This window comes from Acetobacter aceti, assembly GCF_002005445.1.
Taxonomy (GTDB): Bacteria; Pseudomonadota; Alphaproteobacteria; order Acetobacterales; family Acetobacteraceae; genus Acetobacter; species Acetobacter aceti_B.
Map to the genome: position 1 here is coordinate 2,708,902 of NZ_CP014692.1, position 57,146 is coordinate 2,766,047.

At 56.9% G+C, this 57,146-nt stretch carries 60 protein-coding genes, 1 tRNA gene and 1 riboswitch (2 of these 62 only partly in view); of the genes, 15 read left to right on the forward strand and 46 right to left on the reverse strand.

Annotated elements, in window-relative coordinates; translation table 11 throughout:
• Positions 1–230 carry the final stretch of a c-type cytochrome gene (locus A0U92_RS12160; RefSeq protein ID WP_187668952.1) on the forward strand. Its footprint begins 1,201 nt before the window's first position, so 230 of the gene's 1,431 nt are visible here — the last part of the coding sequence; the start codon falls outside the window, past its left edge; it ends in the stop codon at positions 228–230.
• A gap of 500 nt (positions 231–730) precedes the next feature.
• Here A0U92_RS12160 and argB read toward each other — a convergent pair whose 3' ends face one another.
• From argB to rpmH, 6 genes are all read right to left on the reverse strand, one after another.
• Complete coding sequence (gene argB, locus A0U92_RS12170; RefSeq protein ID WP_077813459.1) at positions 731–1,636, reverse strand: acetylglutamate kinase; 906 nt, start codon at positions 1,634–1,636, stop codon at positions 731–733.
• Positions 1,637–1,715: 79 nt separating this feature from the next.
• On the reverse strand, positions 1,716–2,387 hold the full coding sequence (gene yihA, locus A0U92_RS12175) for a ribosome biogenesis GTP-binding protein YihA/YsxC (RefSeq protein ID WP_077814427.1): 672 nt from the start codon (positions 2,385–2,387) through the stop codon (positions 1,716–1,718).
• Between the two features lie 3 nt (positions 2,388–2,390).
• On the reverse strand, positions 2,391–4,130 hold the full coding sequence (yidC, locus tag A0U92_RS12180; protein WP_077813460.1) for a membrane protein insertase YidC: 1,740 nt from the start codon (positions 4,128–4,130) through the stop codon (positions 2,391–2,393).
• Positions 4,131–4,249: 119 nt separating this feature from the next.
• Positions 4,250–4,522, reverse strand: a complete 273-nt coding sequence (gene yidD, locus A0U92_RS12185; RefSeq protein ID WP_077813461.1) for a membrane protein insertion efficiency factor YidD — start codon at positions 4,520–4,522, stop codon at positions 4,250–4,252.
• Entirely contained in the window at positions 4,519–4,863 is a 345-nt protein-coding gene (gene rnpA / locus A0U92_RS12190; RefSeq protein ID WP_077813462.1) for a ribonuclease P protein component, read from the reverse strand. Before rnpA ends, yidD begins: the two co-directional genes overlap by 4 nt.
• 47 nt (positions 4,864–4,910) lie before the next feature.
• The gene (gene rpmH, locus A0U92_RS12195; RefSeq protein ID WP_010667008.1) at positions 4,911–5,045 is read right to left on the reverse strand and encodes a 50S ribosomal protein L34; all 135 of its coding nucleotides are present in this window, start codon (positions 5,043–5,045) and stop codon (positions 4,911–4,913) included.
• 169 nt (positions 5,046–5,214) lie between these two features.
• Here rpmH and A0U92_RS12200 point away from each other — a divergent pair, with 169 nt between their 5' ends.
• A complete protein-coding gene (locus A0U92_RS12200; RefSeq protein ID WP_077813463.1) occupies positions 5,215–5,586 on the forward strand; it encodes a hypothetical protein in 372 nt (123 codons plus the stop codon).
• Here A0U92_RS12200 and gloA read toward each other — a convergent pair whose 3' ends face one another.
• The 21 genes from gloA to folK all read right to left on the reverse strand — a co-directional run bounded on the left by gloA (position 5,587) and on the right by folK (position 26,583).
• On the reverse strand, positions 5,587–5,988 hold the full coding sequence (gloA, locus tag A0U92_RS12205; RefSeq protein ID WP_077813464.1) for a lactoylglutathione lyase: 402 nt from the start codon (positions 5,986–5,988) through the stop codon (positions 5,587–5,589).
• 62 nt (positions 5,989–6,050) lie between these two features.
• Positions 6,051–7,079, reverse strand: coding sequence for an acyltransferase family protein (locus tag A0U92_RS12210; protein WP_236748125.1), 1,029 nt, complete (start codon positions 7,077–7,079; stop codon positions 6,051–6,053).
• Positions 7,080–7,246: 167 nt separating this feature from the next.
• On the reverse strand, positions 7,247–8,077 hold the full coding sequence (locus A0U92_RS12215; protein WP_077813466.1) for an LpxI family protein: 831 nt from the start codon (positions 8,075–8,077) through the stop codon (positions 7,247–7,249).
• A gap of 11 nt (positions 8,078–8,088) precedes the next feature.
• Complete coding sequence (gene lpxA, locus A0U92_RS12220) at positions 8,089–8,964, reverse strand: acyl-ACP--UDP-N-acetylglucosamine O-acyltransferase (RefSeq protein ID WP_077814428.1); 876 nt, start codon at positions 8,962–8,964, stop codon at positions 8,089–8,091.
• Positions 8,965–9,099: 135 nt separating this feature from the next.
• Positions 9,100–9,585 (reverse strand): 3-hydroxyacyl-ACP dehydratase FabZ, encoded by a 486-nt coding sequence (fabZ, locus tag A0U92_RS12225; RefSeq protein ID WP_077814429.1) that lies wholly within the window; start codon positions 9,583–9,585, stop codon positions 9,100–9,102.
• A gap of 43 nt (positions 9,586–9,628) precedes the next feature.
• Complete coding sequence (lpxD, locus tag A0U92_RS12230; RefSeq protein WP_077813467.1) at positions 9,629–10,717, reverse strand: UDP-3-O-(3-hydroxymyristoyl)glucosamine N-acyltransferase; 1,089 nt, start codon at positions 10,715–10,717, stop codon at positions 9,629–9,631.
• Positions 10,718–10,741: 24 nt separating this feature from the next.
• The gene (locus A0U92_RS12235; protein WP_187668953.1) at positions 10,742–11,629 is read right to left on the reverse strand and encodes an OmpH/Skp family outer membrane protein; all 888 of its coding nucleotides are present in this window, start codon (positions 11,627–11,629) and stop codon (positions 10,742–10,744) included.
• 7 nt (positions 11,630–11,636) lie between these two features.
• Positions 11,637–14,099 (reverse strand): outer membrane protein assembly factor BamA, encoded by a 2,463-nt coding sequence (gene bamA / locus A0U92_RS12240; RefSeq protein WP_077813469.1) that lies wholly within the window; start codon positions 14,097–14,099, stop codon positions 11,637–11,639.
• Positions 14,100–14,338: 239 nt separating this feature from the next.
• The gene (rseP, locus tag A0U92_RS12245) at positions 14,339–15,448 is read right to left on the reverse strand and encodes an RIP metalloprotease RseP (protein WP_077813470.1); all 1,110 of its coding nucleotides are present in this window, start codon (positions 15,446–15,448) and stop codon (positions 14,339–14,341) included.
• 78 nt (positions 15,449–15,526) lie between these two features.
• Positions 15,527–16,684, reverse strand: a complete 1,158-nt coding sequence (dxr, locus tag A0U92_RS12250) for a 1-deoxy-D-xylulose-5-phosphate reductoisomerase (RefSeq protein WP_077813471.1) — start codon at positions 16,682–16,684, stop codon at positions 15,527–15,529.
• 70 nt (positions 16,685–16,754) lie between these two features.
• A complete protein-coding gene (locus A0U92_RS12255; protein WP_257788148.1) occupies positions 16,755–17,639 on the reverse strand; it encodes a phosphatidate cytidylyltransferase in 885 nt (294 codons plus the stop codon).
• Positions 17,636–18,400, reverse strand: a complete 765-nt coding sequence (uppS, locus tag A0U92_RS12260) for a polyprenyl diphosphate synthase (RefSeq protein WP_077813472.1) — start codon at positions 18,398–18,400, stop codon at positions 17,636–17,638. The genes A0U92_RS12255 and uppS overlap by 4 nt, the downstream gene beginning before the upstream one ends.
• Positions 18,401–18,408: 8 nt before the next feature.
• Positions 18,409–18,930 carry a ribosome recycling factor gene (gene frr, locus A0U92_RS12265; RefSeq protein ID WP_222927874.1) on the reverse strand — a complete coding sequence of 174 codons (522 nt, stop codon included), beginning with the start codon at positions 18,928–18,930 and terminating at the stop codon, positions 18,409–18,411.
• 126 nt (positions 18,931–19,056) lie between these two features.
• Positions 19,057–19,794: a UMP kinase gene (gene pyrH / locus A0U92_RS12270; protein WP_077813474.1), complete on the reverse strand. Its 738-nt coding sequence runs from the start codon at positions 19,792–19,794 to the stop codon at positions 19,057–19,059.
• A 370-nt stretch (positions 19,795–20,164) separates the two neighbouring features.
• The gene (gene era / locus A0U92_RS12275) at positions 20,165–21,064 is read right to left on the reverse strand and encodes a GTPase Era (RefSeq protein ID WP_077813475.1); all 900 of its coding nucleotides are present in this window, start codon (positions 21,062–21,064) and stop codon (positions 20,165–20,167) included.
• On the reverse strand, positions 21,061–21,783 hold the full coding sequence (gene rnc / locus A0U92_RS12280) for a ribonuclease III (protein ID WP_077813476.1): 723 nt from the start codon (positions 21,781–21,783) through the stop codon (positions 21,061–21,063). Before rnc ends, era begins: the two co-directional genes overlap by 4 nt.
• Before the next feature lie 24 nt (positions 21,784–21,807).
• Positions 21,808–22,614, reverse strand: a complete 807-nt coding sequence (gene lepB, locus A0U92_RS12285; protein ID WP_077813477.1) for a signal peptidase I — start codon at positions 22,612–22,614, stop codon at positions 21,808–21,810.
• A 125-nt stretch (positions 22,615–22,739) separates the two neighbouring features.
• Positions 22,740–23,147 (reverse strand): holo-ACP synthase, encoded by a 408-nt coding sequence (gene acpS / locus A0U92_RS12290; RefSeq protein ID WP_077813478.1) that lies wholly within the window; start codon positions 23,145–23,147, stop codon positions 22,740–22,742.
• 28 nt (positions 23,148–23,175) lie between these two features.
• Positions 23,176–25,431 carry a RelA/SpoT family protein gene (locus tag A0U92_RS12295; protein ID WP_077813479.1) on the reverse strand — a complete coding sequence of 752 codons (2,256 nt, stop codon included), beginning with the start codon at positions 25,429–25,431 and terminating at the stop codon, positions 23,176–23,178.
• A 174-nt stretch (positions 25,432–25,605) separates the two neighbouring features.
• The gene (rpoZ, locus tag A0U92_RS12300; protein WP_077813480.1) at positions 25,606–25,992 is read right to left on the reverse strand and encodes a DNA-directed RNA polymerase subunit omega; all 387 of its coding nucleotides are present in this window, start codon (positions 25,990–25,992) and stop codon (positions 25,606–25,608) included.
• Between the two features lie 69 nt (positions 25,993–26,061).
• A complete protein-coding gene (gene folK / locus A0U92_RS12305) occupies positions 26,062–26,583 on the reverse strand; it encodes a 2-amino-4-hydroxy-6-hydroxymethyldihydropteridine diphosphokinase (protein WP_236748373.1) in 522 nt (173 codons plus the stop codon).
• A 132-nt stretch (positions 26,584–26,715) separates the two neighbouring features.
• On the opposite strand from folK, the gene A0U92_RS12310 reads away from it, so the two are divergent.
• The 3 genes from A0U92_RS12310 to A0U92_RS12320 all read left to right on the forward strand — a co-directional run bounded on the left by A0U92_RS12310 (position 26,716) and on the right by A0U92_RS12320 (position 29,352).
• On the forward strand, positions 26,716–27,309 hold the full coding sequence (locus A0U92_RS12310; protein ID WP_077813482.1) for a LabA-like NYN domain-containing protein: 594 nt from the start codon (positions 26,716–26,718) through the stop codon (positions 27,307–27,309).
• 85 nt (positions 27,310–27,394) lie between these two features.
• Complete coding sequence (locus A0U92_RS12315) at positions 27,395–28,051, forward strand: uracil-DNA glycosylase family protein (protein WP_077813483.1); 657 nt, start codon at positions 27,395–27,397, stop codon at positions 28,049–28,051.
• Between the two features lie 410 nt (positions 28,052–28,461).
• Positions 28,462–29,352 carry an NAD(P)-dependent oxidoreductase gene (locus A0U92_RS12320; RefSeq protein ID WP_149026458.1) on the forward strand — a complete coding sequence of 297 codons (891 nt, stop codon included), beginning with the start codon at positions 28,462–28,464 and terminating at the stop codon, positions 29,350–29,352.
• Between the two features lie 122 nt (positions 29,353–29,474).
• Here the strand turns inward: A0U92_RS12320 and A0U92_RS12325 are convergent, their stop codons facing one another.
• Positions 29,475–30,284, reverse strand: a complete 810-nt coding sequence (locus tag A0U92_RS12325) for a squalene/phytoene synthase family protein (protein ID WP_077814431.1) — start codon at positions 30,282–30,284, stop codon at positions 29,475–29,477.
• A gap of 164 nt (positions 30,285–30,448) precedes the next feature.
• Between A0U92_RS12325 and A0U92_RS12330 the strand changes: the two genes are divergently transcribed.
• Positions 30,449–31,057 (forward strand): superoxide dismutase, encoded by a 609-nt coding sequence (locus A0U92_RS12330; RefSeq protein ID WP_077813485.1) that lies wholly within the window; start codon positions 30,449–30,451, stop codon positions 31,055–31,057.
• 307 nt (positions 31,058–31,364) lie between these two features.
• On the opposite strand, the gene A0U92_RS12335 is transcribed toward A0U92_RS12330, so the two are convergent.
• From A0U92_RS12335 to A0U92_RS12345, 3 genes are all read right to left on the reverse strand, one after another.
• Positions 31,365–31,829, reverse strand: a complete 465-nt coding sequence (locus A0U92_RS12335) for a thioredoxin family protein (protein WP_236748126.1) — start codon at positions 31,827–31,829, stop codon at positions 31,365–31,367.
• Positions 31,830–31,968: 139 nt separating this feature from the next.
• A complete protein-coding gene (locus A0U92_RS12340) occupies positions 31,969–32,904 on the reverse strand; it encodes an SAM-dependent methyltransferase (RefSeq protein WP_077813487.1) in 936 nt (311 codons plus the stop codon).
• A complete protein-coding gene (locus A0U92_RS12345) occupies positions 32,897–33,274 on the reverse strand; it encodes a DUF423 domain-containing protein (RefSeq protein WP_077813488.1) in 378 nt (125 codons plus the stop codon). Before A0U92_RS12345 ends, A0U92_RS12340 begins: the two co-directional genes overlap by 8 nt.
• A gap of 191 nt (positions 33,275–33,465) precedes the next feature.
• Between A0U92_RS12345 and A0U92_RS12350 the strand changes: the two genes are divergently transcribed.
• Complete coding sequence (locus tag A0U92_RS12350) at positions 33,466–34,038, forward strand: DUF4142 domain-containing protein (protein ID WP_236748127.1); 573 nt, start codon at positions 33,466–33,468, stop codon at positions 34,036–34,038.
• A gap of 753 nt (positions 34,039–34,791) precedes the next feature.
• Here A0U92_RS12350 and A0U92_RS12355 read toward each other — a convergent pair.
• The 8 genes from A0U92_RS12355 to rfaD all read right to left on the reverse strand — a co-directional run bounded on the left by A0U92_RS12355 (position 34,792) and on the right by rfaD (position 41,514).
• A complete protein-coding gene (locus tag A0U92_RS12355; protein ID WP_077813489.1) occupies positions 34,792–35,283 on the reverse strand; it encodes a hypothetical protein in 492 nt (163 codons plus the stop codon).
• Positions 35,268–35,912: a hypothetical protein gene (locus A0U92_RS12360; protein WP_077813490.1), complete on the reverse strand. Its 645-nt coding sequence runs from the start codon at positions 35,910–35,912 to the stop codon at positions 35,268–35,270. Before A0U92_RS12360 ends, A0U92_RS12355 begins: the two co-directional genes overlap by 16 nt.
• Positions 35,913–36,222: 310 nt before the next feature.
• Positions 36,223–36,798: a cob(I)yrinic acid a,c-diamide adenosyltransferase gene (locus A0U92_RS12365; RefSeq protein WP_077813491.1), complete on the reverse strand. Its 576-nt coding sequence runs from the start codon at positions 36,796–36,798 to the stop codon at positions 36,223–36,225.
• A gap of 44 nt (positions 36,799–36,842) precedes the next feature.
• Positions 36,843–37,772, reverse strand: a complete 930-nt coding sequence (locus tag A0U92_RS12370) for a hypothetical protein (RefSeq protein WP_077813492.1) — start codon at positions 37,770–37,772, stop codon at positions 36,843–36,845.
• Positions 37,772–38,572, reverse strand: coding sequence for a peptidoglycan editing factor PgeF (pgeF, locus tag A0U92_RS12375; protein ID WP_077813493.1), 801 nt, complete (start codon positions 38,570–38,572; stop codon positions 37,772–37,774). Before pgeF ends, A0U92_RS12370 begins: the two co-directional genes overlap by 1 nt.
• Positions 38,569–39,570, reverse strand: a complete 1,002-nt coding sequence (locus A0U92_RS12380) for a class I SAM-dependent methyltransferase (RefSeq protein ID WP_077814432.1) — start codon at positions 39,568–39,570, stop codon at positions 38,569–38,571. The genes pgeF and A0U92_RS12380 overlap by 4 nt, the downstream gene beginning before the upstream one ends.
• 78 nt (positions 39,571–39,648) lie before the next feature.
• Positions 39,649–40,482, reverse strand: coding sequence for a prolipoprotein diacylglyceryl transferase (lgt, locus tag A0U92_RS12385; RefSeq protein ID WP_077813494.1), 834 nt, complete (start codon positions 40,480–40,482; stop codon positions 39,649–39,651).
• A 48-nt stretch (positions 40,483–40,530) separates the two neighbouring features.
• Positions 40,531–41,514 (reverse strand): ADP-glyceromanno-heptose 6-epimerase, encoded by a 984-nt coding sequence (rfaD, locus tag A0U92_RS12390; protein ID WP_077814433.1) that lies wholly within the window; start codon positions 41,512–41,514, stop codon positions 40,531–40,533.
• A gap of 135 nt (positions 41,515–41,649) precedes the next feature.
• Here rfaD and A0U92_RS12395 point away from each other — a divergent pair, with 135 nt between their 5' ends.
• From A0U92_RS12395 to A0U92_RS12415, 5 genes are all read left to right on the forward strand, one after another.
• Positions 41,650–41,985 carry an accessory factor UbiK family protein gene (locus tag A0U92_RS12395; RefSeq protein WP_077813495.1) on the forward strand — a complete coding sequence of 112 codons (336 nt, stop codon included), beginning with the start codon at positions 41,650–41,652 and terminating at the stop codon, positions 41,983–41,985.
• Between the two features lie 166 nt (positions 41,986–42,151).
• Positions 42,152–42,655, forward strand: coding sequence for a type III secretion system chaperone family protein (locus A0U92_RS12400; RefSeq protein ID WP_077814434.1), 504 nt, complete (start codon positions 42,152–42,154; stop codon positions 42,653–42,655).
• Positions 42,655–43,482 carry a pyrroline-5-carboxylate reductase gene (gene proC, locus A0U92_RS12405; RefSeq protein ID WP_077813496.1) on the forward strand — a complete coding sequence of 276 codons (828 nt, stop codon included), beginning with the start codon at positions 42,655–42,657 and terminating at the stop codon, positions 43,480–43,482. The genes A0U92_RS12400 and proC overlap by 1 nt, the downstream gene beginning before the upstream one ends.
• A 33-nt stretch (positions 43,483–43,515) precedes the next feature.
• Positions 43,516–44,178: a TetR/AcrR family transcriptional regulator gene (locus A0U92_RS12410; RefSeq protein WP_077814435.1), complete on the forward strand. Its 663-nt coding sequence runs from the start codon at positions 43,516–43,518 to the stop codon at positions 44,176–44,178.
• Positions 44,179–44,238: 60 nt separating this feature from the next.
• Positions 44,239–44,313 (forward strand) — tRNA-Gln (locus A0U92_RS12415).
• A gap of 44 nt (positions 44,314–44,357) precedes the next feature.
• Here the strand turns inward: A0U92_RS12415 and A0U92_RS12420 are convergent.
• Positions 44,358–44,627: an HU family DNA-binding protein gene (locus A0U92_RS12420; protein WP_010666022.1), complete on the reverse strand. Its 270-nt coding sequence runs from the start codon at positions 44,625–44,627 to the stop codon at positions 44,358–44,360.
• Positions 44,628–44,872: 245 nt separating this feature from the next.
• Between A0U92_RS12420 and A0U92_RS12425 the strand changes: the two genes are divergently transcribed.
• Positions 44,873–45,733 carry a rhamnan synthesis F family protein gene (locus tag A0U92_RS12425; protein ID WP_077813497.1) on the forward strand — a complete coding sequence of 287 codons (861 nt, stop codon included), beginning with the start codon at positions 44,873–44,875 and terminating at the stop codon, positions 45,731–45,733.
• A gap of 4 nt (positions 45,734–45,737) precedes the next feature.
• Here the strand turns inward: A0U92_RS12425 and A0U92_RS12430 are convergent, their stop codons facing one another.
• The 6 genes from A0U92_RS12430 to speD form a co-directional block, all read right to left on the reverse strand.
• On the reverse strand, positions 45,738–46,925 hold the full coding sequence (locus A0U92_RS12430) for an ATP-grasp domain-containing protein (RefSeq protein ID WP_077813498.1): 1,188 nt from the start codon (positions 46,923–46,925) through the stop codon (positions 45,738–45,740).
• A gap of 75 nt (positions 46,926–47,000) precedes the next feature.
• Positions 47,001–49,787: a glycosyltransferase gene (locus tag A0U92_RS12435; RefSeq protein ID WP_408736083.1), complete on the reverse strand. Its 2,787-nt coding sequence runs from the start codon at positions 49,785–49,787 to the stop codon at positions 47,001–47,003.
• A 194-nt stretch (positions 49,788–49,981) separates the two neighbouring features.
• On the reverse strand, positions 49,982–51,376 hold the full coding sequence (locus tag A0U92_RS12440) for a beta strand repeat-containing protein (RefSeq protein ID WP_077813499.1): 1,395 nt from the start codon (positions 51,374–51,376) through the stop codon (positions 49,982–49,984).
• Positions 51,377–52,462: 1,086 nt separating this feature from the next.
• A protein-coding gene (locus tag A0U92_RS12445) for an IS5 family transposase (RefSeq protein ID WP_149026388.1) occupies positions 52,463–53,214 on the reverse strand; the annotation gives its coding sequence in 2 pieces (ribosomal slippage) (positions 52,463–52,884 and positions 52,884–53,214; 753 coding nt in all).
• Positions 53,215–53,471: 257 nt separating this feature from the next.
• Entirely contained in the window at positions 53,472–54,341 is an 870-nt protein-coding gene (speE, locus tag A0U92_RS12450) for a polyamine aminopropyltransferase (protein WP_077813500.1), read from the reverse strand.
• 104 nt (positions 54,342–54,445) lie between these two features.
• Complete coding sequence (speD, locus tag A0U92_RS12455; RefSeq protein ID WP_077813501.1) at positions 54,446–54,910, reverse strand: adenosylmethionine decarboxylase; 465 nt, start codon at positions 54,908–54,910, stop codon at positions 54,446–54,448.
• 440 nt (positions 54,911–55,350) lie between these two features.
• Positions 55,351–55,440: riboswitch (glycine riboswitch) on the forward strand.
• Positions 55,441–55,594: 154 nt separating this feature from the next.
• On the opposite strand from speD, the gene gcvT reads away from it, so the two are divergent.
• Together gcvT and gcvH are read left to right on the forward strand one after the other, a co-directional pair.
• Entirely contained in the window at positions 55,595–56,728 is a 1,134-nt protein-coding gene (gene gcvT / locus A0U92_RS12460; RefSeq protein WP_077813502.1) for a glycine cleavage system aminomethyltransferase GcvT, read from the forward strand.
• 91 nt (positions 56,729–56,819) lie between these two features.
• Positions 56,820–57,146 carry the 5' portion of a glycine cleavage system protein GcvH gene (gcvH, locus tag A0U92_RS12465; RefSeq protein WP_077813503.1) on the forward strand. 39 nt of this gene lie beyond the right edge of the window, so 327 of the gene's 366 nt are visible here — the first part of the coding sequence; the start codon lies at positions 56,820–56,822; the stop codon falls past the right edge of the window.

The window sequence follows — 57,146 nt, forward strand, 5'->3', positions numbered from 1 at the left end:
CCGACGTGGTGAACTTCATCCGCACAGCATGGGGCAACAAGGCGCCTGCCAATGTCACGGCGTCCGATGTCTCCAAGCTACGTCAGGTCAGTCAGTCGGTTGTTGACCGTCGTTCCTGGACAGATGCACCGACCAGCACATCCAGCTGGGGTCTCTTTGGACCGCAGCCTTATGGCGCCGGCTGGACATTCTCTCCGGACACACATGCCGGTGTAGACAACCCGCAGTAAATAAGTCCGGGTTCACCCTCGGCTTATTCGGAAAGCCACGGAGAGCAATCTCCGTGGCTTTTTTGTTTTCATTTCCTGAGAAATTACTTGTCACCCATTGCCTGCACGCAAACTGCTTACGTCATCGGCTTTTGAAAAATGCCGTCTGATTTTTGGAAAACAGTTTTCGGGCTGAAGGGGGCTTCCCAGGGATTTACCTCCGTCTCCGCAAAAAGATCCAGTCGGCTCGATCCCGGCTTATTTCCGGGCGCAATGGACGTGAAGAAGATCACTCTCCACTCCTCTCCAACATAAACGAACATAAAAACCGAAGATCGCTCGTCTTCGCGACAGTCAACGGCAACGAAAACGGGTGGTCTTCTGCTTTCAGACTCTTCTTTTCTCTTTTGCGCTCAGTTCTCCAAATACTGATCGATGCCTTCTTTTGGTTAGAGAGCAGATATAAAAAATGGGGCACCTGAAGGCGCCCCATTCCATTACAATCACTGAAAATGAAAAGATCAGTGAGCGCGGATCAATGTTCCGGACCCGGCACGGGTAAAGAGTTCCAGCAGACAGGCGTGAGGCACGCGACCGTTAACGATCACCGCAGCCTTTGCTCCCGCCTGCACTGCCTGAAGGCATGTCTCGACTTTCGGGATCATACCGCCCGAAATCATGCCTGATGCAATGCCTTTACGGGCCTCTTCGGCTGTCAGTTCGGAAATCAGCTTCCCATTCTGATCGAGCACACCGGGCACATCCGTCAGCATCAGCAGGCGCGAGGCATGAATGGCCCCCGCAATCGCACCCGCGACAGAATCCGCATTGACATTGAACGTCTCACCATTATGGCCGCCCGCAACCGGAGCGATCACCGGGATGAGACCTGAACCCGAAAGCGCATAGAGCACCTGCGGATTGATCTCATCCGGGTCACCCACAAAACCAAGATCCAGCGTCTGCTCGATACCCGTGACAGGATCTTTCACCTTCCGCATCAGTTTGCTGGCTTTCACCAGCCCGCCATCCTTGCCTGAGACACCGACCGCCAGCGCACCGGCTTCATTGATAAGAGTCGCAACCTGCTTGTTGACAGAGCCACACAGCACCATCTCCACGACATCAATCGCCGCAGCATCGGTGACACGGAAGCCGTCAACAAAAGAGGACTTTACCTGAAGTCTCTCAAGCATCTGGTTGATCTGCGGACCGCCACCATGGACCACAACCGGATTGATCCCCACCAGTTTCAGCAGGGCAATATCCTTGCCGAACGTCTGGGCCAGTTCCGGGTCACCCATGGCATGACCGCCATATTTCACCACAATCGTATCACCGGCATAACGACGCAGGAAAGGCAGCGCTCCGGCAAGTGTTGCCGCCTGCTGCAAAGCGTCCGCCGTAGGAAGTCCCTGATCCGTCATATCAACTCCACATGTCCTGAAAACATGGCCCGGTCTGTCGGAACCGGAAAAATCGGGATTTCAAAACCCCAAGGCACATTCAGCTCCGAGCTGGTTCTGCAAAGGCCGCAATTTCAGCCCGCAGCTCTGGAATACCAAGCCCCGTCTCACTGCTTGTGCGTAAAACGAGGGGATGAGCAGCCGGATGACGGCTCACCTCAGCCACAACCTCGCGGTAGCGGGCTTCTTCGGCTTTCGGCTTCACACCATCGCATTTCGTGAGCACAACCTGAAAATTGATGGCTGCCTTGTCGAACATGTCCATCACATCACGGTCAGAGGCTTTTGTCTCGATCCGCGCGTCCAGCAACAGAATCACACGACGCAGGTTGGGACGACCCCGGAGATAATCGAACATCATCCCCTGCCAGTCTTCCTTCACCGCTTTGGCGGCCTTTGCGAAGCCATACCCCGGCATGTCCACGAGAACGAGCCGCCCATCCAGATCGAAAAAGTTGAGCTGCTTCGTTCGTCCTGGTTCCGAGGACGCTCTGGCCAAACTTTTACGACCTGTCAGAGCATTGATCAGACTTGATTTGCCAACATTGGAACGTCCGGCAAACGCCACCTCAGGCGCCATCGGGTCGGGTAATTGCCCAATCTGCTGTGCGCCGTAAAAAAAATCGCAAGGTCCGGCGAACAGGAGGCGTCCAGCCTCAAGCTGTTCAGGGGACAGCTTGAGGGATGCAGAAAAGTCCTGTTCGTCAGTCATCATTCAGCCCTTCTTTCCACGTGATTTGACGGGCGGAATGATCTCCGGCTCGTTCTTCTTCCGGGAATGCACCTTCATGATCACGTACTGCTGCACCATCGTCAGCAGGTTGTTCCAGCAATAGTAGATCACCAGACCGACCGGCTGACGCGCCATGAAGAAGGTGAAGATAAACGGCATCATGATGAAGACGGGCTTCTGCGCGGGATCAACCGTTGCAGGGTTGAGCCGCTGCATCAGCCAGATGGTGATGCCATACAGGATCGGCCAGGCGCCCAGCAGCAGCCACGATGAGACAATCGTCGGATCAAATGGCAGCAGGCCGAACAGATTGAAGACATTGGTAGGGTCCGGTGCCGAGAGATCATGAATCCATCCGACAAACGGTGCATGACGCATCTCGATGGTCACATAGAGCACCTTATACAGGCACCAGAAGACCGGAGCCTGAATCAGCAGAGGCAGACAGCCGCTGGCCGGATTCACGCCTTCCTTCTTGTAAAGCTGCATGACCTGCTGGTTCATCTGAACCGGATCGTCTTTATAACGCTCCCGCAGTTCCTTCATACGCGGCGCAATATCACGCATCGCAGCGGCTGAACGAAAGCCTTTCGAAGCCAGCGGGAAGAACACCGCCTTGACGATCAGCGTAAAGGTCAGGAGTGCGAGACCGAAATTTCCGAAAAACTGATAGAGCCAGTCAAGAACGAAGAACACCGGGCGTGTCAGGAAAGCAAACCAGCCGAAGTCGACAGCTTTCCAGAAATCAGGAATGTTCATCTCGTGCTGATAGCGCTCAAGGAGACGGACTTCCTTCGCTCCGGCAAAGACATGTGATGTCGTCTGGATCTCTGCGTTCGGTGCCGCCACCAGCGGCTTCTGTCCTGTGAACCCGACCTGATACGCGCCAGCAGGCGTATCGAAACCATAGGTGCCGCTGACGTCATCCGTCTGTGCCGGCACCACGGCAGCCAGCCAGTATTTATCGGTGATACCAGCCCAGCCACCGGTGCCAGCCTTCGACCATGACACAAAATTCGGAGCCGTAGAGCCTTCCCGCAGTGATTTGTAGGACTCTTCACCCAGACGGCCGTTGATTACGGAGAGCGGGCCTTCATGCACCAGCATGCCACCTGTCTCGACCGGTGTGTATGCCCGCACCACGCGGGAGAACGGCAGCAATGAGATCGCCGCACCGGTCGTATTCCGGACCTTCTGCGTCACCGTGAACATGTAATCACGATCTACGGCGAGATCGATTTCAAATGTTACACCACCACCATTGTCCCATGTCAGAACAACGGGTGCGTCAGAACCGAGTTTGGGGGCTGTCGTGCTCCAGAGCGTATGGGCATCCGGGAGCTTGATGGTCTGACCAGGCGAACTGTACCAACCAAACTCGACATAGGTTGGCTCTTTCTCGTTCCGGGCTTCCAGTACGCGGACAAGCGGACTGTCAGGCTTCACAGTCTCATGGTAGCCGCGGAGCACCAGATCATCGAGGCGAGCGCCACGAAGATTGACGGAACCCACCACATCCACAGCATCAATCGGCAGGCGTGACGGCGCTTCTTCGCGATCCGTCACCGTCGGCTGATCGTTCTCGGTGGGGGGGGCTGTAAGGGCTGTGGTTTTGCTCTGTATCGCCGGTGAGGTCTTATGTTCCTCCGGCATGAAATACTCAAAACCGATCAGTACCAGCGCCGACAGAACGGTCGCCAATATTACACGTCTGATATCCATACCGACCGGCTGGCCTCTCTAACTTCATGAAAACACCTCCGGCCCACCAGCATGGTGCCCGGCACAATCAGCGGTATCTCATAGCGGAATTGCGCCCGATTGCCAGATGCTCAGGCAAACTATGTTGGAGTTTTGACTGAATTCCGGGACGTGTCAGGAGAAGGAACCGGATCATATCCTCCGGTCGTCCAGGGATTGCAGCGCACAATCCTCCAGAAAGTCAGCCAGAGTCCCTTAAGCGGACCATGTGTCTGCACGGCTTCGACGCCGTAACAGCTACAGGATGGATGGAAGCGGCAGTTCGGCCCCATCACCGGACGCATGGCGATCTGCCAGAAACGCATGCAGCCAATAATAGCGGCAGACAGCAGGCGGGCACCGCCCCACTTCATGTCAGAACATCTGTTTTACGGAGAGCCTTGCGGAGATCTTCAACAAGATCAGGAAAGGAGCAACGTCCTGTCCCGTCACGACCGATCAGAACGAGATCGACGCCGGTCAGGGGAGTTTCCCGCTCTATGGCGAGAAGCGCTTCCTTCAGACGTCTGCGGGCGCGATTCCGGACGACTGAATTGCCTACTTTTTTGGTGACGGTGAAACCGACACGGGCGACATCGTGGTCATCACGACGGAGCGCCTGAAGAACCAGCCCCGGCATCGGCGCCTTGCGGGCTTTCGCCGCGACAGCAAGAAACTGGGGCCGTTTTTTCAAACGAATCGAGCGCTGGTGCATAAGCATGTCCTCCGCGCTGATTCGTCAGGTAACCTGAGACCGAAGTCTCAGGCTGACAGGCGCTTGCGGCCCTTGGAACGACGGTTCGCAAGAATACGGCGACCACCGACAGTCTCGGTGCGTGCACGGAAACCGTGGCGGCGCTTACGGACCAGCTTGGAAGGTTGATACGTGCGCTTCACGGCGGCACTCCCTTAAAATTCTCAGACTCGATTTCGCAAAAGACAAAACCGGAGTCATTCCGTGTCTTGTCTGGATCGCGGGCTTATAGTCATGTGACGCTGTAACGTCAACATTATACGACGGATGTTTCCGGTCCGACACTGACCGATTGCCCGTCAGGAGACAGAAGTGTCCCGCTCCCTTCCCGCTCTTTCCGTTTTTCTTCTTGTGCTCGCCTGCGGCCTGATATCCCTGTTCGTGCCTTTACCGCTGGCCGCACGGATTCTTCTGAGCCTCGCAGGGGCCTTTATCGCAACCGGCGCATTCCTCTGTCTGCCTTCAGCGCCCGTTGCCAGTGTAGCAGTGACAGAAGCCGCCATCACACCACCCCCGGAAATATCCCACCAGCTCCGTCACGATCTTCGAGGACTGATCTCCCCGGCCATGCTGGCGGCGGACCAGCTTTCTCTCAGCACGGATCAGGCTACTCGCACCAGAGCTGAACAGATTCTTGCCGCTCTGGATCGTTTGGCGGAACGCCTGAAAACTGCGAAGACCTGATCACCGGGACTGTTCAGGTCTCTGGATAAGTTCGATCTTGTAACCGTCCGGATCTTCCACGAAAGCGATCACTGATGTGCCGAACTTAACCGGCCCGGCTTCACGTGTGATCTTCCCGCCACCCGCCCTGATCTGCTCAACAGCCGCGGCAACATCAGGAACACCAATGGCGAGATGACCGAAGCCGGTGCCAATGTCGTATCCGGCATCTTCACCCCAGTTATAGGTCAGCTCCACTTCGGCCTGGCCTTCCGCATTGCTTGCGAAACCAATGAACACCAGAGTGTATTTGCCCTCAGGAACATCTCGTCTGCGGAGTTCGTGCATCCCCAGAAGTTTGTAAAACGCCAGACTCGCATCAAGATTTTTCGTGCGGATCATGGTGTGAAGATAGGTGCTCATGGTCACTGCTCCTGACTGAAAAATACGTCGTCCTGAGATAGCTCATCCTGAAAACAAACACCTCACCGCAGAGCAAAAAATCTGGCTATCCGGATTTTCTCAAGCCCCAGATAAAGAGCGTAAGACCCAGCAACACCAATAACCGTGCCACAAGCGAGTGTGAGGGAAACTGAATTTACATGCATCTGGTGCAGGATGCGGGGAACCAGAGCCAGCACGAGAATATGCAGTAAATAGATAGCGAGAGAGGCCCGCCCCAACCGCTCCAGAACGGATGCAACACAAGATAATGCGTGCACCATCACAAAAACACGACTCAGGGATGCCAGACCGAAAATCCCCAGAAAGCCAACCGGCAACATGATAAACTGGACAGGCCGACCCACATGCGCCTCAAACATCAAACAGGCGAGCAAGCCATAAACCACCAGACTGCACGCACTCCATAGACCCGCTTTTCTGATGACCGGAAGAGCCGGAAAACCTCGCTCCGCCATTAGAAATCCAATGTAAAAGAAGGGAGCCTGGACAATAATATCCATGACGATCTGCGGCAGCGCATCAGACGGAGTAAAAAGCACTACAGCATCAGCCACAAGGCTGCTCATCAGAATGATGGCAGGATGCGCCCGCAACAAAACTGCGCCGATCTGCATGAAAAATAATGCATAAAGAAACCAGAGAACGCCGATAGGACGCCACCCGATCATCAAAAGCTGGTTCCATGCCACCATATGATGAACATGCGTCAATGACGACATCGCGTGTCCAACGACACAATAAATGATGGACCACAAGCAGTATGGCCAGATTATATTCACCACCCGACTTTTGATAAATGCATCTGAAGGCTCTCTGCTTATAGAAATAAACGCAAAATATCCTGACAGAAAAAAGAATGTCGGCATATGTACAGAATAAATAACAAAATCCAGAATTTGCAAATTTATGGAGGGAATGACCATCCCCTCCATCTGACCTCTATTGGCATGGCCAAGGACAACCAGAATAATGGCTATTCCACGAACAATATCAACCGAGACATCTCGCTTTGAATATAATGAAAACATTCCGGCATGATTTTGTGCCAAATTCCATACGACTTTCGATGCAACCGTATCATGGGATACATATTACGTTTGTCCCTATGGAAAATGCATCAATAATTATATTGATAACAACAGAAAGCATGAAATCTTGAAAAAATACGCCCGCGTAATGCCTGCTACCACTGTTATACAAGCCTGCTGATACAGCTTCAGAGACCAAACAGAAAAAGTCCGGCGGCATCGGCCGCCTCTATGCAGGCAGCCGGGTCAGTCAGCAATGTCGCACCAGCTTCAAACGCAATGCCAACCAGACCGGCATGCGCCGCTTCCTCAATCGTTCTGGGGCCAATAGTGGGCATATCGGCGCGACGTTCCTGATCGGGCTTGCACAGCTTTATCAGCACGCCACCCTCACCCGGCTGGCGGTACTGACCTGCGCGTTTCAGCATGGCGTCAGTACCTTCCATGGCTTCAACTGCCAGCACCACACCACTCTGAACCACACATCCCTGCCCGATATCGAGCTTTCCCAGTTCCCTGACAACTTCGACACCGCGTTCGATGTCAGAACGCGCCATAGCATCCGGCTCACAGCGCCCAAGAGAACCTTTCCGGCCCAATGACTTCGACAGGAACTCATGAGCCCCTCTGACGGTGAACCCTTCTTCACCCAGAATTCTGACCAGAGCGCCAAGCAAGCCGTCATCACCCGCAAAAAGCGCGCGACCCAGACGGGCGAGAATACGCGCACCCTCGGCATCGGGACGAAGATCCCGGAAGGATGGCCTGCGGACAGGACCGATCAGAACGATATCGCCACAGCCATGCCTGCGAAGTTCGGCAAGAATTGCGCCAGCGGCGGCGAGACGCACATAAGCGTGCGGCCATGGTCCAACGACCGCTGGCTCGGCAAAGTCCTGAAACGCGACGATGAAGACATCCCGGCCCTGCGCGACGACGGAGGCCGCCACCTGTCCCGGCAACGGGCCGCCCCCCGCAAGAATGCCAACGCAACGTCCTGATGCGTCAGACAAACTCACAACCTGCTGCCTTAACCGGCTTCGGTTTCACTTGTGGAAAAATCGGTCGTTGCAATGCGCACAAGACCACGGCGGGTCGGCGCGTCGATAAACGCGAGAATTTCAGAGATACGCGGATCATCCGAAAACTGCGACCTGACCTGTTCGAGGCGTGTCGCAAAAACGTCACCCTGACCGTCACGTGGGTATAAAAGCCGGAAAGCCTGACGCATCCGATGGCGCTCTTCCAGCTTGACCCCATGTCGACGCAGCCAGATCCAGTGCAGTCCCACCAGACGCGCCCGGTTTCCCAGCACACTGCCATAGGGAATCACGTCCGCCTCAACGCCTGCAACGCCGCCAACCAGCGCCGCCCGACCAATCCGGACAAACTGGTGAATCGCTGCGGAACCCATCACGCGTGCATCATCCGCGATGAACACATGACCGCCCATGACCACGTTATTGACGATGATCACGCGGTCACCCAGCGTGCAGTCATGGGCCACGTGCGCATTGGCCATGATCAGGCAGTCCGAGCCGACACGGGTGATACCGCTGCCCGTGGCCGTGCCGCGGTGAATCGTGACATGTTCACGAACGACGGTGCGCGCACCGATCTCGCAACGCGTCGGCTCGCCGTTATATTTCAGATCCTGAGGCGCGAGGCCCACAGTCGTGAACGGGTAATAGCGTGAATTTTCACCGAGACGCGTATGGCCATCGACCACAACGTTGGCCACCATTTCCACACCATCACCAACTTCGACATCGGGACCGACTGAGCACCATGGGCCAATCCGCACGCCTTTGCCCAGCTTTGCTTCTGGCGACACGATCGCTGTGGGGTGGATGCCTTCGGGAAACGACTCAAGGCCCCCTGAGAGGCCTGTTTCCTTAATTTTCATCGCTTCAGCCAGAGCCGCCTCCTTTGCCGCCATTTCCCGTATCCACGTCAATTACGGCAATTCGTGGACCGGCAGAATCAATATCAGGACCGCCTGCCTTCAGACAGAAATCAAACATCCTGTATCAATTCACTGCTATTCCATGATCATGGCGCTGAATGTGGCTTCCGCGACCGACACACCGTCCACACGCGCCACGCCTTTAAACTTCCAGACGTTCGCACGCTGGCGTTCTTTTTCGACATGAATACGAAGCTGATCACCCGGCCCAACGGGACGACGGAATTTCGCATTCTCGATGGTCATGAAATAGACCAGCTTGCCCTCGAACGCCGCACCAAGCGTCAGCACCACGAGAGTGGCAGCGGTCTGGGCCATTGCTTCGACAATCAGGACGCCCGGCATAACGGGACGGGCAGGAAAGTGCCCCTGAAAAAAGGGTTCGTTGACGGAAACATTCTTTACGCCAACAGCAGAAGCGCCCAGCTCGACATCGACCATGCGGTCAATCAGCAGGAATGGATAGCGATGAGGAATCGCTTCCATAATCCGCATGATGTCCACGGCATCAATATGGGTCGACTCCGTTGCGGGAGCCTGCGTTTCAGGTTTCTGATCCACGTCTCTCAAACCATTCCCAACGCGCACTTTGCGCGAATTCCAGTCACTCTTCCCCGCTACCGGGTTTCTTGGACAGCTTTCTCAGCGTCGCCACATTACGGAAAAACTCCCGGAAAGGCATCGCTGGACTGCCTATGACATCCGCGCCAGCCTCAACATCCGACATGACGCCACACTGCGCGCCAATACGGGCTTTCGTGCCGATCTTGATATGACCGATCAGGCCAGCCTGTGCCGCCACCGTCACGAAATCACCCAGTTCCGTCGAACCGGAAATACCAGCCTGTGAAACCACAATGCAGCATTTGCCAAGGCGTGTGTTGTGGCCAATCTGAACAAGATTGTCGAGACGGGACCCGGCGCCAATCACGGTATCCTGCACGGAACCGCGGTCGATCGTCGAGTTGGCGCCGACCTCCACATCATGCTCGAGCACAACATGCCCAAGCTGTGGCACACTTTCAAAACCGGCGGGACCAACGGCGAAACCAAAACCGTCCTGCCCGATCCGAACTCCGGGAAACAGCGTCACTCTGTCCCCAAGCGTCGCATGCGACACGACAACCTGCGGACCGATCCGGCAATCCCTGCCAATAGTGACCCCGTCCCCGATAACGGTATGGGAGCCGATAATGCTCCCCTCGCCGACTTTCACACCATTCCCGATCACAGCGAATGGCCCGACTTCACAGGAGGACGGCACCACGGCGCCCTCACCGATCACGGCAGTTGCGTGCAGACCAGGTCTGGCCGGTGGAGCCGGATGGAACATCCGGGCGACACGTGACCAGGCGAGATAAGGAGTGGAAGAAACAATCGTCGCACTGGTTGGCGGAACCCGCTTTGCAAAAGCCGGCGCCACAATGATCATACCGGCGTGAGTGCCATCGAGCAGCGACGCATAACGCCGGTTATCAAGAAAACTGACTTCAGCAGGACTTGCCGACTGGAGGGGACCGATTCCGATATAACGCCGCCCTGCCTCCGCACCTTCGCGAGGCGGAATGAACTCCCCCCCAGCCGCTTCCGCAAGCTCTTCACCGGAAAACGGACCGCTGCGGGTGAAGAAGCGGGCATCCGCCACTCCCCCCACCTTTGGATTGTCCAGCGCCGTTTCAGGAGTACCCACCATTATGTCAGACCATTCCCTGCCCGCTCACTTCTGTGCCGGAGCAGCAGGAGAAGCCGCCTGACTGGTCGTCGGCGCAGGACCTGACGGCGGAGACTCTGTCGTCGGCATAGTGCCTGATTTCGCCAGAACTTCCGGATCCTCGTTTGCTGCCGGGATGTAGACTTTCGGCAGAACCACGTTCAACTGCTTGGCGACCTCGTTGGTGATGTCCTGCCCGTCGACATGCAGGGCGACCTGCTCGCTGTGCAGGACGATGTTCATCCCATGGCTGCCTGCCACCTGCTGAATCACCTGCACAAGTTCGCGCTCAATCTGTCCGAGAGCCACCTGAGCGGCCTCCTGAATGACACGATTGCGATCGCGGAACTGATGCTGGGCGCGCATCACCTTGGATTGCAGGGCCCGCTCCTGAGACTGAATCTGATCAGCGGTCATGCTCTTGGCGTTGCTCTGGAGCTTCTGCTGCTCCTCACGCCAGCCAGCCTGCGCATGCTGCGCATCACGCGCCAGTTCATCACGGCGGCCGCCAAGCTCACGCTCGACCTGCTGCCCGGCCAGAGACTGACGCATGACGTCAGCAACGCTGATCATGCCGATAACAGCCGTCGGTGGAGGAGCGGCCTTCGGCAGCACAGCTGCAGGAGGAATGGCTGGCTGCGGCAGAACCGGAGGTGGCCGGGACGAGTTTTCAGCTTCCTCTCCACCTGCACTGCCGTCGTCCTCAAGCTGAGGCGCAGGACGACTGGCATGTGACGGAGCGCGAGACGGAGGAGGCGCAACAGGATGCGCCGCTTTCGGGACAAACCAGCCACCACCACCGGCTGTCTGCGCGAAAGCATCGCCGGAAATCATTCCGCCGGCGGCAAGCAACATCGTAGAGGCCAGAACGGCGGCCCGTGAGAAACGAATCATCATCACCTCAGAATTGCTGGCCGAAGCCAAAGCGCAGAAGCTGCGTACGGTCATTATAGCTGCGCTTGATCGGTATACCGCAATCGATATTCAGCAGACCAAACGGACTTTTCCATGAGATACCAGCACCGGCGCTGATACGTGGAGTCAAAGTGTCACCACTTACACCCTGGTAAAGAATTTCACCCTTGGAATTGGGAATGCCATCCTTGATCGGATTGGTCAGACGACGACGGACGCGCAGTCCGGCCAGACTGCCAGTATCAATGAAGGCGCGCCCACGAAGCCCCATGGAAGACGCATAAGGGATCGGGAAATGAACAGTCATTGATCCCGTATAGATAAAACGGCCACCGAGCATATCTTCACCGGCGCGGTTCTGCCCGTTTGGTCCAAGGATCTGATAGCCCTGACCAATAGCACGAGGCCCGACACCACCATCCCAGAAGCCACGAAGATTGTTACCACCGAGGTAGAAGTTATCGATAATCCAGTCCTTGCCATGCCCCCAATCGGTCATGAAGCCGGTACCCGCCTTGAATTCGACGGTCCAGTCATGATTCCCCATGAGGTCGTCAAGCGGCAGATAATAAGCAGCATCGAACTTGCCGCGAAGATAACGGGCGTCACCGCCCAGACCGGCGACATCACCCCCCAGACGCAGGATGAAGCCTTTATGCGGCATCATACGACGGTCACGGGTATCATACTGAATGACTGTACCAAGCTGTGACAGCAGGGAGTGCCCCTGATTATCCAGAATATACTGGGACGAGTGGTCCCAGATACCAGACACACCACGTTCCATCAGCGAGTAGTTGAACGACTGCGACAGATGGTTGGTATAGGCGTAGCCCATACGCAGCGAGATACCGTAACGGCTTTCAGAGTAGTTCTGATACGTCTGGTAATGGTTGTTGATGTAGAACAGGTCCGCACCCACAACCAGGTTGCGGTTCAGGAAGTATGGATCCGTAATCGAGGCGTCAACCTGACGCTGCCACATCGCCATCGTGCCGGAAATACCGGCATCCACGCCCGTTCCGAGCAGGTTATGCTGTTTCAGGCCGATATTGCCGATCACACCGACGTCTGTGGAGTAACCGCCACCGAGCGAGAATTCACCCGTCGGCTTTTCCACAACGCTTGTGGAAACATTGACCTTGTCAGGCGCGGAGCCCTGCCCCTGATTGATCGAAACCGTCTTGAAGTAGCCCAGATCCTCAAGGGACTGCTTGGCGTACTTTTTCAGAACCGGTGTGTACGGGTCACCCTCGGACATCGGCATCTGACGACGGATGACATTGTCACGCGTGACGGTGTTGCCATTGATGTCGAGGCGCTCGACATACATCCGTGGTCCTTCGCTCACGTCAAACAGAAGGTTGACGATCTGCTTTTCCGGATTGCGGGCGATCTCGGGACGGACCATCGCGAACGGATAGCCTTCGCTCTGGAGGGTCTCCTCCATGTTGGTCACGTTCTGCTGGACCGCGTTTCCGTCGTACCACTGGTTTGGATAAAGCTCGACATACTTACGCAGCTGCACGGCGGTCATGTGCCGCAGGCTGGAACGGATATCGATCTTGCCCAGACGATAGCGCGGACCTTCCTTGATCGTGAATGTCACGAAGAAGGACTTCCGATCGGGCGACATTTCACCGGTCGCATTGATCATCTGGAAATCGACAAACCCGTTGGCGAGGTAGTAGCGACGCAGCAGCTCCCCATCGTATCGCAACCGCTCCGGATTATACTGATCCGCAGACGAGAAGAAGCGATACCAGGCCGTCTCCTTGGAGGAGACCACACTGGCGAGCTGCGCTTCGCTGAAATGCCGGTTGCCGACAAACGCGATCCGCCTGATCAGCGTCTGGGGGCCCTCATTGACCTGAAAGACCACATCGACACGATTATGCGCCAGCTTGATCAACTGAGGCGTCACGTCTGCGCCATAGCGGGCTTTCTGGGCGTAGACCTCAAGGATCTTCTGACGGTCGGATGCCGCCGCTTCAGCCGTGAACACCGCACGGGGCCGCAGCCCGATCACCTTGCGGAGGTCTTCATCCTTCGCGGCGTGGTTCCCTTCAAAGACAATCCGGTTGACGATCGGATTTTCGACGACCTGCACCTGAAGCACGCTTCCAGAACGATGCAGCACGACATCCTTGAAAAGACCCGTCGCGTAGAGAGTCTTCAGCGAGCGGTCGAGATCGTCCTGATTGAATGTGTCTCCCGGGCGGGCGACCATATAAGACAGAATCGTGCTCGTCTCGATACGGTCGTTGCCATGAACCTCGATGTCCTCGATCCGCTGGTTGCGGGCGATCACATCATCCCCAACCATCTGCCGTGACGCCGCATGCTGATGCACCGGCATGAACTGGGCAGAAGCCTTATAGGAAAACAGGGCAGGCAGCAGGCACACCGATGCAAGCAGAGCCGAACGTTTACTCTTCAACACCAGCACCCTTTCCGTCCTGAACCGTCACCATCAAGGCAGCCTTTCCGAACTGTCACTTTCAGGAAAACAGGAACCGGCACCACCTGTGCAGATTCCTCCCCTGGGACACAGCTTTGCGTCCATCATGGGACTATCCGAACTTCCGGTCGTCCCGCAAGCCAGTGATGGTGGTTTTCCGCATTATGCAAAAGGTTTTTTTAATAACCCTGCCTGCAGGACACAGTGAGCGCTCTTCCGGGAAGCCCTCACCCCGCCAGAGAGGACAGCCACTTGAAAAGACCGAAGCTGGAAAGATCGTTGAAGGTGGAAAAAAGGAACAGCCCCGCCAGCAGGGCAAACCCCGCCTGAAAGCCCAGTTCCTGTATCTTTTTCGGCACAGGCCGGCCTCGAATCGCTTCGACCAGATAGAACACCAGTCGGCCACCATCCAGAATCGGCACAGGGAAAAGATTGATCAGCCCGAGATTGACCGAAAGCAGCGCCATGAAAGACAGCAGGCTGGCGAACCCGTACTGGGCCACCTGCCCGGACATCTGTGCAATCCGCAACGGTCCTCCAAGATCCCGCGCCGTGTGCTGGCCGGTAATGATCTGGATCAGCCCGTCCAGCGTCTGCACGGTCGTCATCCACGTGGCTTTCGCTCCACTGACGACCGCACGGGGAAAGGGCTGCGCGGCGCCCGGCGTTGAGGCGAACTCAATCCCGAGCTGACCGATGGGCTGCGCGTGAGACGAGGAGGGAGTCACCTTGTCCAGCGTCACAGGCAGAGTGAGATCATCCGCTCCACGCTTTACGTGAATGGTTGTCTGCTGGCCCGGCTCAGAAGCCACCTGCTTCTGGATGGCGGCGACATCCACGCTGCTCAGATCACCCACGCCGAGAATCGTGTCGCCGATCTTCAGCCCGGCGATCGCTGCGGCGCTCCCGGGCTTAACTCCGGCGACTTCATTGCGCGGAATGGGCTGGCCGCATGTTGCGAACAGCACAACAAACAGGACAAACGCCAGCACGAAGTTGAACACCGGCCCGGCGAGGATGATGATGGCCCGCGACAAGACAGGCTTGTCATGGAAGGTGCGGCCCGGCTCCCACGCTGCCTTCTGTTCGTCGGTCGCCTCGTCAGGACCCTCGAAACCATGAGGCTTGACGAAGCCTCCCAGCGGAATCGGTCCCACACGCCACTCAGTCCCGGCCCTGTCCGTCCAGCGGAGCAGCGGCGGACCGAAGCCGATGGAGAATGTCTCGACCTTCACCCCCCGCCAGCGCGCGGCGAGATAATGCCCAAGCTCATGGATGAAGACCAGAACGCCGAGAACGACGCAGAACGATACTATCGTCCGGATCAGGTCATGCATGGGTCATACTCCTTTTGCACACGCGGTGTGGCGTGACACTCAGACTTCTTTTGGCGGAGCCATTTCTGGCGGAACAGCTCAGGCGGCCCGCTTCAGGACACGGTCTTCCGCCGCACGGCGCGCTTCCGAGTCCCAGTGAAGGACTGCGTCCAGATCATTAATAGCCGGAGAACCCAGAACCGTCATGACCGCCTCGACAATCCGTGGAATATCGAGAAAGCCAATGCGGTTGTTCAGAAAGGCTTCAACAGCGACCTCGTTCGCGGCGGAGAGGATGGTGGAGGCCGCCCCTCCATCACGCAGCGCCTGTCGTGCAAGGCGAAGCGCCGGAAAACGCACCGGGTCCGGAGCCTCGAACACCAGCGTTCCGAATGCCGCGAGATCCAGACGGGGCGAGGTTGTCGCCATACGCTTCGGCCATGCAAGGCAGTGCGCGATGGGGATACGCATATCGGCTGAACCCATCTGGGCGATCAGGCTGCCGTCCGTGTACTGCACCATTCCATGCACAACCGACTGCGGGTGCACCAGCACATCGATCCGGTCTTCGGTCAGTCCGAAAATTCGGGCGGCTTCGATCACTTCCAGCCCCTTGTTGAACATGGACGCGGAGTCGATGCTGATTTTCGCGCCCATGGTCCAGGTCGGATGCTTGAGCGCCTGAGCGGGAGAGGCCGCCTCCATCTGCTCAAGCGTCGCCGTGCGGAACGGGCCGCCGGATGCGGTCAGAATGATCTTCTCGACCTGATCGTCCTGCCGGTCGGCCATAGCCTGGAAAACGGCGTTATGCTCGGAATCCACCGGCAGCAGCCTCGCACCCGCGTCTGTCACGGCGCGCAGCATGACGTCTCCGGCGCAGACCAGCGCTTCCTTGTTGGCCAGCGCGATGGTCCGACCATTTCTGACGGCGGCAAGGGTTGGCTCCAGACCGGCAGCGCCCGTGATCGCCGCCATGGTCCAGTCGGCTGGCACACCGGCGGCTTCGATCACAGCGGAACGGCCTCCGCTGACCCGCACGTCCGTTCCGGCGAGCAGGGATTTCAGCTCAGGGAGCAGGGCCTCATCCGCAATCACGGCCTGTTCCGCACGCAGCGCCTTCGCCTGTTCAGCCAGAAGGGAGACGTTACGGCCACCAACCAGCACCCGCGTCGACACATCGTCGCCTGCCTGATGCAAAAGATCGACCGTCGAGCAGCCGATGCTTCCCGTGCATCCCAGAACCGTTACTGTCTTCATCACCGTCCCATCCTACCCGCATTATCCCGAAAAAACGACAGCCCCATACCGAGGGCCTGTCATACTTTCGTCAGCGTCCCATCAATCTCATCAGAGCAGTCAGAATATCGCCTGCTCCGACCGTCCAGAAACCCGCCCCAGACTGCGCCATCAGGGACAGCAGGGCTGCCAGCGGAGCGACCGCCAGCAACGCATCGAAACGATCCAGCAGGCCGCCGTGCCCCGGCAGCAATTTTCCGGAATCCTTTACACCGCGCCTGCGTTTCACGGCGCTTTCGATCAGATCACCCGCCTGCGCCACCACGCCCAGAAGAGCGGCCCATCCGGCGGTCCGCTCCAGCATGACAGGCAGAGGCAGATCACCGGTTTTTTCTGAAAACCAGGCCACAACCACTCCGGCCAGCATGGCGCCCAAAAGCCCCCCCACCGCACCAGACCGGGTTTTCCCGGGAGAGATGGACGGAGCCAGTTTCGGGCCACCCACAAGACGGCCCACCAGATAGGCGGAAGAGTCACTGGCCACGACCAGAGCGATGACGAACACCACGGACCATACGCCGGTATCGACACCCAGCCGCAGCCACAGCAACGCCGCCCCGGCCGCGACAACAATCGCGTTTCCACACCACAAGGCCGGACCAAACACAAAGGCGCTCATGGGAAAAGCCACAAGCTGCCCCCAGCGTCCTGCATAGGCCACGATACCCGCGCACAACGCCCATCCGAGATAGAGCGCACCGCGCCATGATCGAATCGACAGTCCGAACAGTCCGGCCAGTTCGGACGCCAGACCGCACATGGTCAGGATAATGAGGGCGCCATAAACGATCCCGCCGGCCCAGATGGCTGTGGCTGCTACGACAATCAGCACGATCGCGGAAATGAGCCGGGGACGGAGATCCTGCCAGTTGGACCCTTTAGCTGAGTCTGCCGATGGCAACGCGGAACTGTTCACGCCGGGCGCGCACCAAAGCGGCGGTCCCGGCGGGCATAGATTTCAAGAATCTGCATGAAACTGGTTTCGTTGAAATCCGGCCAGAGCTGATCAAGGAAAACCAGTTCGGCGTACGCACTTTGCCAGAGAAGGAAATTTGACAGCCGGTGCTCTCCGCTCGTCCGCACAATAACGTCCGGATCCGGAATACCTGCGGTAAGCAGGTGCTGTGACACAACGTCTTCGTCGATCGAATCCGGATCAATCTCACCGCGTTGCGCGGCCCGCGCCAGCGCTTTCGCGGCCTGCACGATTTCGCTGCGCCCCCCGTAGGACAGAGCCAGAAGCAGGGTCATACCGGTGTTATGCGCCGTCAGCCGTTCGGCGCGCGCCAGCTCGTCGCAGAGATCCGGACCAAACCGGTGCACTTCACCGACAAACAGGATACGCACCTGCTGGCCGTGCAGTTCCGCTACCTTATGACGAAGGTAGAAACGGAGCAGACCTTTCAGGTCCGCCACCTCGTCTGGTCCGCGCCGCCAGTTCTCTGACGAAAACGCATACAGGGTCAGATATTCCAGCCCCTGCGCGCGCGCGGCCTTCAGGCAACGGGTGACAGCCTCCGCTCCGGCACGATGACCGGCAACACGCGGCAACCCGCGAGAGGCCGCCCATCGTCCGTTACCATCCATAATGATCGCAACATGCCTGGGGACCGACCCGTCCTGAGACGTCCCGACCGTAGCAGAGCCCGTTGTCGCCGTTGCCAGAGGAAGAGGCATGCCTGAGATCAGACCTGTTTGATCTCGCGCTCTTTTTCAGAGAGCGCCTCGTCGATTTTTTTCACATACTGGTCGGTGAGCTTCTGGATCGCGTCCGACCACGTCTTCACGTCGTCTTCGCTGATCTCACCTTTTTTCTCAAAACCCTTGGTCTTGTCCATGCCGTCACGGCGGACACCGCGAACGGCAATCTTGGCGCCCTCAGAATAACGTCCGGCGGCCTTGGCCAGATCGTTTCGGCGCTCTTCGGTCAACTGGGGAATCGGCACGCGGATATTCTGCCCCTCACCCGCCGGGTTGAGACCCAGACCTGAGTCGCGGATAGCCTTTTCGACCAGCCCGGCCAGTGAACGGTCCCAGACCTGGACCGTCAGCATGCGCGCTTCCGGAGCGGCGATCGTCGCCACCTGTGTCAACGGCACTTCACCGCCATAGGCCTCGACACGCACTGGCTCCAGCAGGGCCGCGTTGGCGCGACCGGACCGCAAACCGGCAAAATCACGCCGCAGGCTCTCGAGCGCACCCTCCATACGACGTGTCAGATCTTCAGTAAGAGTGTCCAGTTCAGCCACAGCGGCTCTCCCCTCAACAGACCGGCGGCATGCATCTGCGCGCCGGTTCAAACATAAATGATTGATGAACGTCTTTGCGCTGTATCAACCGACTTCTTCAATCCGTGTAAATGGCCCGTCACCACGCAACACGCGCTGAAACGCACCGGCTTCGTGAATGTTGAAGACAATGATCGGCAGTCTGTTCTCACGGGCAAGGCTGATAGCCGCCGCATCCATAACATTGAGATCGCGTGACAGAACTTCAAGATAGGTCAGGGTCTCGTAGCGCTTTGCATCCGGATTCTTGCGCGGATCGGAGTCATAGACACCATCCACCTGCGTGCCCTTCAGCAGGATATCGCAATCCATCTCTGCAGCCCTCAGCGCTGCGGCCGTATCCGTCGTAAAGAAAGGATTGCCCGTGCCGGCTGCAAAGATCACCACACGACCTTTTTCCATATGGCGAACAGCCCGGCGGCGAATATAGGGCTCGGCAATCGAAGACATGTGAATGGCGGACATCACGCGGGTCGGAATACCTTCGCGCTCCAGCGCGTTCTGCACCATCAGAGCGTTGATAACGGTCGCCAGCATTCCGGCGTAATCGCCCTGGGCGCGGTCCATTCCGCGGGCTGCTGCTGTCAGTCCGCGAAATATGTTGCCGCCGCCAACGACAAGACAGACCTGAATACCGCTCTGCGCGACAGCGGCGACATCAGCCGCGATGCGATCAACCGTCTGGGCGTCCACGCCGTACTGGCCGGTGCCCATCAACGCCTCACCGGAGATTTTCAGGAGCGCACGACGGGGCGTGGCGGGGCCTTCAGCGGTGATGTTCATGGTACCTCAATGCGCGGATGGTTCGGATGTTATTTCCACGTCCCCTCAGTATCCTGCCGGACGAGCTGACCTGGAACCCGAGGCCACGTCATATCGCCCGATGACGTGTATCACAAGAACCGACGTAAACATCCCTATGAAATTCAGGTTTATACGATTTAGAAATTGAGCCGGAAAAAACCGGCGACAGAAAACCAGTTTCAACTCCCGGATCAGAATGGTCGGGATAAAACAGACCTTATCACGCAGAACGCCTTATCCAGCACCAGAGACGAGATACGCCTCGGACCTCCCGGAGATGCCGATGGTCCTGAAAGCGTTTCCGTTCTTGCTTCGGACGCAAGCCTTCATCGGCGCTCAGAAATCTCGCTCAGGCGTTATCATCCAGCCCGATGGCCCGCAGACGCGCCCGCTCTTCATCCCAGCCTGCGCGTTCCTTCACATTGAGAAACAGATGGCAGGGCCGGTCCAGCAGGTTACCAAGCTGGAGACGCGCCTTGAGCCCGATTTCCCGGATGCGACGACCGCGTTCACCGATCAGGATCGCCTTGTGGTTTGCCCGACCAACATAGACGGTGACATCAATCCGCACGGAACCGTCCGGACGCTCGACAAAGCTTTCCGTCTCGACCGTCGCGCCATACGGCACTTCCTCGTGCGTCTGCAGAAAGATCTGCTCCCGCACGAGCTCCGCCGCCAGAAGCCGATCCGGCAGATCGGTCATGTCGTCTTCCGGATAAAGGAACGGACCGGGAGGCAGGGCTTCCGCCAGACGATCAAGCAGATCATCCACGCCATTGCCAGTCCGGGCGCTGATCATGAAGACATGCTCGACCGGAATCATCTCGGCAACCGCCGCCGTCAGGGGCAGCAGTGACTGCGGCGTCACCAGATCGGTCTTGTTCAGCACCAGCCAGACACGTCGCCCGGCCTTGGCCAACTGCTCGATCACAGCCGTGGTCGAATCATCCAGGCCGGACTTTGCGTCGATCAGCAGCACCGTAACATCGGCATCCTCAGAGCCGGACCACGCAGCCGCCACCATGGCGCGGTCGAGCTTGCGCTTGGGACGGAAAATGCCCGGCGTATCGACAATCAGGATCTGTGTGGCGTGCCGGATCAGGATGCCCAGCACCCGGAAACGTGTTGTCTGCGCCTTGGGGCTGACGATCGACAGCTTTGCGCCCGCCATACGGTTCAGCAGGGTCGATTTCCCCGCATTCGGCGCCCCGACCAGTGCGGCGAACCCACACCGTGTCTGTTCTGTCATTTCCGTCCCGCTCCCGGCGCAGTGTTAAATCTTTCCAGCAGATTGGCCGCGGCGGCGCTTTCGGCCGCACGCTTGCTACCCGCTTCTCCTTCACCAACCATACCGGCGGCGTGAACTTCCATGACAAAGCAGGGGGCGTGTGACGGCCCGTCTGCGCTGACCACTTCATAGACCGGCAGAGCCAGCCCACGGGCCAGAACCCATTCCTGCAAGGCCGTTTTAGGGTCTTTTGGCGGCCGGGCCTGCGCGATGATGGCGCTCCCCCACCACTGCCGGACAAGTTTGCGGGGCGGCTCAAGGCCACCGTCCAGATACAGCGCGCCCAGAATGGCTTCCAGCGCGTCGGCCAGCACGTTCGCCGTGCTGCGAATCCCTGCCTTGTCCTCGTGCTCGGCGACATCCAGAGCTTCGGGCAGTCCAAGTTCCTGCGCGACCTGCGCCAGAGCGTTGCGCGACACCAGATGGGCGTGGCGCGAACCCAGCGCGCCCTCCTGCTCATCAGGATAGCGTTCCAGCAGCCATTCCGCCATCAGCAGCCCGAGCACGCGGTCGCCTATGAACTCCAGCCGCTCGTTGGAGCCCGCCCCTTTGGTCTGACGCTTCCCCGTACGCCGCTGATGCGCCGCAGACCGGTGCGTCAACGCTTCGCCCAGCAGCTTCGTTCTGGTGAAACGATAGCCAATCCGATTCTGCAGGCTGTCGAGTACGGTCTGTTCCACAGGATCCCCGTTCGTCACTGTCGATCAGTGCACGACATGGAAAAGCCGGGACCACCGGATTTCCGTCGGCCATGCCCAGAATTGCCAGATCGGGTGCGTCATATCCACAGAGAAGAAGATCATACCTGCCCGGCCGACAAGATTCTCCATGGGCACAAAACCCAGATCCTGATCAGCATCCCCCATGAACCGGCTGTCGGCGCTATGGTCACGATTATCGCCCATCGCAAAGAAATACCCGGGCGGGACCACATAATCAGGCGTGTCATTGCGCTGCCCGTCTTCCGGAAAGCGCAGAACCTGATGCTCGACTGGAGATGATCCACCGCTTCCCGGCAGGGTTTCCCGGCAGAGATGCCCTTCCCGGCCCATGTGATACTCGTCCTGCTCGGCGTACTCGCCTTCAGGCGCACAGATCACGGCTGTCCCGTTCAGATAGAGCTGCCCGTCACGCATCTGGATATGATCGCCCGGCAGCCCCACAATCCGTTTCACGTAATCAATCGACGGATTCTTGGTGAACCGGAAAACCGCCACATCGCCACGATGTGGTTCGGCACCCCAGACACGGCCCTCAAACAGGTTGGGCGAGAGGGGGAAGGAATATTTCGAATAGCCGTAGCTGTATTTGGAAACCCACAGATAGTCGCCAACCTGAAGCGTCGGGATCATCGAGCCGGACGGAATATTGAATGGTTCATAGAGGAATGTGCGCACCACCAGAACCAGCAGAATGACACTTGCAAGCCAGCGCACGAAATCAAACAGACTCTCCCCTTTCCGGGCAGACCCATGTCCCTGTGTCGTTACGCTCTCGTCCTTCGGCTTCATTCCGTCCCCTGTTTCCGCCTGAGCCTCGTCACAAACGCAAGGCTGTCCGTACCCCACGCCAGGGGAACGGCGGATGAAGCCGAGGCGATGCGCCCCTGTCAAGCGTCGGGATCAAACGCGGGCGCTCAGAGGCGCGGCAACGCCTCGATCATGACCTGCGCCAGAGCGTAGGGTGTGTCATCCGTCATGGACAAATGGAGATGGCCCACCATCCCCGCCGGAACCATATCAGCCAGCCGCGTGGCGGCCCCTCCGGTCAAGGTCAGCACGGGCTGCCCCGACGGCAGATTGCCCACACCGATACAGCTATGGAACACGCCTGCTGCGAACCCTGTCCCAAGCGCCTTGGCGCACGCTTCCTTCGCCGCCCACCGCTTTGCGTAGGCGCCAATCCGGGCCTGCCCGACCCGACGCTCTGCCCGCGTCCGTTCGGTTTCCGTAAAAACCCGCTCCAGAAAACGGGCGCCAAAGCGTTCGATGGATTTCTCGATCCTGCGCATGTCGCAGAGATCCATGCCGGTGCCGATGATCATGCCGGAACATTCCGGATCAGACTCGCCCTCATGACCGCGCCCGCTCGACCTGCGAGATTCCCTCGACGGAACGAAGTCCCCCGATCACACTCGACAGGTGCCGCAGATCGCGCACTTCCACATCCACCAGCACTTCCATGAAATCGAGCTGGCGATGCACGATCTTGAGATTGACGATTGAGCCATCCTGTCGGGATACACCATTGGTGATCGTCGCCAGCGTGGTCGGTTCATTCGCCGCGATCACCGTGACGCGACCGACAAACGGCTCGCTGCCGGCCTTCCCAACGCGCCCGAGCGCTTCGTAATCCCAGTCCACATCCAGAAAGCGCTCCGGTGTGGCGGCGAAGGATTCGAGCGTCTGGCAGGCCGCCGTATGGATGGTGACCCCCTTGCCGCTGGCCACCACACCCACGATCCGGTCTCCCGGCAGCGGATGACAGCAACCCGCGAAATGCACGGCGATCCCGGCGCCAAGCCCCACCAGCGGCGCCAGTCCGGCCCCGCCCGTCTTTGGCTTCGGCATGGACGCACGGGCCACGAGACTGGGCACCATACGGGGACCACGGGTGGTGCGGCGGAGTTCCGGATAGGCCGCATGCACAACGTCACGCGGGCCGATGCTGTTGGTGCCGACCGCGACATACAGGTCTTCGACAGACCCCTGCTTCAGTTCCTTGAGCAGCGTCTCCAGCACCTTTTCCGAACCGTCCACGCCTTCCTGACGGAACGCCTTGGCCAGGGTCGCCTTGCCGGAGTCGAGCGAGACCTGACGTTGCTGCTGCGCCACATATCGGCGGATGCGGGCGCGGGCCTTGCCGGTGACGACAAACCGTTCCCATGACGGCGACGGCGCGCCGCCACGGGCAGTCATGATCTCGACCTGATCGCCGTTCTGAAGCTCGTAACGCAGCGGCACCAGTCGCCCGTTCACCTTCGCGCCAACACACGAATCGCCCACCTGACTGTGGACAGCATACGCGAAGTCGACTGGCGTCGCGCCTGCGGGCAGCGGAATCAGCTGGCCTTTCGGCGTAAAGCAGAAGACCTGATCCTGATAGAGCTCCAGCTTGGTGTTTTCGAGAAATTCGTCCGGAGCCGAGGAATCTTCCAGAATTTCGAGCAGATCCTGCACCCAGCGCGGGCGCTTCATCTGCTTTGTCGCGTCTTCGGAAACCGCACCGGTCGGAAGCTGCTTGTAGGCCCAGTGCGCCGCCACGCCGTTCTCGGCGATGTCGTTCATTTCCTCGGTACGGATCTGGACTTCAATTTTCTGGTTACGCGGATGACGCAGCGTCACGCCCGTATGAAGGCTCTGGTAACCGTTGGCCTTCGGGGTGGAGATATAGTCCTTGAACCGCCCGGCGATCATCGGAAACGCGCCGTGAATGGCGCCCAGCGCGGCGTAACACTCTTCCCGGGACTCCACGATAAGGCGGAACGCCATGATGTCGGAGAGCTGCTCGAACGCCACGTTACGGCGCTGCATCTTCTCCCAGATCGAATAGGGCGATTTTTCACGCCCTTTCACATCGACGCTTTCAAGCCCTGATTCGCGACACAGGCGGATCAGCTCGCGTTTGACGTCCTCAATGATGTCAGCGCCCTGGCCGCGCAGATAATTCAGGCGGGCGCGGATGGTGGCGTCGGCTTCCGGCTCCAGTTGCGCAAAGGCCAGATTCTGAAGCTCGGTCTTGACCCGATCCATACCGATACGACCGGCGAGCGGCGCATAGATATCCATCGTCTCACGAGCGATGCGGTGTCTGCGGTCCTCACGCTGCACAAAATGCAGGGTGCGCATGTTATGCAGACGGTCTGCCAGCTTGACGATCAGTACGCGGATGTCTTTCGACATCGCCAGCACGAGCTTGCGGAAATTCTCGGCCTGCTTGGTGCGGTCGGACTGAAGTTCCAGACGGGTCAGCTTGGTGACGCCATCGACCAGTTCCGCGATCGTGGGGCCGAACTGGTCCCGCAGCGTCTCGACCGTGACGCCGGTATCCTCGATCGTATCGTGCAGAAGAGCGGTGGCGATGGACGGCACGTCCATCCGGAACCGCGCGAGGATCATCGCGACAGAGAGCGGATGCGTGATGTAGGGATCGCCGGCGTCGCGCAACTGGCCCTCATGGGCGTTACGCGCAACCTCGAAAGCCTTCTGGACGAGCGCGACATCGGCGTCCGGATTATAACGAAGGATACGCTTGATCAGACGATCGGCGGAAACTTCGACGATTTCATCATTTTCCGAAGGAGGCACGCCTCGACTTCGGGAGAGCATGAGGTGCTGTTCCTGTTCCACCTTCATACCTCTCCACCGGACAGGTTACAGTCTGATAGGGAGAAGGCGGAGGCGAGCGCGGGGATAACGAAAATCTCCATCATTGACCGGAGGAGGTTCAGTCCCCGTCAGACGCTCCGGAAAGGAGCGCCCGGCGGTAGTATCAGAGCCGGATCAGCGTTTGCCGCGGCCTGACATTTCTGCTTCGAAGGCAGCTTTCATTTCTTCAGGAGAGAGGTCTGTAACCTCTTCTTCGGCAGAACTTTCCTGAAGACCGAAGATGTTCTGTTCGGTCGGGATGAGATCCATGACTTCTTCATCGGCTGGCTCAGGCTCGGGAGCACGCGCGAGCGAACGGACAAGATCACTGCGCAGCGGTTCGAGCTGAACGGTTTCCTCGGCGATCTCACGAAGCGCGACAACAGGATTCTTGTCGTTATCGCGATCGACTGTCAGTTCCTCGCCGCGGGACAGGTTACGTGCGCGCTGAGCGGCAAGCAGAACCAGTTCAAAGCGGTTCGGCACCTTCTCGACGCAATCCTCGACTGTGACGCGCGCCATGGGGCGGACCTCCGGAAATTTTGTTAAAGATATTTTCTACCATCATCCCGGTGACAAGGGAAGCCTTCGTCAGAACCTCTCCGGCTCCAGCTTCCGGATCACCTGAGGCGGCAGCGCATCCAGCAGCGATTGCAACGTCCGCCCCGTGCCCGGCTCCCGCCAGTCGGGCAGAACATCACGCAGGGGCAGGAGCACAAAGGCCCTTTCCCCTGCACGGGGATGCGGCAGCAGGGGCGCCACATCCGCCCTGACCAATGCACCCATGTCGATCAGATCCAGATCCAGAGTGCGGGCTGCGTTCGCAACACTCCGCACGCGCCCGAATGCGGCCTCAATGCCGTGCAATGCCTCAAGCAGCCCCTCCGGCGAAAGAGAAGACTTGCCCACCACGACGCCATTTATGTAGGGAGGCTGACCGGAGGGCGGTACAGGCTCGCTCTCGTACCATGGGGACACAGCATCCACACTCAGTCCGGCAAGGTCGCGCAAAGCCTCCACAGCCGCGTCGCAGGTTGCGGCCGGAGGCAATGCTTTTCCGTCCACGGGATCATAACCGGCAAGGTTCGCACCAATGGCTATCACAACCCTCACCACTTTAACCCTCCAGACTTTAAAACATGTCCCGACTCTCCTGTGAAAAGATCGAACAGGACTCCGGCGACACATAACCAAGTCTTAACCTATCCACCATACAGTCGGTAGCATTAAAGGAATACAAACTTAATGATTATTCATAACACTGAACGAACCAGCCTCTTCATTGATGGATCAAGCCTTTACTCAGCGTCCCGCGGCCTTGGTTTCGACGTCGATTACCGTAAAATGCTCGATTTTTTCGCACGGAGATGCCACCTCCTCAGGGCGCATTACTATGCGGCGATTCTTGATACTGAAGAATATTCTCCCATCAAGCCGTTGACTGACTGGCTGTCTTACAACGGTTATTTTCTGGTCACGAAAACAGCACGTGAATACACCGACCAGAGCGGTCGCCGCCGCATCAAAGGCAACATGGATATTGAAATCGCCGTAGACATGATGGAGGCCGCTCCCCGTATCGACCACGCCATCCTGTTTACCGGCGATTCGGATTTCCGTCGCGTTGTTGAAGCCGTGCAGCGGCAGGGCGTGCGTGTCACTGTCGTTTCCTCCATGCGCTCATCGCCCCCTCTCATTGGCGACGATCTCCGCCGACAGGCTGACCAGTTCGTCGATCTGGCGGACATTGCGGAAGAAATCACTCGCCGACCAGCGGAACCCCGGCCTCGTCAGACCCCGATTCGCCATCCGGCGGATCAGTTGAGCGAGCCTGAATAAAGGCTGGCCCACCACCCTCTTCCTGACACCCCACCCGCTTCCTCCCCGGTGGGGTGTCAGGCCGTGTTCAGGAGCACATTACTTTATGGGAGTCGTTACCTCATCTGCCACCGATCTTTCAGGCACGATGGATTTCATGGATAACAGCGCGGTTTGTCCGCGCTTTGCCATGTCCTGTTCCAGTGCTGGGCAGCTTAACGAATATCTTCCCTTCGGCCCTGGCGACGCCAGCCTGCTGATTGTGGCCCCTGCGTTTGTCCATCCCGGAAACAGTGACACTCCAGCGCTTTTCGATACTGAGACCGAAGCCGTCTTCTATGAAGCACTGAGCGAATTCGGATTTGTCTCGTCTGATGCGCATGCAGGTGACAACACCACACTGTCCCCCTCCAAAACCCGCTTTATCAGCGTTCTCCAGTCTCCTCCACGTTCAGATCTGCCTTTGCCGTCAGATGTGGTGGCCTGTAACCATTTTCTCCGCACCGAGTTGCAGACACTCCCCAATCTGCGCGTTGTCCTGACGCTGGGTGCCCTCGCCCACAACGCGACGCTTGCCGCCTGCGGTGTGCCGTTCTCGCGCGTCAGTTTTCAGAACGGCAAGATTTCCAGCATGCCGGACGGCCTCAGGATCGCCAACAGCCTCCTGCTCTCGCGTCACAATCTGGAAACCGGCCACGTCAGTCAGCCTTCTTTTCGAAAACTCATCGGCGCTATCCGGCAGGAAATCGACGCACCGATCTGAACCCTGACGTGACTTTCCCACCGGAGCAGCCCAGTCTGTTCCGGCTTCCAACCTCATCCTGCCTGACTGCATTTCATATCACCGCAGATGCGACCAATCCTCTCGAAGCACCGACTCATCACGGGAAACGGTCTATAAAACACCAGAAATTCCTCGGACAGTTTTTCAAGAAAAGCATCTGATAAAACGCATTATTTAAAAACATTCCCGAGAAAAACAGCCTGTTTCATTGTCAATGCGTTATTCCGAAACAGCCTTTGAACCGACAGAATCACCTTACCCTTGCCACTACCGCCCCATACACCACCCGCCCGGCTGGTCCGCAGATAGTGATTTCCAGAAAACCGTCTTATCGTTCAGGCATTCCATCAGCAGACAGATCAGAACAGAGACAGACAGGGACCAGCCTCATGCAGATTCTCTCTCCGAAAAACACACCTCGAATCGGTTTCGTCGGTTTTGGCGCCATGGCCAGCCGGATGGGCGCTCACCTCATCGCCGCCGGGTATACGGTCAGCGCCTACACACCCTCCGGCCGATCCTCTTCTCCTTCCGTCCCCATATTCCCGACACCGCTGGCCCTTGCCAGACAGGCTGACACGGTTGTCGTGTGCGTGCCTGATGATGAAGCCCTTGCGGCCTCCCTGTATGGCGAGAATGGCGCACTGGCGGGCATGACCAACGGTTCCGTGCTCATCAACACGTCATCCGTGTCACCGGAAGCGACCGCGACCCTGTATGAAGCGGGCCAGAAACACGGCATCGTCGTGCTTGACGCTCCCGTTTCGGGCAGCACGCCTGAAGCCGATTCCGCCAGCCTCGTGATCCTCGTCGGAGGGGATAAAGCGGATGTCGCCAGAGCCGCGCCCATTCTTGACGCCATAGGCAAGCTCACAATCCATGCAGGCCCATCTGGAAGCGGCGCACGCCTGAAACTGGTGATCAATGGAATCATGGGCGCGGGCCTGACGACGCTGGCCGAATCGGTAGCTTATGGTCTGTCCGCCGGACTGGACCGCTCCATGCTGTTCGACGCGCTCGATCAGGTCGCGGTGATTTCGCCTCACCACAAACGCAAGCTGAAAGCGGCAAAAGACGGCAATTTCGCACCACAGTTCCCGGCGCGTCTCATGCAGAAGGATATGCGCCTGCTTCTGGATGCGGCGGCCCGTGAGGCTGTCCCAGTGCCGACTCTGGCAGCCGCCACACAACAGCTCTCCCTGACCCGCCGCCTGTCCCCGAATGAGGATTACTCTTCACTCATCCGGGTCATGGAAAAAATCGTCGCCAACGATCGCTAGAGCATATCCAGTTTGAATGGACACATTCGAACTGGTGAATATGCTCGATAAACAATGAATTAGGGCAATTCCACTGAGCCAGAGTTCAGTGGAATTGCTCTAGGAAGAAAACCGTCAGAGGGCTACCGTCCTCTGACGCCGAGCGCCATCACAGCCAATCGGTCGCCAATTCCACGCGCCGTGCCGGTTGTGACGGGGGGGCGGGCCAGATCCCTGCGCGCCAGAACAGCCGGCAGCATAGCGAGTCCGGCGCGACGGATATCCTGACGGTCCGGCAGAAACGCCTCCCCTTCCCGTTTCAGAATATCCACAATCGTCGCCAGAGCTCCACTTTTCAGCAATGCCTCGCCGTCATCATGAACAGAGAGGCCGACGTCCGTGAACGTCTCTTCTGGCAATGGCATACGTCCACTGAGCAGCACCTGAGGCAGATACCGCAACAGAAGACCGGTGCCGAACGCCGCGCCGGCACGGGTCACGCACGTCAGTGTCGCGTCATCCTCGACCCCCAGCAGGCCAGCCACCATACGCTGCATCATGCCTGCGCCGTCCAGCATGGCCGAGCGCCACGTTATCCAGTCCGGAAGACGGCAGAGTTCAGCTTCTCTTGCGTCGATCAGCGTGAGCAGGTTGTCCTTGAGGACAACTCCTCTCTCCAGCAGTTCTGCCAGCGCCAGAGCGATCTCGTGACGCGACTGCCGTCCCTGTTCCGGATTCTCGATCACCTCCCGCCACCACTGGAGGCGAATCAGCCCCGCCATCGGCCCAGTCACTGTGCCCGAAACCGGCAGGACAAGGGCTTTCGACAGTTCACAGTTCAGCGCGATGAGCGTGAAAGCAGCCGCTCTCACCGTCTGCGGCAGGAACATCGCACAGAAGAACCGGTCCGGATCACATAAACGTGCTGTCGATTCACAGTCAGGCTTTTCCATTTTTAATGGATCTCTTTCCGCCATGTCTGCGTTGGACCTTTCAGGAAGCTGCCAGTCCTTTATCACGCAAGCGTCCCTTGACGCTTTTCCGGGTGGACCATAGCTGTTGAGGGCGGCGTCGTTTCGCCCTGTATTCGTGATTGCAATCCAAGGAGACCATCATCATGGCATTTGAACTGCCTGCCCTCCCTTACTCCTATAATGCCCTTGCCGCCAAAGGCATGTGCCAGGAGACGCTGGAACTTCATCACGACAAGCATCATCAGGCCTATGTGACGGCCCTGAACAATTTTGTCGAAGCAAAGCCCGAGCTTCAGGGCAAGTCCCTCGACGAGATCATTCTCGCCGTCAAAGGTGACGCTGCCCAGGCTCCCGTGTTCAACAATGCCGGTCAGCATTGGAACCACATTCTTTTCTGGCAGAACCTGTCTTCCAACGGTGGTGCAATCCCGCCGGCCCTCGAAGCCAAGATCAAGGAAGATCTGGGCAGCGTCGCGGACTTCAAGGAAGAGTTCAAAAAGGCTGCGACCACCCAGTTCGGATCAGGCTGGGCATGGCTGGTTCTGGGCAAGGACGGCAAGCTGGCTGTCACCAAGACAGCCAACGGCAGCAACCCGCTGGCCGAAGGTCAGGGCACGGCGCTCCTTGGTCTGGATGTGTGGGAACACGCCTACTACCTCGACTTCCGTAACCGTCGTCCTGACTACATCACCAACTACCTCGACAAACTCGCCAACTATGAGTTTGCCGAAGCTCAGCTGAAATCTGCCTGAGCAATAAAAAAACAGACCGGAGGGTAATTCCTCCGGCCTGTTTCAGTTCAGGATCATGCTTTTTGTAAGACGGGATACAGGGACCGTTCTCCCTCACCCGAAATATGTTCCAATTCCTGTATATCCGGAATAGACCCCGCAGGTTTCTACCCGGGACAGGCTGTCCAGTTGAAATAGCGTCCGAAATGACCGCATCCGGCACGGTTATGAATGACGCTCCAAGCAGGACCAGCCGGACACAGGAGCGTTTCGGTTCAAAACTGATAAAATAAAATAGCACTTGTGAAATTTATTTTCTGAAATGAATTCAGTTCAGTTTTCCCCAGGCAGCCAACTGATCGACAACCGCCTGTGGCGTCATCTTGCTGGCAACGGATAAAGCCTCAACATTGTTTGCATTCAGCAGCTTTCCATCGGCAGAAACGATCAGAACAGAGGGCATTCCGCTGATCTCGACACCATAATTTCTGCCGAGATCCATATTTGTGGTGCGGCGTGAAACATTGATCAGGACCACTTCAAAATTCTGGGCAATCCATGCCGAGACCGCCGGAACCGCCAGCACACCCGACAGGGCCCAGCAGTCAGGTGACCAGTTACCACCGAAATCCAGCAAGACCGGTTTGCCACTCACCTTGGCGCGAGCAAGAGCCGCCTGTAGCTGGGCCGTCGCCATTTCGGGTGCCGGATACGGCACCACAACCGGATGCACCGGCTCACTCCCTACAGTGGGAGCCGCCGTCATCGTCCGGGCCATCGCAGCATCGGACATCACACCTGCCATCGCGACACAGCACGTCAGGTACAACACTTTTTTCCAAAAACGCATCACATCTCCTTCCCCTCAAGTGGATCCGTGATGTCGTCTTTTCGCTGTCACAAAAGACATTCGCAACAACAGAATGCAAATTTCAGAAAATTCCGGTTTCAGACCAGAAAAACGTCACTTCATGCTTATTGTGAAACAGATGCGCAAGACGGGCGCCGGGAATAGCCGCGAACTGATCCAGAATGGCAAAATCGGTCTCCCCCTGAAACTTCACGCTCATGACGATCCGGGCTGCCCGTCCGGCTTCAATCCATCTTCTGACCAACGTCAAAAGACGGTCGGGATAAGCAATCACATCCGAAAACAGCCAGTCCACACGCTCTTCATTGCGCGGTTCCAGACCAAAGGCGCTCTCCTGTCGAAAGCTCACGCCTGACATGGCGGCCACGGCAGGAGAAAGTGGCGCCCGGTCGATAGCCGTAACACTGGCCCCCAGTTTCGCAATGGCCCAGGTCCAGCCGCCCGGCGTCGCCCCCAGATCCAGACAGGTTTCCCCCGGTTCGGGCCAGCGTCCCAGCCGGGTGCAGGCTTCCCATAGCTTCAGATAGGCCCTTGATGGCGGCCCTTCCCGATCTTCGACAAACTTCACCTCGCCCATCGGAAAAGGACTGGTCTTGCTTTGAGAAAACAGAATTCTGTCGGATGCCAGCAACGTCCATGCACCCAACGGACTTGTCGGAGCCGTCTGCGGAAAGACTAATGGCGACGCTTTGACGGGAGGCAGCTTGTCGACAATCAGCGCAGCACGGCGGAAGAACTCCACAGGCGCCAGCGACCAGTTTCGCTGACGGCTCTTCAGCAGGCGCGCTGCCTCACCAATCGAAACAATCGTGTGAATTTCAGGAGTTGTCCAGACATCAAGCGCCCATATACTGTCCACAGGAGGCGCTTCGCAGACCGCCAGACGCCCATGCCAGAAAGCGGGCGTCACCCCCAGTCGTTCCAGTTCATTTTCCAGAACACTCTCGAAACCCGGAGCGACGACATAGACGCTGCCAACAGAAACATCATCAGTCATGACGAACCAGAAATCCTACGCCAAGTAAAACCCATGAAAGGATCAGAAGGGAACCACCCGTCGGAGCCACGCTCCCGAGATGATGGCCGGAGAAGGCCGTCACATAGAGCGCACCACAGAAGAGCATCGCACCGGGCAGCATCATGCAACCGGCGAGTATTTGCAGGCGTGAAGGAGCGCGCAGCCCCATACCCAATGCCAGCAGAGCCAGTGCGTGCCACATCTGCATCTGCACGGCCTCGTGGACGATCTCGCGTCCTTCCGGCAGTCCGAACCGTTCAATCGGGAGATGGGCAGCAACAGCTCCCATGACGACGGCCATCGCCGCCATGAAGGCAGCGGTTGTGCACCACATGCGCGCTATGGTCATGTCAGTCCTTTCCCGAACACCCTGATGAACCAGATGGCTCATCGTGCGTTTGGCTTCCCGCCCGCTACAATTTCCATGATTATTCAAATCATGAGCGCCGTGGTAACCGCGAGAAGAAGAACCCGCAAGAAACAAGCCTCTGACAGCCCCGGCTCCGCCATCGGGGAAACCCGTAACAAAAGAGTAAAGTCATGAATATCATCAAAAAAATAACTGCCGTTGCAGCCCTTGGCGGCCTCGCCGCATGTTCGGCGTCGCCTCCGCCAGCTCCGCCGACGCCGTCTTCCCTTTCCGCGGCAGACACCACATTCGTGCAGACTGTGGCGGAATCCAACCTCACGGAAGTCGCGCTTGGAAAGATCGCTCTGACCAACGCGGGCACAGCCGGTGTGAAGAATTACGCGCAGCATGCGATCAGTGAACATACAAGCGCCGAAGACCGTCTGACCACCATTGCGTCCGCGCACGGCATCACCCTGCCGACCGAGCCCAATGCTGATGATCAGAAAATCATTACAACACTTGGTGGTGTCAGAGACGCTAAGTTCGATAAGGGCTACATCGCCAATACCATCGAAACCCACAGCAACGCGGTAAAACTCGCAGACCACGAGGCAACCACGACATCAGACGCTGATCTGAAAAGCTTTGCTACTGATTTCCAGAAAACAGCGCAGGCTCATCTCGAAGCAGCCGAAGCTCTGAAAGGCCACAAAGGTCATCCCGGAGTGTATCGCGGCAAACGTCAGGCTCATAAACACTGAGAGCAGTGAAACATGACACTTCTCCCGAAGGCAGTACGGTTTCGGGAGAATTTTTCAGATACTGTGATTTTTGATATCTGATCATGCCGCGCATCTATCCCGAAATTCTTCGATGACGACCCGTCAATTTTTCAAATAATTCTTCTTTTACTCACAATGTCTTTACATTCATACAACACCATCAGCATTCCTCTTCGAGGCTTCTTACAGATTCTGCTATTTTTACGTCAAAACATGGGCGATCATTACCTGTATAAATATCTAATAAAATATGTTTTCGAGATGTTTGCATAAAATTCTCGTAAAATCATTCATGACGATGGCACGAAACCAACGCCAAAGCTGTCAAAACCACCCCTGCTGACAGGGCCATCTCACGACTTAAAACAAGAAAGTTTATTGCCTCCAGATATGTTTTATCAATTCATGCCTCTCGCAGATTACACTTGTCCGTTTCATATCCAGCGCTCTTTTGGTAATTCGATATGTCGGGTTTTCAAGACAGGAGAACACAGGATTCAAACTCTGAATGTGGGCACCCGAGCAAAGAGGGCGCATGGCCCGCATCACGCGTAAGACGAAACGTCTCATCCGACATTGAAACCACATGCAACAAATATGAGAAACGATCAGAAAGAATTTATTTTATTGGATAATCGAGTATTAATCACAAGATTTCCCGATGGTTTGCTTTGCGAAAATTCCTACATCATTTAAAGAAAAATTCTCTGGAAATCTTCCCAAACAATCTTTTCAGCGCCGGACCTCCCAAAACATGGAAATTTCCGCAATCAGGGCGAGCAGCAAAAGAACAGCTGCAGGAAATCCTGCCATAAAAGCTGCCAGTGCATGCAGCAGAAAGCACGGCCAGAAAAGCCATGGTTCCCGGCGACCAGTTGCCAGAACAAGCAACAGTAACCCGACAACCACCAGCATTGCCGGTCCATAATTATGATACAGAACGCTGGAAAAATGACGGGGCGGAATGGCATGCCCTACACTGGTGACAGCATCACTGATCTGTCGTCCCGTTGTCAGCCACACGGCAAGATTGAACAGCAGCCGAAAAGGCAGAAACAACGCTTCCATAATACTCTGAAGCAGGATCAAAAAACCTGAAATCAGATCTGGCACCAGCAGAACGGCGATCACGCAGGCACAGGAGAGCACGACAATCGCACGCAGCAATCCCAGTCGGTCTTTCCTGTGAACCGAAGAAGAAGTGGTGGTCAGTCTTTCCACCACTTCACAGGCTTCTGCCCTTCTTCATCTCCTTCCGCCTCAACCTGAATCGCAGTTTTTTTCGACGACATAGCGCGAACCTGCTGACGCAGATTGCTGATTTCGGCATGCGCCTGCTTCAGCATCAACTGCTCTCCAGCCAGTTCCTTTCTCAGCGTGGCCAGTTCCGTCTCACGCGCCTCGAGACTCTGCTTCAGCTCTGCAACCAGAACCTGCGCATGCCCCAATCGGGTCTCGAGAGAACGCTGATGCGTTTCGAGTTCCTGCACCTGACGCTCAGCATCACCACGTGCGCGCCGTTCGGCTTCAAATGCACGATTGTTGAGTTTCGTCTCGCTGTCACCCGAATGGGCTGGCGCCGTGCGTGCAGCAGGTCGCGAAAACGGATTGTGCTCAACCTGCACATCTCCATCGCGCACAAAGCGACGCTTGCGAAACTGTCCTGCTGCATCCTGCCCGGCACGAGGCTGGAGCCGAAGCTGCTGGTCATTCTGCCGCGGCGCATTACTGCCTGAGACGCCTGGGTTCGCCTTGTGAGACCCCATACGGTTCAATGCCCGCAGTGCCGCTTCATCAGCATCATGATCAGTACGGTTGTCCTCCAGGAAGTCGGCCTGAGAGGACCTTTTCAATAATCCACTATCCACCAGTATTCTTTCAAATTTCAGTCATTCCGGCCGCCAGCAAAACCAGCTCTGTAAAAACAGAAACCGCTGACGTGACGGATCACCAGATGTCACTCTGACTGTCGCCATGATCTGTGGGATTTCGCCGGACAGAGCCCAGCCGACAATCATCTTTTACGAGATTGAACTGACAGGTAGCACGAAGCTTTCACTACTACAAGAAACCAGCAGATATTCTTTTTGTCATGAAAGCGTTCATGTTCGTCAGACGAGAAATTCAGTAACAACCAGATACAAACAACCAGAAACCATGCAATCAGAGCGGCTCAGCAAACAAAGACGCTCCGGGCTGCCAGAGCACATCCTGCCTGCCATCATCATTGAGATGACGTCCAAGAACAAAAAAGTAATCTGAAAGTCTGTTCAATAATGGAACAAGAACAGGATTGATCGTTGTTTGTTCAGAAAGCGCTACAACTGCCCGTTCCGCCTTCCTGACTGCCGTACGGGCAATATGCGCCCAGGCGGCGGGCACCGAGCCACCAGGCAGGACAAAGCTGGTCAGAGGCGCCTGAAGCGCACGCACTCTTTCAATCTCGGCTTCCAGCGGTGCGATGACGCTGTCCGTCAGACGTTTAGCGTGCCTGCTGCCATCAGGCATGCAGAGATCCCCGCCCATATCGAACAACAGGTTCTGAACAGCCATCAACCGCTTTGACAGGGCGGCATCGGACACATGGCTCCGCAAGGCGCCAACAGCGGTATTGGCCTCATCCAGCACACCGATCGCCTCGACATGGAGCGCCGCCTTGCTCAGCCGCGTTCCATCTCCGAGTGAAGTCTGCCCCTTGTCACCGCCCCGCGTGACAACTCTGTCTATTCTGACTGACATGCGTGTTTCACTTTCCTTGCTGGAGTTTTTTCTGAAATGGACTTCTATCTGCTTTTTTCCGCTGCTTTGGGCTTCGGTATCGGCTGCGCATCCCGGCTTGAATAGCGCGTGATCATTTCCTCGACCGCGCCGACCGCCTCTTCCGCGGCCGCCATGGCGATATCTCCCCACATACCATCCATGGAGTGGGCCGGAATATCGTGAAGCTGCGTGGCGATGCCGACTTCCTTGTTATCCTTGTCAGTCACACGCCAGTCGATCCGGATATTCTGCTGCGGATGATCACGTGAGCCGGCTGGTCCATCCGTCAGATGGACAGTCGTCGCCACAGTAAAGTCCGCATCGGTCCGCGATGTCTGCACCGAATCTTTCATACCTTTGAATGACACCACAAAAGCACGCGCCAGTGAAATATTTCCATCACCCGGCGCGCCGCTCACACCCTGGAAGAAAATCCGTGCACCCCGGTGCTTCAGACTCTTCGGGTCCTCTTCCATATCCTCCGCCATGACACCGGTGAGAATGCTGACAATCTGCCCGCCTCCCTGCTGTGCCGCTCCGCGCAGCACCAGCGGATCAGCCGCCGCCCATGTCGCAGCCGGAATACCCGGCCCTTCCTGTGTCGCCCGAACAGCGCCCTGAGGCGTCATCAGGGAATAGAGAGGCACAACGACGTCGCCACGCTGCTCGGTATGCAGCTTCACCCACCAGTCCCCCCGCCGGACAGGCTGCGCCATGGCTGGGATCGACTGGTCGAGAAGCGCCTGCGTCACCTCCGCGGCCCAGAGTTTTTCACCCTCAGGACTGAGTGTCCTGTCCGCGGGCAAGGGAATATCGAGACGGGATGTCGGAGCCGTTGCCATGCCCCCTTTCGCGCCCTGCCCGTTATGAGCGAATGGGTGAGGCACCGAGAGACAGCCGGTTAGCAGACAGGTCACCGAAAGCGGAAGAAGTGTCGAAAAAATCCGTTTCATCAGCCCTGTTCCGTTCCACTTCCTGCTGCAATCACCGATATCTGGTGCCCGATCGGACCGCCTCCCGCCAGAGTGCGCCGTCGATGACTGAAGAAACGTCGCTCGTCCCCAAGCGTGTCCAGCCCCACGGACGCCACGGCTGTCACCCCCGCGCGGCGCAGGCGATCCACGCAATACCCGGCCAGGTCGAAGTGAAAATACCCTTCCCTCTGACCCGTCACGAAAAACGTTTCAGCCTGGGCATCCGCCGCCAGCGCCGCATCACGCATGTCAGGCCCGACTTCATAACTCACCTGTGCAATACAGGGACCGACGACCGCCACGATTTCCTGCGCCGACGCGCCGAGCGCCGCCATCGCGCTTACCGTCGCCTCCAGCACGCCGCCAACAGCCCCACGCCAGCCGGCATGAGCCGCGCCCACGATTGTTCCATCCTTCGAAGCAAACAGGACGGGTCCACAATCCGCCGTGATAACCCCCAACGCCACATCAGGACGGGCAGTCACCATCGCATCCGCCTGCGCGCCTTCGCCGGGCTTCCATGGTTCGGTAACAGTGATGACCCCATCGCCATGAACCTGCGTCGTTCCCAGAAGCGATTCATTCGGGAGACCAAAAAACCCTGCGACACGACAGCGGTTTTCCGTCACAGAGGCTGGGTCGTCCTGCGATCGGGTCGAACAGTTCAGGCTGGCGTAAGGCCCTTCTGAAACCCCGCCGATGCGCGTGAAAAATCCATGTCGCACAAAGGACAGATAAGGACTCTGCACAACCGAGTCCGGCACAAGCCCAGCGCTCATTGCTGTTCTCCCGCTATTTTTTCCGAAAATCCCGGCACAACCGTGACGTCCGGCGATGCTACCGTCAAAGCTTTAAACAAACGTCCCATCCGGTCCGGGCCGATCAGCCTGTCCAGCCCGGACCGGATCATTCCCGCCTGCTCAGGCGCACTCCGGCACAGAGCCTCGGCCCGCTGCACGGCGCCAAGGGCCCGCAGCAGTTCGCCCTGTCCCACCGGCCCACAACACACAGCCCCCGCAGCTTCCGCAGCCCGCGCCATCGCTGCAAAATCGACATGCGCCGTCACATCCGCCGTGCCGGCTTCGACGAGCGCCGAAACCGGTCGTCCCTGCCGCAGGGCCTGCAGGGACTCTCCCACACAGGATGCGGCGGTGCCGTAATCAATAAACAAGGCCACACCGGAGGTTTTGCACAGCCTGTCCGCCACGTCGCGCACAAAACCAGCAGAAACGGGCGAAATTTCGACAACATCACCGATACCGGCTCCACGCGTCGTCACTTCGGGCGGCACATCCGAGCATTCCCGCAAACTCCATTGACCCGCCTGAACAAACCGCTCCTGCCAGCCTGCCCCGGTTCGCACAAACTGCCGGATGGGCAGCGCATCGAGAAATTCATTCGCGACCAGAATCGTCGGACCTGACGGAACGTCGGACAGGGCGTCATGCCAGCAGACAGTCACCGCGCATTTTGCCAACGCGACCTTCTGCGCCTCACGCAGACGCGGGGAAGTCTCGATCAGATGCACGGACAGTCCGGACAGACACTCCGGCGCAAGACGGGCAAAGACCCGCAGCATGTCCGCCATCAGTGTCCCGCGACCGGGACCAGCCTCCACCAGCCTCACCGGCGAACCCGGAGGGATTGGCAGGCTGCGCAGGACCACCACACACCACGCACCCAGCACTTCGCCAAAGATCTGCGAAATTTCCGGTGCTGTCACAAAATCCGCAAACGGGTCGAGCCGGGCGTAATAAGCGGCATTCGCGCGTCCCATGAACGCGTCCAGCCGCTCACCCGGTGCCTCCCCATGGAGCAACTGCTCATTCCGTTGCGGACCCGGCGCGCTCACACGCTATTCCTGTTCCCTGATGGGCAGTCCCGCATAAACCGGCGCACGGAAGGCGTGCAGCATGAGGAGCACACCGGCCAGAATCATGGGAATGCTCAGGATCTGTCCCATGGTGACACCAAAAGAGAAATAACCGAGAAACGCATCCGGCTCGCGGAAGCACTCGCAGAAAATACGGGCGCATCCGTACCCCACCAGAAACAGACCGGCCAGAAAGCCGGGTCGGTCGCGCAACTCCTGCCTGCGCGATGCGAGCAGCAGAATGAGAAACAGCAGAAGTCCTTCGGTCAGGGCTTCATAAATCTGCGACGGATGGCGTGGATGGCCGTCCGTATCAGGAAAAACCATCGCCCATGGCAGGCGCGGATCGGCATAGCGGCCCCACAGTTCACCATTGATGAAGTTCGCTATTCTTCCAAAGCCGAGCCCGATCGGCACGATGGTCGTCACACGATCGGCGAAAGCCAGGAACTTCAACCTATAACGGCGGCAGAACAGCAGCATCGCCACAATGACGCCGATAGCGCCGCCATGGAAAGACATGCCACCCTGCCAGACGGCGAAGATCTGGGCCGGGTGCGCGAGAAAGCTGCCCGGCTGATAAAACAGCACGTAGCCCATCCGACCGCCGATCACGACGCCCAACGTAACCCAGACGAGGAAATCATCAGCCAGTTCCGGAGTTGCGACACGCGGCCGCCAGGTCACCAGCCTTTTGAGAATCTGGATACCGATGACGATGCCCGCGATATAGGCCAGTGCATACCAGCGGATCGCAAGCGGCCCGAGATGGACGAGCACCGGGTCGAACTGCGGGAACATGAGCACGGGCAGCATGCGGGAACTTTCCTGATATCCAGCCCTGAACGGGATGGTGAATAGGGTTCAGAGATAGGGGTCCGCCTTCGAGAGATGATCCCGGACATACCGGAGAACGCCATCTTCGAGACTGGTGAAGGGAGCGGTATAGCCGGCAGCGCGCAGCCGCGACATATCCGCCTGCGTAAAGGACTGATACTGCCCGCGCAGGCTTTCCGGCATGTCGATATAATCGACGGCCCGCTTTACACCGGCGGCGTCACAGACGGCATGGGCCAGATCGAGATAGGTCCGGGCTTCGCCCGTGCCGCAATTGAAGAGTCCGTTGACGCCCGGATTGTCATACAGCCAGAGCATGACTTTCACCACGTCACCAACCCAGATGAAGTCACGCTTCTGCTGGCCGTCGGCGATGTCCGCGCGATCCGAACGGAAGAGCCGGGCGGGATGACCCAGCCGCACCTCGTCGTACTTCACCTTGACTACGGAAATCATGTTCCCCTTGTGATATTCGTTCGGGCCGTAAACATTGAAGAACTTCAGGCCAGCCCATTGCGGAGGACGAGCCCTGGCCTGCTCAAGAGCCCGCATCACGTTCAGATCGAACGCCTGTTTCGACCAGCCGTAGAGATTCAGGGGTTCGAGCGTGGGAAGGAGAGCGGGATCATCGGAGAACAGAGCGACCTGATCGGCCGCACCATAGGTCGCGGCGGACGAAGCGTAGAAGAACCGGACGCCCTGCTGCGCACACCATGACCAGAGCCTCTCGGAGAGAGAAACGTTCGTATGCCAGACGAGGTCGCCGTCACGGGCCGTCGTCGTGCTGATCGCCCCCATATGAAAGACGGCTTCAAACTTGAGCGTGTCGTCATTCAGAAGCCCTTCAAGGTCTTCCGGCCCAACGACGCGGACAGGAATATGGCGACGCAGGTTGCGCCATTTCTCTCCGTCCCGCAGACGGTCGACAACCACGACGTCCAGTCCGCGCGCGCAGAGCGAGGCGACCAGGCACGATCCGATGAATCCGGCGCCGCCGGTGACGATAATCATGAATTCAGCCTTATAACGATGAGCATGCACAGAGGACAGAGGGCGTGGGTTGGATTAATCCTCTTTCAACGCTTATAAGTAAAACTTCACAACAGGGCTGGCCCGAACAGCCCTGCCACACCGAGGAGCACCGGAATGGCTGACAGACCGCGTATTTTTGACGACCTAGCCGGTGTTGCCGGTGGCGCGATCTCTGCCTTTGCCGGCGTGAAGGAAGAAATCAACGCGCTGGTACGCTCTCGTGTTGACGAAGTCCTCGGCCAGTTACAGGTCGTACGCCGCGAGGAATTCGAGGTCGTGAAGGAACTCGCCGCCAACGCCCGCATGGCCGGTGAAGAAGCCGAACAGCGCATCACCGCACTGGAAAAACGCGTCGCCGAGCTTGAGGAAACAAGCACGGCTCCAGTTGGCTCTGGCCATGATGACCAGAGTTCCGGCTGGAGCGGAGACAGCACTGCTTTCCCGAACTGAGGTAAAATCAGGTCGGAGTGTCACAAAAACAGTCACAGTCGATCTTGCCGGGAACGGCACGGGTCCATAGGCTGAAAAACGTGGCGAGTCGAGTGATCGCTCGCCATTGATTCGCAGACGAAACCACCCTGTAACGGGGAAGCGTTTCATGGCTTGGGAGGCCAGAATGCCCGCTCTGACGATGACCACCTCCACTCCCAATTCCAACCCGATCGATCTGATGGAACAGATCGTCTGTGGCTATGAATGGGCGTTTGATCGGCGCAATTCATCCGAGATGGCGGCTGAAGCACCCGGCAAATGGTGCGATTACGGCCTGTATTTCTCATGGTCGGCCGAACTCAGCGCCATGCACTTCACTTGCACCTTCGATTTAAAAGTACCTGAGCCACAGCGGAAAGCTCTTTTCGAACTGATCGCCCTGGCTAATGAACGGCTCTGGATCGGTCACTTCGCGCTTGATGTCGAAAGCGGCACACCCATGTTCCGCCATGCCGTTCTGCTACGCGGCGCGCCGGGCGCTTCCATGGAGAGTCTTGAGGACATGGTGGACATCGCCATCACCGAATGCGAGCGGTTTTATCCCGCTTTCCAGTTCGTCCTCTGGGGTGGCAAGGCTCCGACTGAAGCTCTTGAAGCCGCCATGCTCGACTGTATGGGCGAAGCCTGATGACAGCGCCTCTCCCTCCCCTTCTTCTGGTTGGATGCGGCCAGATGGGAGGGGCTCTTCTGGAAGCCTGGATCGGAAACGGCCTTGCTCCCTCTGTTGTCATGGATCGTCACCGTGATGGCGTGGCCGCACCGCACACCACTGTGCGTGAATTGTCGAAAATCCCTGGAGATTTCATGCCTGAGGCGGTGATTCTGGCGGTCAAGCCGCAGAAAGCCGTCCCGGTCATGGAAGAACTCGCAACGCTGCGTCCCGATATCGCTGCCCGCGCCGTCTTCGTATCCGTCATGGCTGGCCTGACCGCAGGTTCGATCGCCGGCTGCCTTCGCGGCAAAGCGCCGGACGCAACGCCTGCCATCGTGCGCGCCATGCCCAACACCCCCTGTTCCATCGGGCAAGGCATGACGGGACTCTACAAGGCTCCTGATGTCACGGATCGTCAGGAAAAACTCTGTGACAGGCTTCTTTCGGCTGTCGGTGCAACCGTCTGGGTTCCGGAAGAAGATCAGATCAATGCGGTCACAGCCATTTCCGGCAGTGGTCCGGCCTATGTCTTTCTCCTCGCAGAATTGCTGGAAGAAGCCGCCGCCGGACTTGGTCTGTCGGCTGATGTCGCCCGCATACTGGCCCGCAAGACGGTTTCCGGCGCAGGAGCATTGCTTGATCACAGTCCTGAAGACGCCGCCGAACTCCGCCGCCGCGTGACCAGCCCCGGAGGCACCACAGCCGCCGCCCTAGCCGTGCTCAACGCTCCGGCAAACTGGCCGTCCGCCATCCCCGAAGCCGTCGCAGCCGCCGCCCGGCGCGCGCGCGAGCTCGCTTCCTGACCCTCTCTGAAATCAAGAGCCTTTCCAATGCCGATGGAAGAAGAAGACGACCAGTTCGACTCCACCCTGCTTGAAGCTGCGATGTCCCTCGCCGCCAGCAAGGGCTGGGGCAGTGTATCCATGCCAGAGATCGCCCGGCATGCCGGTCTGGATATTGGCGAGGTTCGGTGCCGTTATCCCTTCAAGACATCCATCCTGCTGCTGCTGGGGCAACTGGCGGACCGCTCCGCGCTGATCGACGATGGTTCACTGGGAACCTCACGGGAAATGCTCTTCGACCTGATGATGCGGCGTTTCGATGTTTTCCAGCAATATCGTCCCGGCGTGCTTTCCGTTTTGAAAACCCTGCCCTTCGATCCTCTGGTCACCCTTATTCTGGGCGCCGCCACGGTTGACAGCATGCGCTGGATTGCTGGCGCTGCTGGCATACAGACCAGTGGTATTGAAGGGATTCTGCGGGTTCAGGGTGTTGTCGCCTTGTGGACATATGCTCTTCGCTCATGGGAAAAAGATGAGAGCGAAGATCTCGGACTGACGATGATCGCCCTTGAGTCCGGGCTGGATCGTGCGGAGAGAATGGGGCTTTTCCGCAATGCGTCAAACCTGTCGTCTGAGCCAGACGCTGATGAGACGTCAAATCTCCTGACATCCGAAGCCAGCGATGCCGGTTTCAATGATTTTCAGGACGGGAAATAAGACAAAATCACTCTTTACGCAGACGTGGAGCCAGATTAGAACGGCTGCACGACCTGCTTATGGGGTGTAGCCAAGCGGTAAGGCAGCGGATTTTGATTCCGCCATACGGAGGTTCGATCCCTCCCACCCCAGCCAGAAAGCGGCATGACGGTTCGCAGCCCGCCATACCAGAATCTTCTTCAGACAGCCTTTTTCAGGTTCGGGCTTGCCTTGAAACGTACAGTCTTGCCAGCCTTGACCTTGACCGGCTCACCCGTACGCGGGTTGAGAGCCTTGCGGGCCTTGGTCTTCTTGACTGTAAATGTACCGAAAGACGGAAGTGTAAAACCACCATCCCGTTTCAGTTCCTTCACAATTGCATCCATAAGATCAGCAGCAGCCTTATTTGCGGCCACCCCTGTGCAATTGATCGAATCCTGGATGACCGCAGCAATAAAAGCTTTACTCATGGACCACTCACGCTCCTGGGATGCTTACCAAGGCCAGCGGCATGGATCATTACTGTCCATCAAATGCCACTGGCCAATAAGGCGGTTATTAGCGTGGACATTTTAAAGAAACCAGAAAAAAATACCGAAAAACCCCAACTCGCCATAAAAAATCGAAAGAAAAGCTCATTCCGTAGCTTCGACGTCACGATTTACAACGGCCATCAGACATATCAGGCTTGCATTTTCGTGTGAGGATCATATCCGTGCCAGACTCCATCTGCCTCTTTGCCTCATACGCTCCGACAGGTCATATTCCCGCTCATACTGCTTATTACTTATCCGAACTGACCTCCTGTGGTTTCACTGTTCATCTCGCTCTGTCAGGCTACGCCGATATCCCGGCCGCCACTCTGGATTTCTGCCAGAACAACTCTGTAACACCCTGGCCCCGCCCCAATATGGGTCATGATTTCGGGGCCTGGAAAGATCTGATTTTGCAGGGCTGCACCAGACAGGCATCCCGGGTCCTGCTGGTGAATGATAGTGTTTTTGGCCCGTTCGCTCCCCTCTCGACCCTTTTTGCACGCATGGAACAGAAGGAGACCGATGTCTGGGGCATTATTGAATCTCTGGATGTACTGCCTCACCTCCAGTCCTGGTTTATATGTTTCGAACGCAATAGCTTCCATGCACCAGCCGTCCAGCGGGTTCTTCTTCAGGATTTCACACAGATGACACGGGAAGAATTGATATGGCACGGTGAGCTTGGTCTCGCGGTAGCCTGCCGCATGGAAAAGCTCAGAACAGATGCCGTCTGGAGCGACAGAAAAAGCTTCCTGTCCAGATCAATAAAAAAAACCAATGTAATGCATTCGCACTGGCGGCATCTTTTGCGAACGAAAAGCGTGCCATTTATCAAAACCGAACTGCTCCGGGATAATCCTTTTCGACTTGCATCAGTCAGGCACTGGAAAGACGCACTTCCGGCACAGAGCGCTTTTCAGACGAGCTGGATTGAAGAATACCTGAAGCAGAATCCTGCACGCCCCAATCGACCACAAATCAATCTGAAAGGCCGCCTGTTCTACAATCTTGTCGAGCAGATTACAGGAAAATCCACCTAATCGGTCAGTTAGTGATATGGACTCCATCTTTTCCCACAGCTATTCCCGCATGGGCGCACTTGTCGATCATGCCTTCAAAAGCGTGCCTGATCCGTGTGATACAGGCGCTTTTATACGGAAAAATATCGTCAGAATCACGGTCATGCACAATCATCGCGGTCTCGATCTCAAAAACAACCAGCGTTCCGTCCTGCATGACGCCAAAATCCAGTCCGAAATAATCCAGTCCGATACGCGCCGGAATCGCATAAAGCGCCTCCATTACCGAGGGCGAAAAAACCTCTGTAATAGCCTGCATGAAACGCGCTTCTTCCGCTCGTCTCTCAGGAAACAGCTCCATTTTCGCGTTATAATACCAGATGGCCCAGTCATTATGGATCGCCAGATGAACCGGATAAGGCACGCCTTCAACAAAGACGACCCTGTATTTTCTGTAGAGATCATCTTTACTGATATAGTCGACAAACTGCGTCGCGTAATAATACCCCGACGCGCCGGTCTCATGAGTGTAGCGATCAAAAGCTGTGCGATCATCGATACGCGCCAGACTATTCCCCGCATGAGACGAAACCGGCCTGACCAGCAACGGAAAAGCCGGAAGTCTGTCAAAAGGCGCGCACACCACGCTACAGGACGGCACCAGCAGGCCCGGAATATCGGCCAGAAGTTCAGGGACCATCGAGCGAGCCACCCGCATGATGCGTCCCCCACCATTCAGAACTGCCACACCTGAATCCCTGGCAATTGCTTCCGCTTCAAGGATGGCGGTCGTCTGACGGGTGTCCTCACCCATCGCGAGAAGCACCGCGTCCGGCCGCAGCTTTTTCACTGTCTCCACAAGCTCTTCCCGCTTGCCCGGCACACCCGCAATCCACATTGTATAAATGGCCGTATTATCATCCAGCAGCATGGGAATGGGCGCATTGGCCTGAAATGAGCCCGGCACATTCAGGACAACAATACGCCGTCTGGCTTCACCGTCCGGCTTGTCCGGTCGCTGCACAGGGTCCAGCAGCATCGCAGCATCAAGATGCCGCAGAGCAGCAGCCTCGTCTCCGCAGACCTGACACATTTCCCACAGACGGTAATGCAGTTTCGCCCGCTCCCCCGCAGTTGAGGCCGTTTTCAGCCAGATGAGCAGGCTATCGCGGGCAATCAGTGGATCATTGGAGAATTCGGCAAGATCAAGCATGGGTCGAATGTAATTGGCCTCCCCTCAACGGAGAGTAAATTCACTCGACATTATCAGTCGCCTCTGATCATCCACTCATTGGCAGCACGGTGATCCTGATCCATGCCGCCAAACGGAATCCTGATGGACCACAGACTGAAGAAACTGCTTCAGTTCCTCTGCCTGACCTTCAAAATTCGGCAAAACACCTTTCATCGGGTTCACATAAGCATCCAGCATATCAGCCCGCGCCAGAATTCCTTCAACCGCCGATTGCAGGGACTCGGGCCGACCATCCAGAGGAATCAGCGTGCCATTGACCCCATCCACGATATCTTCCGCCTGACCACCAGGTGCGGTGGAAATAACCCAAACATCCCGGGAAAGGGCTTCACGCACCGTCAGACCGTAACTTTCCATCCACTGCGAAGGGAACAGCAGCACATCGATGGAATTAAAGAACGCATCACGTGTAGCATCCCCATAGGCAGGCTGGATGGAAATTTTACCCTTCACCTTCCAGCCGGACACATCCATTGAGGCAAATCCGAGATTGAGCGTGTTATCAATCAGCACCAGTTCCCAGTCGGAACTTTCAAGGCCTTCGAACACTTCACGCACCAGAGGGAAGCCCTTTACGGCTTCCTGTCCACCAACAAAACCAAATCGCATCGGCGTCTTTGGCTGACGGCGCTGACGTGGCGCTTTTGGCCAACTGAAACCGTTTTTATTTACTTTCACCTGTGCCGGGTCAAATCCGTTGGCCAGATAAAGAGCGCGATGGGATTCGCTCGGAGCCAGCAGAAGCGAAGCTTCCCTCAGCATCGAAAGCATCATGTCCTGCCGCACCTCGAGGTGAATGGCGCCCGGCAAACAGGACCGACAGACCTTGAGATCGATGTGGCGCTGGAAACAGTAACGACCGTTCGGCTTGACCATGAACTGGCGCTCACACAGCCACCAGGCATCATGAAGCGTCACGACAAACGGCACGCCTTCTTCCACACAAACCTGCAGCATTCCCAGCCCAAGCCCCTGTATGGAATGAAAATGCACGACATCGGGTCGAAACGCCTTCAACCATGACGTAAACTGAGCCGTGCAACGGGGACTATCGAGTCCTGCAATCGGATCAATGTTCATGGACAAGGGTGACGCCACAACAGGCAGCCCGCCAGTTTCATACCGGAGTGACGAAGAGAACAGTTCGCCGATCGGTTCGCAGGACGTAAATATGGCGACGTCAGTGTCAGCATTCGACAGATGTGTAGCCATTTCCTCCGCCACAAGCGTGGCCCCGCCGAAAGACCGCGGTTTGAAGAAGATATTGACTGACATCACGCGCAGACGGTCTGTTTCCCGGCGCTCAGGCGAAGGAAACTGTATAGCAACCTGCTGCTGCGCTATCGCCTCAGGCAGGTAACGCTCCAGAACATCCTGCCGGGCCTGAAGCCCGATACGCTCACGCAGGTCTTCATCACGGGCAAGCGTCAGAAGCGCATCACACCAGTCTGCTTCATCTTTCGCAAGAAATCCGTTTTTACCATCCTCAACGACAACCCGGAATGTATCGCAGGGAGAGCAGACAGACGGGAGTTGGAGGATGGCAGCTTCGAGAAACTTGATATTACTTTTAGCATCATTGAAAATCGACGGCTCAAGGGGTGCTATGGCGATATCGGCTCCGGCGAGAACAGCCATATAGCCTGCATAATCACGCCCCTCCAGATACTCCACACGCGAGCCAAATCTCAGGAAATCCTCGGGCAATGTGAGTTCCCCGATAATCCTCAGGAGCAGCCGTGGCTCTGCGTCCATGGCGGCAGCCAGTCCTGCTGCACATTCTACGAAATCCTTGTCGTGCGTGCGTGTCCCGGAGCCGTAAACAATAACGACCTCATCGTTTTTCCGGGAAGTTTTTTCCTGTACAAGTAATTGTTCGGCTATACGCAGGGTTTCGCCGTCCAGAGCATTCTCAATGATGCAAACGTCCCTGACACCTGCCCTCAGCATGATTTCACTGAGAACACGAGTCGAAGCGATACCCCGCCCACAAAGCTGCAGACAGTCCCGATAAAGCTGAGCCCCTTCAAGCAGACCTTCCTGCTCGGATTTACTCAGAGAGAGAAGATTGCTGTTCTGACCATAAAGTTCGAGATCAAAAATCAGATCATCGACTTCCCACCAGGGAGCAAGACCAAAGCGTTTTGCCTCTTTAATCAGCGTCGAAATGACAGATACTGCCGGCACGCGATAGAAAATAACCTCCCAGCTTGTCTGCATCGAGGATAAGGCGCTCTGCGGGTCATGCCAGTTTATAACTTCAACTTCCCAGCCCAGCAGTTCCAGCTCTTCTTTCTTTTGCCACACCCGGTATTTCGCGCATTGAGGAATACTTAATTCAGCAATAATAAGCACCTTAGGGGTCAGACCAAGCTCGCGCGCGGACGGCACCGTCTGCCTGTAAGGATTTGCGGATTTTTCCGCAGCAACGGGTGATGTTCCCGTGTTTTTAGCAGGCTTTTTCTTTCTTCTCACTCGACGCTCAAGACGTGAGTCCAGACGCCTTTTCACACGGACATAAAGGCTCCTTACGCCGTCTTTTTCAGCAATCTCGCGGGCTCTCTGGATGGTATGCTTGAGAGAACGCCCTTCAATGGTCTGTCCATGCGCGAGCAACCATCCGCCACGCAGAACCCGTCCGACAACGGACAGATAGCTTTTATTCCATTTATAGAGAAGGTGGCGCACGTGTGCCGCATCCGATGCGTTCACATCCGCTCTCACACTATGGAGAAAAGCCGCTCCTCTATAACATTCCAGCAACGACTCGGTATGACGCAGGCGTTTCTCGAGAATTTCCTGGGGTGATTTTTCAGTCACGATAATCCGGTCGCTTTCTTACGAGATATCAAATGATCAATCTTGTTTAACACATCGAACCTGGTGCGATACGAAATGCGACACATCATATCTTCGCAAAGGGATCAAATGCGAATGCGGGATAAAATGCTATAGCTTGGACAAAAAAAAGCCGGACCCTTTCAGGTCCGGCTCTCTTTTCCAATAATCCGGGATTACCAGATCTGGAAATCACCTGAATTGAGGCTTGTAACATTCTGGAACAGGATGGTTGTGCCATCATCCAGTTTAAGCGTCGAAGAACCATTAGCGTTGGTCTGGCTTGCCAGAGCGTTCTGCAGTTCGGTCTGTGTGTAGTTCAGCAGAGCAACCGTGTTGCCAACAGCTGAGTTGAAGTCGGTGATCACATAATTGCCACCAGCAATACCGTCGCGGAATGCGAAGATGTTGGCTGCACCGGAACCACCCGACATTGTCGCATTGCCCACGCCGGCAACAAGCGTATCAGCGCCCGTGCCACCCATGAATACCTGCGAACCCGTCGTTCCTGCGTTATTACCGAAAGCGGCAATACCGGCTGTCGAACCAGAAGCGTTCAGTGTCTCATTGCCCGATCCGCCAGAGAAGACCGAACGACCCGAACCTGTGGCATTCAGGATGACGTTCATCGAGTCTGCGCCGAAGATCGTGGCCTGCCCAGCCGTAACGGTGCTGGTGCCATAGCCGCCGACAAAGGTCAGAGACCCGGCGACACTGACGTCAGCATTGATAGCATACTGGACCCACGCATCACCACTGGCGGAAATCGTATCGCCCACACCTGTCAGAACCGTGGAAATGCCACCGTTCAGAGAGATTTTGTCATTGGTACCACCAACTACTGTGGAGCCACCACCAACTGTGATCGAGTTGCCGGCACCTGCGCCAGCAACGTTCTCAACGTAGGAATTCTTGCCAACCGTAACGAAAGAGCTGCCGCCGTAAAGCGAAACAGTCTGGTTGCCAGCGCAATTCCCACCGAAAATGGTGTCATGCCCATATGAATAAACGGTATTGGTGCCATTGGTGATATTGACAAAGTTATCGCCAGCACCCGCGTTGATCGTGCTCTCACCCGCGCCTGCGATAACCGTATCGTTACCCGAACCTGTCAGCACCATCCAGTTGCTGGCTTTTGAAAGCTGATCACCGGTGAAGGCGTTGTTACCCGCACCTGCGATGAACAGACCCGAAGCGCTACCGGCCTGAAACTGCACGCCACCGGTTGAACCACCTTCAACGCTGACGAAGTTTGAAGTCACACCCGAAGCATCGATCTGGGTGTGGACGCTGGGAACGCCTGATCCGACTGCGCCACCGAAAACGATTGCGCCAACGCTACCCGTCACTGAGTAGGAACCCGCCACAGTTGCGACGCCGTAGCCGATACCGTTTCCGCTGAAAGAGGTTGAACCCGGAACGAGATTGACACCATCAATCGCCCCGATTTCTCCTGTAAGTGTGCTGCTGAACTCTGAGACCAGGTTAGCCAGCTGGCCTGTTAGAGCACCATCAACCGTGACAACAACATGTGCCCCGGCAGACGCGCCCTGAACGGTGATCAATGGCATTCGTCAGTTCCTTTGTTGCACCTACATGATCCGTCGCAGCAACTCACGCAGGCTGTATTCCGTTACTGGTGGTTGTATTAAAAGAAAGACAGACAAGCAACAAAAAAGAAGGGGGACAGACCAAAAAAAAAGCGTGACATTCAGGGCTTCTGGACCAGTCGGAACCCGCAGGAAACCACCCTTAATGACTCACCGCCTCTCCATACAGAACGTGTATGGACAGAAAAATCATCCACAAGAATAAAAATACTTAATGTTTACTGTAATCACTATTTGCAATTGTGTACAAATATATTTTTTCTAAAAATAGAAATTATTAAAAATACTAAACATATATATTTTTGTATTTCAGGTATTTTTTTCGTTCATACATCCCATTTCCACAACAGTCTTCCTGGATTTTCTGTTGCAGACTCCCCTCACAATCATTTTGTCGGCAATCCCCCCTCGCCCAAGACCTCCATTTTTGAAATTCAGCCTCTTGTTCCCGGCGTGAGAATCTCAATTGTAATGCAGACTCGCAACGATCGGGGCAAAACCATTTTCACGGCTTCGGCCTTGCAGCCACAAAATCACCCTGGATGCGGCTCTCACCTCTACCCGGACCACGACCAGGAAGGTTGAGCGTCTTTTTTAGCCCATTTAACAGGGCCTTACAGTGAGGATTCGAATCCGGTCTGCAGCCATATCTCGCATAGGGCACCCGATCTTAAAGATAGGATTCGTAACGACCTCACCGTTTTAAGGATGTCTGCAATCTCATTTCACTGTCGGAAAAGAGAAGCCGCAAGCCTCGGCGCGCCAGCCAAAAACGTTCTCTCTCAGCCTGTTTTTCATCCAGCTCAGAAAGATGGAAACGAGACCACTCAGTGAAAGCGCTTTCCGGACAGGAACAAAGCAGCATTATACTTTTGCAAGACATAACGAACGCCGGGATCATCAGAAACACGACCTGTGGATTAGCCCGTTTTCTCAAGGGAAAGCAGCTTGTTATTTCAAGCGCACCATCGCCGGTTCCGGTTAAACGATCCCAATGGCAAGCAGGTCGGGTCTAAAACCATAGGACCAGCTAAGGTTTGTGGGGATTCATCGTGAATGAATGATAGCTGCGACGAGATAGATCATGGCGCTGAAGCTTTTGTCTGTTTTGTCGGCCCGCATCGCGATACGTTTAAATTCCTTGAGTTTACAGAAGAAGTTCTCGATCAGATGACGCCATTTGTATATTTCGCGATCCAGCGGCAGTGGCTTTGAGCGCCTCGGATGCTGGGAAATGACAACCGTGGCGCCCCTTTCATCAAGATCGGCAATGATGCTGTTGCTGTCGAATGCCTTGTCTGCGATGAAAGCGTCGAATTCGAGACCGTCAATCAACGGTGGCACGTCCACGCTGTCAAAGCGTTGGCCGGGCATCAGGCGAAAGCGCACCAGATTGCCCAGAGCATCCGTCAGCGCGAGAATCTTCGTCGTCATGCCGCCTTTCGAGCGCCCTATGGCCTGGCTCTGAGTCCCCCTTTTGCGCCCTGACCATGACGGTGAACTTTCACGATCGTTGCATCGACCATGACATACTCCATGTCCGGATCGCCAGACAGGGCATCGAAAATCCTTTTGAAGACATCAGTGTTCCGCCAGTCGCTGAAGCGACGGAAGGCCGTGCTCCAATTGCCAAATACGGCAGGAAGGTCACGCCAGGGACTACCTGTTCGTACAATCCACAGCACTGCTTCCATAAAAAGGCGGTTGTTTCGACCACTCCGTCCTGGATCTGTCAATTTGCCAAGACAGTGAGGTTCAATCTGCGCCCATTGGGCGTCCGTCAGCACAAAACGTTCCATCCAGAGCTTGAATCATATCTCAAGCTCTTTGTGAATCCCCACAGACCTTAGCCCACATGCGCACCAGTTCGGCGCGCACGAAATCTGGTTCCGCAACGCTTCTCGGCTCAGCAGACCAGTTTGCCCCATAAATTGGATAAAATCTGCACAGCGCATGAATGAGGTCCGCAAGAACACTCATTCATCGCAAAACCGACACCTCAGCCGTCGAGACGTGGCCTCAACGGCTCATAGGAAAGCAGGGCGGGATTGATCCATCAGCCCTTGATGGGCAAGTGCTTTGCAATATAAGGCGGCAGATTGAACGAACCGACATGAATTTCGGGTGTCCAATACCGGGTATTACCCAGAACGCCTGACTGTTCGGCACGCTTCCTGACGGAGGCGACATTCTGCAATGTCGGATCAGTGCCCTTTGAGGCGATGCCCAATGTCATGAAACCTCCGACATAAGTCGGAACAGCCGCGACATAGGCAGACACCTGTGGGAAGAACTTGGCCCGACGAAGACTCGTCTCATGCAGTTCATCCGCCTGCATGAACGGTACGCCACACTGATTCACAATCAGACCATTCGGTCCAAGTATCCGGGCGCAATGCTCATAGAACGAATCCGTGAAGAGCACTTCACCCACACCAATGGGATCGGTGCTATCGACAATGATGACATCGAAGGAGGCATCCGGCGCTTCCGCCACGTAAGCGATACCATCGCCAACGATCACGTCCGCACGGGCGTCATTCCATGCTTCCCCGGCGATCTTTGGCAGATGCTGCTTGGACAGCTCGATAACCGCGCCGTCGATCTCCACCATCACAGCCTTTTCAACGGCTTTGTGCTCAAGCACACGCCGAAGAACGCCACCATCGCCCGCGCCGATGATCAACACACGCCGCGGGTCCGGGTGAGTGAACAGCGGAACATGCGTCAGCATTTCCTGATAGACGAACTCGTCGGCTTCCGTGATCTGCACCACACCATCGAGCATAAGCACGCGGCCATGGGAATCACTTTCGAAAACAACGATATCCTGAAAAGGGCTTTTGACACGGGCAAGCTCTTTGCCGACCCGGAATCTTTGTCCCCAGTTCTCGTACAGTTCTTCGTTCAGCCACTGCTCAGACATGCAGCCTCCACAGATTCAAGACAGCCGCACCCTCCCTGCCCAGACCAGAAAGGTCTGTGCAGGGAGGTGTCAGAGCTGAGAATATAATGATGTTCCGGTCCGGATCAGACCGAAACGCGCCCCCGACGCTGCTCGTCAACAAGCACACGGCCTGCCTGAAAGAGCCGCTGCATCACCGGAATGGACAGATTCGGATCACATGCGCCGCACATGAAGATGTCCACGGCAGCGAAATTGCGCTCGGGCCATGTATGAATGGAAATGTGGCTTTCAGCCAGCACCACCACGCCCGATACGCCACCGTTCGGAGAAAAATGGTGGAAATGGCTATGCAGGATTGTAGCCCCGGCTGCGAGAGCGGCTTCGCACAACGTAGCGTCGATCTTTGCCGGATCGTCGAGGTTTGTAGCCTCCCACAGATCCACAAGCAGATGCGTGCCTGCAAATTTCTCGCCGTCACGTTCGACGAAGTAATCCTTACGCTCATCCTCACAGGAGTCAGCGGTGGCGACAGTCTGGTTATTTCTCGGGAGTTCCGAGACCATCCCCAGTTGAGCAAGTGCGTTCATGACGTACCCCAAAACCAGTAGACAGCCTGTTGGGCAAAATTGCCCCCTTGGGCTACGAAGCGCGGTGGATAAGGCGTTTATTCTTCTCACGCAAGAAAATTCTGCGTTTATTTTCATGACACTTTCAAGGCGTCACATCACCGGCCAGAATGGTTTGGAAAATCTGACACTATATTCAGATCATTTACTCTGCGCGATATGCAGATCGCTTATTCTGCGCGGGCTTCTCCGACACGTCTCATGACACAAGCCTGCCACGCAGACATAGCGGATGAATCCCTCACTCCCAGCAGACCCTGCTGTCATCGATTTAACGTGCAGAACGCGGAATCAGATCATGCGACGGCCATGTTCAGCCTACAAGCCCGTTTTCACTCTTGAGACTGTTCTCCATCCGTCAGGATTTGTTTGACAGCGACAGGGTGGAATGCGAGATGATCAGACATCACAGAGGGAGAGACCGGTTCTGAACCGGCGCCGAAGGAGCAACCGCCCTGGAAACTCTCAGGCAGAAGGACCCTGTGACTGGACATTCTGGAGAGTGGCGCTTCGAGCGCCCGCCGACGGGATAGCGATCTCAGGCAAACGGACAGAAGGGGCGCTGGACTGAACCGGATTATCCGGCATTGGGAGCGTTCTTATAATGTATCAGGCGATTTTTCTCTGTGCTTCCATGGTGCGCCAATGAGCGAAACCCTGCGGCACACCCCTCTTTTCTCGCTCCATGAAAATTACGGCGCGAAGATGGTCCCCTTCGCCGGTTACGCCATGCCGTTACAGTATGCAGACGGCATCATGGCCGAGCATCAGCATACACGGGCTCACGCCGGGCTGTTCGACGTCTCCCACATGGGACAGGTCGCGCTGCATCCCATCGACGGCGACATGGATCGCGTGGCGCTCGCACTCGAACGGGTCGTGCCGGTCGATGTTCTGGGGCTGAAACCGGGACGGCAACGCTACGGTTTTCTTACGAATGATGCTGGCGGAATCCTGGACGACCTGATGATCGTCAACATGGAGACGTGGTTCCTCGTCGTCGTTAATGCAGCCTGCAAGGCTCGGGATATTGCGTTGATGCAGCGCGCACTCTCGTCTGAGTGCACGGTGCAGCCACTGGAAGACCGGGCGCTGCTGGCCTTGCAGGGACCACAGGCTGTGACCGCTCTGGAACGGCTGATGCCAGATGTGGTGTCCATGAAATTCATGGACGCAAAAACGGGTCAGCTGGATGGCGCTGAGGTGATCGTCACGCGCTCCGGCTACACAGGCGAGGATGGCTTCGAGATCAGCGTTCCGGCGACAGCAGCCGAACGGATTGCGGAAGCCCTGTTGGCGCAAGCGGAAGTGAAGCCGATCGGTCTTGGCGCCCGTGACAGCCTGCGGCTTGAAGCGGGTCTCTGCCTCTACGGCTCCGACCTCGATGAAACGACGACGCCTGTGGAAGGCGCGCTGGAATGGGCGATCCAGAAGGCGCGTCGCAGTGGTGGCGCTCGCGCGGGCGGTTTCCCGGGGGCCGATCTGGTTCTGGCTCAGCTTGAGCATGGCGCCAGCCGTCGCCGCGTTGGGCTTCTGGCTGAAGGGCGCGCACCCGTGAGACACGGGGCCGCACTGTTCGCTGACAGCGAAGGCGGCGCCTCGATCGGCGTGGTGACTTCGGGCGCCTTCGGCCCGACACTTCAGGCCCCGGTCGCCATGGGTTATGTCGAGACTGGTTATATGCTGGCAGGCACAAAGATTTTCGCTGAACTGCGTGGCCGTCGCATTCCGGTGACGGTTGCCGCCATGCCGTTCGTACCGCCCGGCTTCAAACGCTGAAACTGAGTGAGCCGGCGCAGGATTATCCCGCGCCAGCAAAAGATTTTCTTCTCCGTGACAATGAACGTCCGGAGAAAGTGGAGAGAGTGGGATGACGCTTTACTTTACAAAAGAGCACGAGTGGCTGCGCGTTGAAGGTGATGTCGCCGTTGTCGGCATCACGAAACATGCCGCCGGAGAACTGGGCGAAATCGTATTCTTCGAGCTGAACGTCTCGGCCAACGATCTGCAGCAGGGCGACTCCGTCGCCGTCGTGGAATCCGTCAAGGCCGCATCCGATGTCTATGCGCCCGTCGACGGCGTTATCCTCGAAGGCAATCCGGATCTTGCGGGCAACCCCGAACTGATCAGCAATGATCCTGAAGGGAATGGCTGGATGCTGAAAATGACGCTGACAAACAAGGCGCAGCTTGCCGAC

What these genes read in the sequence shown, in the direction of transcription:
- yihA (WP_077814427.1), bottom strand. Translation starts at nt 2,387, where the DNA reads ATGACTGACGAACAGGACTTTTCTGCATCCCTCAAGCTGTCCCCTGAA.
- era (WP_077813475.1), bottom strand. Translation starts at nt 21,064, where the DNA reads ATGACAGAACAGACACGGTGTGGGTTCGCCGCACTGGTCGGGGCGCCG.
- speE (WP_077813500.1), bottom strand. Translation starts at nt 54,341, where the DNA reads ATGTCTGAGCAGTGGCTGAACGAAGAACTGTACGAGAACTGGGGACAA.
- A0U92_RS12315 (WP_077813483.1), top strand. Translation starts at nt 27,395, where the DNA reads ATGGGAGTCGTTACCTCATCTGCCACCGATCTTTCAGGCACGATGGAT.
- A0U92_RS12320 (WP_149026458.1), top strand. Translation starts at nt 28,462, where the DNA reads ATGCAGATTCTCTCTCCGAAAAACACACCTCGAATCGGTTTCGTCGGT.
- A0U92_RS12350 (WP_236748127.1), top strand. Translation starts at nt 33,466, where the DNA reads ATGAATATCATCAAAAAAATAACTGCCGTTGCAGCCCTTGGCGGCCTC.
- yidC (WP_077813460.1), bottom strand. Translation starts at nt 4,130, where the DNA reads ATGGATATCAGACGTGTAATATTGGCGACCGTTCTGTCGGCGCTGGTA.
- frr (WP_222927874.1), bottom strand. Translation starts at nt 18,930, where the DNA reads ATGGAGGGTGCGCTCGAGAGCCTGCGGCGTGATTTTGCCGGTTTGCGG.
- A0U92_RS12410 (WP_077814435.1), top strand. Translation starts at nt 43,516, where the DNA reads ATGGAAGAAGAAGACGACCAGTTCGACTCCACCCTGCTTGAAGCTGCG.
- A0U92_RS12365 (WP_077813491.1), bottom strand. Translation starts at nt 36,798, where the DNA reads ATGTCAGTCAGAATAGACAGAGTTGTCACGCGGGGCGGTGACAAGGGG.
- gcvT (WP_077813502.1), top strand. Translation starts at nt 55,595, where the DNA reads ATGAGCGAAACCCTGCGGCACACCCCTCTTTTCTCGCTCCATGAAAAT.
- A0U92_RS12235 (WP_187668953.1), bottom strand. Translation starts at nt 11,629, where the DNA reads ATGATTCGTTTCTCACGGGCCGCCGTTCTGGCCTCTACGATGTTGCTT.
- rfaD (WP_077814433.1), bottom strand. Translation starts at nt 41,514, where the DNA reads ATGATTATCGTCACCGGCGGCGCCGGATTCATCGGATCGTGCCTGGTC.
- A0U92_RS12400 (WP_077814434.1), top strand. Translation starts at nt 42,152, where the DNA reads ATGCCCGCTCTGACGATGACCACCTCCACTCCCAATTCCAACCCGATC.
- A0U92_RS12440 (WP_077813499.1), bottom strand. Translation starts at nt 51,376, where the DNA reads ATGCCATTGATCACCGTTCAGGGCGCGTCTGCCGGGGCACATGTTGTT.
- argB (WP_077813459.1), bottom strand. Translation starts at nt 1,636, where the DNA reads ATGACGGATCAGGGACTTCCTACGGCGGACGCTTTGCAGCAGGCGGCA.
- uppS (WP_077813472.1), bottom strand. Translation starts at nt 18,400, where the DNA reads ATGCCTCTTCCTCTGGCAACGGCGACAACGGGCTCTGCTACGGTCGGG.
- A0U92_RS12420 (WP_010666022.1), bottom strand. Translation starts at nt 44,627, where the DNA reads ATGAGTAAAGCTTTTATTGCTGCGGTCATCCAGGATTCGATCAATTGC.
- acpS (WP_077813478.1), bottom strand. Translation starts at nt 23,147, where the DNA reads ATGATCATCGGCACCGGCATGGATCTCTGCGACATGCGCAGGATCGAG.
- lepB (WP_077813477.1), bottom strand. Translation starts at nt 22,614, where the DNA reads ATGAAGCCGAAGGACGAGAGCGTAACGACACAGGGACATGGGTCTGCC.
- gloA (WP_077813464.1), bottom strand. Translation starts at nt 5,988, where the DNA reads ATGAGCACCTATCTTCACACCATGATCCGCACGAAAAATCTTGATGCG.
- A0U92_RS12380 (WP_077814432.1), bottom strand. Translation starts at nt 39,570, where the DNA reads ATGGGACGCGCGAATGCCGCTTATTACGCCCGGCTCGACCCGTTTGCG.
- yidD (WP_077813461.1), bottom strand. Translation starts at nt 4,522, where the DNA reads ATGAAGTGGGGCGGTGCCCGCCTGCTGTCTGCCGCTATTATTGGCTGC.
- dxr (WP_077813471.1), bottom strand. Translation starts at nt 16,684, where the DNA reads ATGAAGACAGTAACGGTTCTGGGATGCACGGGAAGCATCGGCTGCTCG.
- A0U92_RS12345 (WP_077813488.1), bottom strand. Translation starts at nt 33,274, where the DNA reads ATGACCATAGCGCGCATGTGGTGCACAACCGCTGCCTTCATGGCGGCG.
- A0U92_RS12340 (WP_077813487.1), bottom strand. Translation starts at nt 32,904, where the DNA reads ATGACTGATGATGTTTCTGTTGGCAGCGTCTATGTCGTCGCTCCGGGT.
- rpoZ (WP_077813480.1), bottom strand. Translation starts at nt 25,992, where the DNA reads ATGGCGCGCGTCACAGTCGAGGATTGCGTCGAGAAGGTGCCGAACCGC.
- A0U92_RS12295 (WP_077813479.1), bottom strand. Translation starts at nt 25,431, where the DNA reads ATGCTCTCCCGAAGTCGAGGCGTGCCTCCTTCGGAAAATGATGAAATC.
- A0U92_RS12330 (WP_077813485.1), top strand. Translation starts at nt 30,449, where the DNA reads ATGGCATTTGAACTGCCTGCCCTCCCTTACTCCTATAATGCCCTTGCC.
- lgt (WP_077813494.1), bottom strand. Translation starts at nt 40,482, where the DNA reads ATGCTGCCCGTGCTCATGTTCCCGCAGTTCGACCCGGTGCTCGTCCAT.
- A0U92_RS12335 (WP_236748126.1), bottom strand. Translation starts at nt 31,829, where the DNA reads ATGTCCGATGCTGCGATGGCCCGGACGATGACGGCGGCTCCCACTGTA.
- lpxD (WP_077813467.1), bottom strand. Translation starts at nt 10,717, where the DNA reads ATGGTGGGTACTCCTGAAACGGCGCTGGACAATCCAAAGGTGGGGGGA.
- A0U92_RS12370 (WP_077813492.1), bottom strand. Translation starts at nt 37,772, where the DNA reads ATGAAACGGATTTTTTCGACACTTCTTCCGCTTTCGGTGACCTGTCTG.
- A0U92_RS12395 (WP_077813495.1), top strand. Translation starts at nt 41,650, where the DNA reads ATGGCTGACAGACCGCGTATTTTTGACGACCTAGCCGGTGTTGCCGGT.
- pgeF (WP_077813493.1), bottom strand. Translation starts at nt 38,572, where the DNA reads ATGAGCGCTGGGCTTGTGCCGGACTCGGTTGTGCAGAGTCCTTATCTG.
- rnpA (WP_077813462.1), bottom strand. Translation starts at nt 4,863, where the DNA reads ATGCACCAGCGCTCGATTCGTTTGAAAAAACGGCCCCAGTTTCTTGCT.
- speD (WP_077813501.1), bottom strand. Translation starts at nt 54,910, where the DNA reads ATGAACGCACTTGCTCAACTGGGGATGGTCTCGGAACTCCCGAGAAAT.
- lpxA (WP_077814428.1), bottom strand. Translation starts at nt 8,964, where the DNA reads ATGAAAATTAAGGAAACAGGCCTCTCAGGGGGCCTTGAGTCGTTTCCC.
- A0U92_RS12325 (WP_077814431.1), bottom strand. Translation starts at nt 30,284, where the DNA reads ATGGAAAAGCCTGACTGTGAATCGACAGCACGTTTATGTGATCCGGAC.
- rseP (WP_077813470.1), bottom strand. Translation starts at nt 15,448, where the DNA reads ATGCATGACCTGATCCGGACGATAGTATCGTTCTGCGTCGTTCTCGGC.
- proC (WP_077813496.1), top strand. Translation starts at nt 42,655, where the DNA reads ATGACAGCGCCTCTCCCTCCCCTTCTTCTGGTTGGATGCGGCCAGATG.
- A0U92_RS12430 (WP_077813498.1), bottom strand. Translation starts at nt 46,925, where the DNA reads ATGCTTGATCTTGCCGAATTCTCCAATGATCCACTGATTGCCCGCGAT.
- pyrH (WP_077813474.1), bottom strand. Translation starts at nt 19,794, where the DNA reads ATGAACATCACCGCTGAAGGCCCCGCCACGCCCCGTCGTGCGCTCCTG.
- A0U92_RS12310 (WP_077813482.1), top strand. Translation starts at nt 26,716, where the DNA reads ATGATTATTCATAACACTGAACGAACCAGCCTCTTCATTGATGGATCA.